The following is a 55,775-nucleotide window of genomic DNA, read 5'->3' on the forward strand; positions in this document are numbered from 1 at the left end:
GTGCTCAAAGCCTTGCAGGCGTTGCGGGGTGCCCAGCGCGTAACGACCGACAATCCGGAAGCGACCTACAACGCCCTGCAGAAATACGGCACCGATCTCGTCGCCCTGGCCAAGGCCGGCAAGATGGATCCGGTCATCGGTCGCGACGACGAGATCCGCCGCGCGGTGCGCATCCTTTCCCGCAAAACCAAGAACAACCCGGTGCTCATCGGTGAACCCGGCGTCGGCAAGACCGCCATCGTCGAAGGCCTTGCCCAACGCATCGTGCGTGGCGACGTGCCGGAGGGCCTCAAGGACCGCACGCTCTTCGCCCTCGACATGGGCGCGTTGGTGGCCGGCGCCAAATACCGCGGCGAATTTGAAGAGCGCCTCAAGGCCGTGCTCAACGAAGTGAAGGAGAGCGACGGTCGCATCATCCTCTTCATCGACGAACTCCACACCATCGTCGGCGCCGGCAAAACCGAGGGCGCGATGGACGCGGGCAACCTGCTCAAGCCGATGTTGGCGCGCGGCGAGTTGCACTGCATTGGTGCGACCACGCTCGATGAATACCGCAAACACATCGAAAAGGACGCCGCGCTGGAGCGACGCTTCCAACCCGTGCTTGTGCAACCGCCGAGCGTGGAGGACGCCATCTCCATCCTGCGCGGCCTGAAAGAGCGCTTCGAACTGCACCACGGCGTGCGCATCCTCGACGGTGCGCTGGTGGCGGCGGCGACCTTGTCGGATCGCTACATTTCCGATCGCTTCCTGCCCGACAAGGCCATCGACCTCGTCGACGAAGCCTGCGCGATGATCCGCACCGAAATGGATTCCATGCCGCAGGAACTCGACGCGCTTTCGCGTCGCACGCTGCAGCTCGAAATCGAAGAGGCCGCGCTGAAAAAGGAAAAGGACACCGCGTCCAAGGAGCGCCTCAAAGCCCTGCAAAGCGAACTGGCCGACACCCGTTCGCAGGCGGCCGCGTTGCGCGCCAAGTGGGACAAGGAGAAGGCGGGCGTCGACAAGGTGCGCAAGGTGCGTGAACAGCTCGAAGCCGTGCGCCACGAGATGGAGCAGGCCGAGCGGGCTTACGATCTGAACAAGCTGGCGGAGCTGCGCCACGGCAAGTTCCCGCAGCTCGAAGCCGAGCTGAAGCGACTCGAAGCCGAGTCGGCCAATACAGAACTTTTCAAAGAGGAGGTTACCGACGAGGAAGTCGCCGGCATCGTTTCCAAGTGGAGCGGCATTCCGGTGACGCGACTGGTCGAAGGTGAAAAGGAAAAGCTCCTGCGCCTCGACGAGACCCTGCACGAACGCGTGATCGGCCAGGACGAAGCGGTCACGCTCACCAGCGAGGCCATCCTGCGCGCCCGCGCGGGCATCAAGGATCCGCGCCGCCCGGTGGGCTCGTTCCTCTTCCTCGGCCCGACGGGCGTGGGCAAGACGGAGTTGGCGAAGACGCTCGCCGAGACCCTCTTCGACAGCGAGGCGGCGATGATCCGCATCGACATGTCGGAATACATGGAGAAACACAGCGTCGCGCGCCTGATCGGCGCGCCGCCCGGCTACGTCGGTTACGATGAGGGCGGCCAGCTGACCGAGGCCGTGCGCCGCAAGCCCTATGCGGTGGTGCTTTTCGATGAAATTGAAAAGGCGCACCCCGACGTATTCAACGTGCTGTTACAGGTGCTCGACGACGGCCGCATCACCGACAGCCAGGGCCGCACGATCGATTTCAAGAACACGATCATCATCATGACCTCGAACCTCGGCAGCCGGCACCTGCTGGAGCGGGTGACGGGCAGCGAGATTTCGGAGAGCGTGCGCGAGGCGGTCATGACCGAACTGCGGCAGGCCTTCCGGCCGGAGTTCCTCAACCGCATCGACGAGACGATTCTCTTCAAGCCGCTCACGCTCGACGAGATCACGAAGATCGTCGACCTGCTGCTGGCCGACCTTAACCGCCGCCTAGCTGACCGCCGCGTGACGGTGGCGCTCGACCAGCCGGCCCGCGAATGGGCGGCCGAAAAGGGTTATGACCCGGTCTTCGGCGCGCGTCCGCTCAAGCGCTTCCTGCAACGCCAACTCGAAACCCGCCTCGCCCGTGCCCTGGTCGCCGGCGAAATCGCCGAAGGCGCGGCGGTGAACTTCACCGTGCGCGACGATGCGCTGGCGATGAGCTGACGGAGTATTTTTACAGGAGGAAACAGAGGGCAACGGAGCCCTCCAACTGAAGCGAGTTTTACAAAAGGTAGCGAAGGGAAGGAAGCCACGCCCCTGAAACCTTCGTTCTCTTCGTTGCCTTCTGTGAAACCCTCGGCTGACGGCTCAGTTGCTCTCTGTTGCCTCCTGTAAAACCGACTCAGGTCACCACGTGTCCACGGGGCCCTTGGGCACCGGGATGGCGTCGCGTTGGTTGACCGGGTCGTCTTCGTCGCGGAGGAAGGACGCGACCATGGGGTCGGGCACATACTTCGGCAGGAGGTTGCCGGCTTCGTCGCAGAACTGAGCGCGCCAAGTCTGGTAGTCGCTGAGGGCCTGCTCGAAATCGGCGCGGCTGGTGATGCGGATGATATCACGCTTGAAGGGTTTGGCCGGACCGAAGCGTTTGGCATACCACGGCGCGACTTTGCGGAAGAACTTGGCGCCGCGTTCCTCGCCATAGAAGTCGACGTAGCGGTCGAAGTGGCGACGCATCACGCGGAGGCGTTCGGCGAAGGTGGGCTCGGGCAATAGCTCGCCGGTGGCAAAGAGGTGCGCGGTGCGCTTAAAGATCCACGGGTCGTAGAAGGCGCCGCGGCCGATGCTCACGCCGGCGCAGCCGGTTTCGGCCCGCATGTGCACGGCGGCCTCGGGCGTGGTGACGTCGCCGTTGCCGATCACTGGAATGGCGCGGGCCGCCTCGACCACGGCGCGGATGCCGGCGAGGTTGACGCGGCCTGAGAAGCCTTGGGCGCGGGTGCGGCCGTGGACAAAGACGGCGGCCACGCCGGCATCCTCGAGCGTGCGGGTGAGATCGGGCGCGGTCAGGTTCTGCTCGTCCCAACCGAGGCGCATCTTGGCGGTGACGGGGATCTTCACGGCCTCGACCATGCCGCGGACGAGGGCGGCGGTCTTGGCGAGCTCGGTCATCATGGCGGAGCCGCCGCCGACGTTGACGACCTTGCGCACGGGGCAGCCCATGTTGATGTCGACCGAGTGGGCGCCGAGCTCCTGGCATAGGATGGCGGCATCGCGCATCTCCTCGGGCACGGAGCCGAAGAGTTGGATGGCGAGCGGGTCGTCGCCGGGCGCGGTGGCGACGAGCTTGAGGGCGGTGCGGTTGCGCTCGATGAGGGAGCGCGCGTTGACGAGGTCGGTCGTGGCCCAACCGAGTCCGCCGAGTTCACGCACGGTGAGGCGCATTGGCAGGTTGGTGTATCCGGCCAATGGCGACAGAAAGAGTGGCGAAGAGATTTCGATCGGACCGATCCGCATGACGAAGTCGTGAAACTGTGCGCCTGTCGCCGTCGGAGGCAAACCGGGAGCCATTGTAACCTAATAGGTGACAAATTTTCCGGAGCGTAGGAGGTAAGCCGGGATGAAAAGCACCGTAAAAGTGTAACCTAATAGGTTACAATTGAGGGAGGCGAAGGCGGTTAGAGGCGGAGGGTTGCGTTGGGGCGGCGGGTGGACTTCGTGAAGGACGTGGAATCTGGAGATCCAGCCAAGGTGTCGATCGCGGGGCGGCCGTTGCTGTTGTTCGATGGGGAGTGCGGGTTGTGCAACGCCGTGGTGCGCTTCCTGTTGCGGCGGGATCAGGCGGCGCGGCTGCGGTTTGCGCCGCTGCAAAGTGAGGCGGGGCAGGCGACGCTACGGCGATTGGGGCTGCCGACGGCGGATTTTGACTCGATGGTGTTTTTGCCGGCCGCGGCGGGCCAGGCGTATCGGCTGCGTTCGGACGGGGTCGCGGCGGTGTTGCAGGAATTGCCTGGCGGTTGGGTGCGGTTGGGGCGGTGGTTTGGCAAGGTGCCGGCGCCGGTGCGGGATTTCGGCTATAAGGTCGTGGCGCGGACGCGATATGCGTTGTTTGGGCCATATGTGCCGCGGCCGCTGGAGCGGCCGGAGTGGGCGGAGCGGTTCCTTTCGTAGCGGACGGCAGTCGCGGGCTAAGAGGCGACGGAGCGCCCGCTAGTGGGTGGCCTACCGTGAGGGCTCCGACACGTTGGGTAGGCGAGGCGCTTGCGCCCGCTAGCGTTGAACGGGCCTGGTGAGATGAGTGGGGTTGCCTGGCGGAGAAGCACGGCAGCGCCCGCTCCTCCTGCGCCAAGGCTCCGGCGGACGGGGAAGTGGGCAGCCTACGTTGAGGATGTGGGTCCGGCGAGGCGGGTCGCTAGGCGGGCTTTGATGGCCGGCCACTCCTCGGGGAGGATGCTGTAGAAGACGGAGTCGCGCTGGTAGCTGCCTTGGACGACCATGTGCCGGCGGAGGGTGCCTTCGCGGGTGGCGCCGAGGCGTTCGATGGCGCGTTGCGAGGTGGTGTTGCGACCGTCGGTCTTGAGCTGCACGCGGCGGCAGCCGAGCGTTTCGAAACAGTGCGAAAGGAGCAGGAGCTTGGTCGCCGTATTCACTTCGGTGCGACAGGCGGCAGGGGCGAGCCAGGTGTAGCCGATCTCGAGCGCGCGCTCGGGGCCACGGAAGTCGAAGAGGCTGGTGGAGCCGGCAACGGTGTCATCGGCCAGCCGGCGGATGACGTAGCAAACCCGGGTGCCGTTGAGTTGGTCCTCGAGCATGTCGCTCACCCAGCGGGCGGCGGCGACATTGTCGGCGAAGGCGGTCGTCGGCATGTAGCGCCACGTCGCCTCGTCCTGACCGATGGCGAAGAGCTCGGGCCCGTGCTCGGGCCGCAGCGGTTCGAGGCTCACATGGGCGTTGGTCAGGGCAAGTGGTCGGACGCGAAAGGGTGGCTGGTCGACGTCGGGCAGGTGCATCGTTGGAAAAAGGATTCTTTACAGGAGGAAACTGAGGGCACCGGAGCCGTCAGCCGGTCGTTGTTTACAGAGGGAAAGGAAGGGGCAGAGGAGTGGCTCTGTTTTCCTCTGTTTCCTCCTGTAAAATGAACTCAGCCGCGGGCGGCGTGGACGCCGGTGGCGAAGCGGCGGAGGCCTTCCTGCAGGGTGATCTCGGGGCAGCCGAAGTTGAGGCGGACGTAGCTGCCGGGTTTGGCGCCGAAGAAGGCGCCTTCGCTGAGGCCGATGCCATGCGATTCAAAGTGCGCGATCGGGTCTTCGAGGCCGAGTTCCTCGACGTTGATCCAGGAAAGGTAGGTCGCCTCCTGCGGGGCGACGAGGCGCACGCCGGGCAGGTCGGCCATGGTGCGTTCGATGAGCGCGGCGTTGCCGCGCAGGGTGGTGAGCAGGTCCTGGCGCCAGGCTTCGGAGGAGCCGTCGTAGGCGGCTTCGCAGGCGGCGTAGGCGAGGTTGTTGACCTCGGGGAGGAGGCCGCGGGCGATGTGTTCGAAGCGGCGGCGCAGCGAGTCGTTGGAAATGATGGCGAGGGTGCAACCGAGGCCGGCGATGTTGTAGGTCTTGCTCGGCGCCATGAGCGTGATGGTGCGCTCGGCGAGCTCGGGGCTGATGAGCGAGCTCGGGATGTGCGGGAGGCTGTCGTCGAGGATGAGATCGCAATGGATCTCGTCGGAGATGAGCAGCAGGTCGTGCTCGAGGCAGAAGGCGCCGAGGCGTTCGAGTTCGGCGCGGCGCCAGACGCGAGCGATGGGGTTGTGCGGGTTGCACAGGTAGAAGAGCTTGGTCTCGGGGGTGACGGCGGCGGTGAGCGCGTCCCAATCGAGTTCCCAGCCGGTGGCGGTGAGGGCCCAGGGGGCGCGGACGGCGCGGCGCTCGAAGTTGCGGCCGGCGGTGAGGAAGGGCGGGTAGACCGGCGTGAGCGTGAGGTAAGTCTGACCTGGATCGCAGTAGGCGAGAGAGCAGAGATTGAGCCCGCAGACCATGCCGGGCAGCCAGACAAACCACGACGGATCGACTTCCCAACCGTAGTGCTCGGCGTGGTGTTTCACGATGGCGTCGAGCGTCGATTTGACCGGTCGCGCGTAGCCGAACACGCCGTGATCCACGCGTTGATGCAGCGCTTCCAGAATGGCGGGAGAGGATAGGAAATCCATATCGGCCACCCACATCGGGAGGATGTCGCGATCGGCGTATTTTTGCCATTTCTGAGAGTCGGTGCCGAAGCGTTGTGGCGGCGTGGTGAAGTCGGGCGTCATGGTTGGGTCGGTCGGAAAAACGGTAGGCAAAGCGGTTTCGCGGCGGGTGCGACGGAAATTCACAAATCGGGTGTCACAGGATTGGACAGAATTTCACACTGGCTGTGTCGGGTGTGGGGAACGGGTGTTGGAAATCAGTAACTTACGCAAATCAGCAACACGGCATCGCGTATGCAATACGGATGACACCAACCCAATCTCAACCATCCACAGGAGAACCAAACCATGAGAATCGTTCGTTACACCTATCCGACCAACCGCTTCACCCCGGCTTCCGTTTTCGGGCGCAGCCCGTGGGCCGGTCTCGAAACGGAGATCGATCGTCTCTTCAATTCCGCGCTGAGCGACTTCGCCGGCGCTGCGACCAACGACCGTTTCCCGGTCGACCTGTATGAGGACGCCAACAACGCCTACGTGCGGGCCGAGCTGCCGGGCTTCGAGCGCAAGTCCATCAATGTCGAAGTCGTCGACGGTTACCTGACTCTCGACGCCACTCGCGAGGAGAAGCGCGGCGAGAAGACCCATTCCGCCAAGTTCAGTCGCTCCATCGCGCTGCCCGACGAGGTCAAAGCCGATGGCGTGAAGGCCGCCTACGTGGACGGCATCCTCACCGTGACGCTGCCCAAGAAGGAAGAGGCCAAGCCGCGCAAGGTCACCGTCGAGGTGAGCTGAAGCGACCGCACCTCACCGGACCGGTCATTGATTCCTTCAAACCCATCATCTTAACCAAAGGAGAACTCATCATGAACCTGTTGAATTCCATCATTCCCGCCTTCAGCCGCACCCCGGCCGTGCGCCAGGGTCACCGCGATGAGGAGCTGGGCACGACCGTGAAGCCGCACTACGAAATCAAAGAAACCGACGAAGCCTACGGCCTGACCGTGCATCTGCCGGGCGTGGCCAAGGGCGGCCTCGAAATCACCGCCGAAGACACGACCCTGCGGATCGTCGGCAAGCGCGCCTGGACCCGCCCGGAAGGTTGGACCTCGCTCTACCGCGAGACGACCGACGCGGCCTTCCTGCTCGAGCTCGACCATGACAACGCGATCGACCTCGACAAAGTCCGCGCCGAGCTGCGCGACGGTGTTCTCCGCGTGAGCCTGCCAAAGGCCGAGGCGATCAAGCCGCGCAAGATCGAGGTCGCGTAAGAACTTTCGCGCGATCCGTAACCTGCGACGGAAGCGGACGTCCTCACCCACATCCGACTTTCAAACGCGTGTAACCGCGCCGGTGCTCTCACCCGAGGGCCCGGCGCGTTTTCGTTTTGGCGTGAAAGTTCGGCCGGTGCGTTCAGCTTGGCGGCCAGATGGTTGTGGTCGCTTTTATTGAAATCCCGGGCCTGCTGCTGGTCTTTTTGCTCGTGCCGTTGGTTCCCTGGGTTGGCGCTCAGCTGCGAAGATCGCGGGTGACTGAGGTGATGCACGAGTTGGCTCCGGCTTTGCGTTTGCGGATTCGTCGCCGCCATTGGCTCGCGGCTTTCCTTGGCCGCGCTCCGCTTATGGTGGGGGAGCGGGATGGCCGTGAACTGGAGCTAACGCAGATCAGACGAACAACGGGTCGGCGGTCGCGGAACTTTGTCCGTTTGAAAATGACCAGCGGTCGCGCCAGTTCATCGCTCCGGTTTCGCGTCTCGCCTGAAGGTTGGGAATCCACTTTCAAGCAGTTGATTCGAATCGAGAAAGTGAAGACCGGTGATCCGATCTTCGACCTCGAGTGGTGGGTCGACTCGAATCGACCCGACTTCATGGCGGCGGCGTTGGTGGCAGAGGTGCGAGAGCATATCAGGACGACCGGCGCGGAGGGTCGGTTTTGTTATCGCGAAGGTGAATTGCGATTTGAATCGCCGGGGTCGATTCGCTCAGTTGCCCAATTGGGAAGGCTCCGTGCGATCTGTGAAGCGGCGCATGCGCTGATGACGGTGGCCGAGGTGGATGCTGCCGACAGCGACGAAAGTTGAGGCGCGTTTTCGTTTTGGCGTGGGGCGCCGAGTCGCTCAGCTTGGACGGCGATGCCCCCCTTTCCCTTTGAGCTGCTGGTGTTCGCGTTTTGGGGACTGTTCGTCATCGGAACGATCGTGGTGGTCGTTCGCGCGGGGCGAAAATCCGGGGAAAATCTGCGGCGATTGGCGGTCGAGCTGGGTCTCACATTGCGCGAACAGGCGCCGGTGTTGGGCATCTTTCCGCGGCGTCCGGAGATCAGCGGCGAGCGGGAGGGCAAGGCGACGCGGGTGGTTCATTTCACCACCGGGAGCGGGAAGAACCGACAGCATTGGATCGCGTTGGCGGTGCGACCACGCGTGCGCGGTGCGCTGGAGTTCCGGCTGAGTCCGGAAGGGTTCGCGAATACGGTGAGGGGGCTGTTTGGCTACAAGGAGATCAAGGTGGGCGACGAGCGTTTCGATGCCGCGTGGTATGTGGAAACCAACCAGGCCGAGTTTCTGCGGGCGGCCTTGGTGCCGGAGTTGCGCGAGCGGTTGATGCAACTGCGCCAGGAAGGGCTGAAGGGCCGCTTCGAAACCCATGAGGGTGAAGTGCGTTATGTGGAGCGCGGCGCGCTGGGGAGCGATGCGCAGCGGCGCCGGTTTCTGCTGGCGGCGGACATGACCAGCACGCTCGCCGAGGTGGTCGAAGTCGCGGCGGAGTAAACAGATTTGGAACGCTAATTTCCGCTAATCCGCGCTGATGGATCAGCGAAAATGAGCGAAGATCAGTGTTCCCCGCTCACTCGCCTTTTTCCGCCGCCATGTGGGCCTCGTCGTATTTGAGGAGCTCGTTCGAGCGGATCATGGAGCGGATGATGGCGATGTATTCGTAGCCTTTTTCTGAATACCGCACGAGTCCGCCGGCGAGGGCGGTGCCGGAAATGGTGCGGTGGTTGCGGCGCAGGTCGCGGCGGATGCTGCGCAGGTGCTGATAAGTGTCGTTGGTGTTGAGGTTGTGCACGTAGTCGGCGAGACCCTCGCGCACGGTGTCGTAGGCGGCGACCTCCCAGGTCTGGCCGGCGGGGCGGCGTTTGGGCACGATGCCGGTGCCGGGTTCGTAGGTGCGCATGCCGAAGAGGTTGTTGCCGAGCTTGGCGAAGCGCGAGGTGCCCCAGGCCGATTCGTTGGCGGCCTGGGCCATGATGAGCGAGGGGGCGATCACATCGACGCGCCGCAGCATGAGGTCGAGGAAGGCGACGTCGAAGGTCTCGGGGACCTCGAATTCGTAGCGTTCAGCGGTGCGGGTGAGCCAGCGTCGGTCTAGCCAACCGGGCGCGTCGCCGTCGATGAGGTCGGCGCGAATCTTTTCCAGGTGGCGGCGCTCCTGCAGGACGGCGGAGTTCACGGCCTCGATGTGCGGGGCGAGGTAGTCGAAGAACGCCACCTTCTTTTCGTTGGTGTCGGTGTAGTCAGCGAAGTCCGGCAGGTGTTCGGGGGCGAAGGGGATGAACGACGGAGCCGTGCGGGAGCATTGGCCCCAGAGGATGAGCGCGATGATCACGGCGGCGGCGATGGCGAGGTTGCGCGTCGCGCGTTGGTGGCCCACAGGGCCTGGGACCATGGCGCTTCTCATGGCTGCAGGCGGTGCAAGTGCAGGATGAGACGGCCGTTCATCCAATATTCGACGTAGTTGGCGGTGGTCTCGACCCAGTCGGTCCAACTGTTGGGGGCGTGACCGGCGTTGGCCGGTGAAACGAGTTCGGTGGAGCCGTTGAACCAAGGGCGGTAGGCGTCACCATGGACCATCGAGTTGCGCAGGGTGATGGCTTCGTTGAGGTAGGCGAGGTGTCGCTTCAGGTAGATGCGGCCGTTCTCGACCTTGACGTCCTGCAACACCTCGTCGTCGAAGACCAAGGCCTCAAAAGGGCCAAACTGCCGGGAGGCGGCAGCGGACCCTTGCGCGGGGGGGGCACCGGAATCGTCGCTGGCAAAAACGGGCGCGGCCGGTGGCAGGGCGACCAGCAGAAGGCCGCTGAGCATGCTCCACGTTTTCATGCGGCGGACCCTAGACCGGGTTGGCGAAATGCGCAAGCGAGCCGGGGCCATGGGGTTGACGGACGCGTTGGGAGCGGGATGGTTGGCGTCATGCAGACCGTGATTCGCCAATGGACGTTGCTCGTGACGATGTGGGCCGGGGTGGTGGGGACGGCCAGCGCGGCCGAGCCGGCCAAACCCCGCTGGGAGGAGGAGATTGCGGGGATCGAGGCGCGCGAAGAACAGACGCCGGCGCCGGAGCACGGCATCCTTTTCACGGGCAGCTCCAGTATCCGCCTGTGGCAAACGTTGGCGGAGGATTTTCCGGGTCAGCCCGTGATCAACCGTGGTTTTGGCGGATCACAGATCTCCGACCTCATTGCCTACTTTGATCGGCTGGTGCGGCCGGGGCAGCCTCGCCAGATCGTGGTGTATTCAGGAACCAATGACATCCATGACGGCGAAAGCGCCGCGCAGGTGCTGGCGGACTGGGCGATGTTGTGCGGCATGATCGAGCGGGAGTTGCCGGGCACCAAGATCGCGCTGATCGCGGTGGCGCCGAACCCGGCCCGGTGGGAACAGCGGGAGGAGCAGGAAAGCTTCAACGCGATGGCGGCGGCGTTTTGCGCGCGCAACGGCTACGATTTCATTGATGTGTGGACGCCGATGTTGGGCGAGGATGGCACGCCGTCGCGGGATATTTATGTCGACGACCAGCTGCACATGAACGCGGCCGGTTACGCGATGTGGCGCGAGATTGTCGGCGCGTATTTGCAGTGAGGGGCGGAGCTAGTCCAGCAGCGAGCCCCAGGAGGTGGTCACCTCGAGGACCTTGATGCGACCCGGTGTGCTGGCTTCGAGCAGGACCTCGACGCCGCGGCTGCGGCGGTGGAAGGCGCCGCCGACACTTTCGTAGTAGCTGTAGTAACCGTCGCCGCGGACGCGGTAGCGCTGGGACCAGCCGGCGACCGGTTCGGGGGGATTCAGTTCGAGGTCGGCATCGGTAACGGTGGTGTAGCCGGAGCCGGTTTTGATTTTGTAGCGCAGGTGATTCAGGGCGGCGGTGCGGGCCTTGGCGGCGACGGCGTCGAGCAGGGCTTCTTCGCGTGCGGCGATTGCGGCGGGGGAGGTGTCGTGATCGGCGGGTGGCGTGGGGTGGGCCTTGGCCGGTTCGGGGGTGGGGGTCGCGCGCTCGGCGGGGGCCGGTTGCTCTGCGGTGCGGGCGGCGATGCGATCGGTGACGAAGCCGGGGAAGAGGGCGCGGGGATAGGGCTTCAGTTGGTGGTCTTCGTAGACGTAGACGAGACCAGCCTCGCGGTTGAAGCTGTTGAGGGTGACGTCCTTGAGGATGCGGCCGTTGGCCAGGTTGATGCGGTGGTAGCGCAGGTTGAGCGGCACGTGATCGGCGACGGCGGACGCCACGGCGCCAGCAAGGGCGACGGACAGGACGAGCAGGGCGCGGGGGAAGCGGGGCATGATGGTTTTTGGGACCTGTCGCCCGCGCGCCGGTTCCTCAGGATGAATCGTGGGATGTGACTAACGGTGGACAGGATCGGGCTGAGCGCTTCATGCTGCGCGCCGCTTTCGCGCCACCCCTTATGCACCCTCTGTTGATCGCTTTGCTCGCGGGCGTCGGTTTTGTCGTCGCCTATCACACCTACGGCCGCTGGCTGGGTGGGAAGATTTTCAAGCTTTCCGCCAACGCGGTCTGCCCGTCGCGCCGTTTGGCGGATGGCCACGACTACGTGGAGACGTCGAAGGGCGTGGTCTTCGGTCACCATTTTGCTTCGATCGCGGGGACCGGGCCGATCGTGGGACCGGCGGTGGCCATCATTTGGGGGTGGGTGCCGGCGCTGCTGTGGGTGATCTTCGGTTCGATCTTCATCGGCGCGGTGCACGATTTCGGTGCCCTGGTGGTGTCGTTGCGCAACAATGGTCAGACGGTCGGCGACATCGCGGGCCGGGTGCTGAATCGCCGCGTGCGCGTGCTGTTCCTGTGCATCCTGTTTCTCGCGCTGATGATCGTGCTGGCGATCTTCGGCCTCGTGATCGCGTCGGTGTTTCGGATGTTCCCGAGCGCGATCGTGCCGTGTGTGATTCAGATCCCGATCGCGGTGGCGATCGGCGCGTGGCTGAACCGGCACGGCAAGAGCCTGCTGCTGCCGTCCGTGATTGCGCTGGGCGTGATGTATGTGACCGTGATCTACGGCGACGTGGGTTTTCTGCACGCGCTCAACGCGGCGATGGCCGAGTGGTCGCTGTTGCAGTGGGTGGTGTTGTTGCTGGTGTATTCCTACATCGCATCGGTCTTGCCGGTGTGGTCGCTGCTGCAGCCGCGCGACTACATCAATTCCCTGCAACTCATCTCGGTGCTGGCCCTGCTGGTGCTGGGCGTCTTGGCGGCGAGTGTGGTCGGCGGCGGGGCCGAGGCGGAAGCGGCGGGTGCGGGTTTCGAGATGGTGGCGCCGGCGTTCAATCTGAACCCGTCCGGCGCGCCGGCGATGTTTCCGTTTTTGTTCATCACGATCGCGTGTGGCGCGATCAGCGGATTTCACTGTCTGGTGTCGTCGGGCACGAGCAGCAAGCAGCTCAAGCAGGAGCCCGACGCGCGTTTCGTCGGTTACGGCGCAATGCTCACGGAAGGTTTTCTCGCCACGCTGGTGATCCTGGCCTGCGGCGCCGGGGTGGGGCTGGGACTGGCGGAAGGCGGGGGCGAGGTGCTGACCGGCACGGCGGCGTGGTCGCATCACTACGCGCAGTGGAGTTCCGGGCTGGGGCCGGCGTTGGGCGCGTTTGTGGGCGGCGCGGCGAACTTTCTGGAGGCGATAGGGATTCCGGCTGGCGTGGCGGTGGCGTTGATGGGGGTGTTTGTGGCGTCGTTTGCGGGGACGACCCTCGACACGGCCTGTCGCCTGCAGCGCTACATCGTGCAGGAGCTGGCCAACACCCTGGTGCCGCCGCCGCAGGAGGCCGGCGCGCCGGATGGCTTGGCGTGGCTGCGCGGCAAACATGGCGCGACGCTTTTCGCGGTGGTGACGGCGATCGTGATGGCGGCGATTCCGCCGGCGGGCGCGGAGTGGTCGCTGGCCAACGCCGGTCGCGGCGGGTTGATCCTGTGGCCGATCTTCGGCGCGACGAATCAGCTGCTGGGCGGGCTTTCGTTTCTGGTGATCGCGTTTTACCTGTGGCGGCGCTCGGTGCCGGTGTGGTTCCTGGTCGGGCCGATGATCCTGATGCTCATTCTGCCGGCGTGGGCGATGACCTTGAACGCTTTTGTGGGCGAAACGAGTTGGCTGGCGCAGGGCAACTGGCTGCTGGTCGGCGTGGCGGTGATCACCATGGCGCTGGAAGCGTGGATGGTGGTCGAAGCGGTGCAGCTCTTCCCGCGCGTGAAAGGCGTGGTGGAGGCGGGCGCGCTGGATGGCGCCTCGGCGGCGGAGACCGGCTGAGGACCCCGGTGAGGGCGGACCGGGGTCAGCGACCCCGGCTACAGCATCGACGAAATCAGCGGGTGCCGGGCGAGAGCATCGCGATCGCGGAGCTCAGGCCGAAGTCGAGGTTGCGGGCGTTGGTTTCCCAGCGCTCCACTTTGGCGACTTGCTCCGGCGTGAGCTGGGCGCGCAGGCGGCGTTCGAGCAGGCGTTGTTCGTGAATGAGCTGGGCTTCGGCGGTGGCGAGTTCGCGTTGGCGCCGCGAGGCGGCGGGCGCGTCGACGGCGGTGAGCGCGGCGGCCATGCGAGCGGAATCGGTTTCGGCCGCAACCGTGCGCAGCAGTGGGGCCGCCTCGGCGAGGAGTCGATCGAGGGCGGCATCCTGCTCGGCCGAAAGGTCGAGTCGCCAGCGCAGCAGCGAGAGCGAAGGCGAGCGGTCGTCCTGTTGCAGCGAGATCAGCGTGGCTTGGCCGAGTGCGGCCACGGTTTCGCGCGACGAGTTGACCCAGAAAGGCAACGCGGCGGCGGCGAGAAAGAGGACCAGTTTGTGACGCAAGCGAGGCACGACTTGGCCAGTAACGGCACGGTCCTCGCTCGACTTAAGGAGAAAGATGCGGCGCGGGTGCCGCGCTGTCGTGCCGTGGCGCCTAGCCGGCGAGAAGGTCCAGCGTGCGCGCGTCGGGCTGGCCCTCGTAGAAAGCGTCGAGCAGCCCGTGAAAAACCGAACCCTGGGGACTGACGGTAGCGAACAAGGTGGCCGACGAGTGCAGTTTGAGGTCGTCGGGGCGGCCCATGATGTCGCGGATGGGTCGGTCGCGGTGGGGCAGCAAGGCCTCGGCGCACGCCACCAAGCGAGGGCCGAGGGTTTGGTGAGCCAGATAGGCGGCGGCCTCTTCCCGGGAGCCGAGGGCAAACTGTTGGGCCATGGGACTGGAGCCCAGTCCGTCGAGTTGGGGGAAGATGAACCACATCCAGTGGCTTTGCTTCTGCCCGGACTTGAGCTCGCGGAGGGCAATCGGATAGGGACCCTCCTGCGCAAAAACGAAGCGCTCGAGGTCGAAGTTGGCGGTCGGTGCCGTGGCGGAGGACGGGGATTCGGTGTCTTGAGCCATGGTTCAACTTACTCGAAAAACCGCGGGACAAAACCCGGCGGGGCGATTCATGTAGCGCTCATGGAAGCAACGACCCCGGAGGCGATCGATCTGACGACAAAATTTGGGCTCATCCACGAGCATTGGCGACCCAAGGTGGTGGCGGCTCTGAACGGTCAGGAGTTGAAGCTGGTGAAATTTCAGGGCGAGTTCCCGTGGCACCACCACGAGCACGAGGATGAGATGTTCCTGGTGCATCGTGGGCAGATGCAGGTGGAGTTCCGCACCCACACCGTGTCCTTGGCCGCGGGTCAACTGTGCGTGGTGCCGCGGGGCGTCGAGCATCGCACCCGCGCAGCCGAGGAGGCCGAGGTGCTCATCTTCGAACCGGCGGCGACGCGTAACACGGGCAACGTGGAGGATGCCACGTTCACGGCGCCGAACGACGTGAAGATCTAGCGGTCGGCGGCGGAGGCTTTGGCCGCCGGTTGCCTGGCGTGATCCGGGCGGGGCGTGAAGCCGCCGAAGAAGTAGGCGAGGCCGGTGCAGTGCAGGCGCAGGTCGAGGGCGGTTTCCTCGAACTCCAGGCCGAGGTCCGCGGTGGGCGCGGCGGGCGTATTTGGATCACCCTCCGTGCCGGGAAGTTGAAACAGCGTGGTCTCCATGATGGTGGCAGAATAGCGCAGGGATCGACCAGACGCATGGGCCACAGGTCATGGCCGATGGTCATGGTCGTGGGTCTCAGGTTTGGGCCGACTTGCCTTCGCCTTGGTTATCGCGGTCTTCGCCATGCCAGTGACGCCGCCAGTCGGAGCGCAATGAGTCGGAGTCTCCGTCATGGCATTTGCGATGATGGCAGCAACCTTTGCCTCCGCCGGGGAAGCCGCCGAAGAGCAGCTTGCAGAGCGCGAGCAAACCGAGGGCCTGCCAGTAACTGATGGCCGGGACGGGCACGATGTCGGTGAGCACGCCGTTCCAGAGCAGTTGGACGAGGTAGGGGAAGAGGGCGATGGCGGCCAAACCGAAGAGGATGATGGCAACGATGTGGCCGGCGGTGGGACGACAGGAGTGGGACTTCATAAAGTGGGCGGGTTGGGTGGTTCAGGCGTGGGGCGAGTCGAATTCGGTGCGCAGCGCGGTGAGGCGTTTGCGCAGGTGGAGCACGGCGTAGCGTTTGCGCGAGAGCAGGGTGTTGAGCTTGTCGCCAGTCCGGGTGGCGATTTCGTCGAAGCTCAGGTTCTCCAGTTCGTGCCAGATGAAGACCTGGCGTTGGGTGGGCGGGAGCTCGTCAAGCGCCGCGCGCAGCTCCGACCAAAAACGGGCGCGTAGGTGTTCCGTGCGCGGGGTGCGTTCGTCGAGCAGCCCGAATGCGGAGAAGTCGAACGAGGTGTCGGTCGCGTCCGCCAGGGCGTCGAGCGATTCCGGCTGGCGCTTGCGGTAATGATCGGCGATGCGGCGACGGGCGACGGTGTAGAGCCAGGCTCCGACAGACTCGATGGGGCCGGCGTTGAGCGCGACGGCGAGTTGGCGCCAGACTTCCTGCAGCAGATCCTCCGCGTCGGCCTCGCTGCGCACCTTGGACCGAATGAAACGCAGCAAGCCACGGCCGGACTCGCGGGCGATGGGGGCGAGACGGTCGGGTGACGATGGGTTCATGAAGAGGCTTTGGCTGCAGGCGATGCTCACTACACCCCGGTAGTCGTGGTCGAGATGCAGATATTGTGGGCGAACGCCCAAAAAAACGGGGGAACGTTGCAGTTGGCTCGATCTTCGCGGTCGGAGCTTTGATGGTGTGCGCGATGCAATGCTTTCCGCGCGCCCGTCCCTGGATCGCCTCGGCCCGTGTGGTCGGGGTGGGACTGGCAATTGTGGCTTGGGCGTTGGCGGGCGCGAGCCGGTCAGTCGCGGACGAAGACTTGCCGGACGGATTGGTGCGCTTCGGGTTCTCCCGGGATCTTTTCAAAGGCGTGAACGCCAATGATGCGCAGGCGGCGATCAAGGTGTGGGCCAACTCGATCGTGGAAGGATGGGATTTTGAGGTCTCAACGACGATTCATCTGTTCGACGGAGTGGACGAAATCGTGGCGGCGTTTCAACAGCGCCGGATTGAGGCGATCACCGTCACGAGCCGCGAGTATTGGGCGGTGCGGCAGCAGATCCCGATTGGGCAGATCATCCTCGGCACGCAGGAGGAGGTGGAGCAGCAGGAGTATCTGGTCGTGGTCCGGAGTAACAGCGGTTTGAATACATTGGCTGACTTGCGCGGCCGCAGTCTGATGCTATGGCATTCGATGCGCACGGATCTGGCGGGCGCGTGGCTCGAGGTGGAACTGGCGGCCAACGGGCTTGAGACGATGGGCGACTTCCTGGGCAGTGTTACGGAGGAGGATAAGCTGTCGCGGGCGGTGTTGCCGGTCTTTTTTGGTCGGGCCGACGCATGTTTGGTCACCCGGGCAGGTTTGGAATTGATGCGGGAATTGAATCCCCAACTCGGGCGTGAGCTTAGGGTCATCACGGCGTCGGAACCGTATGTGGCGTCAGTTTGTTTTTTTCGGGCTGATTTTGAGACGCCGCATTTTGCCGATATCATCAGCGCCTTACAGACGGTGGGCGAAACGCCGGCCGGAGAGCAGGTCATGCTGTTGTTTCAGCAGTCCAGCCTGACCCCCAGCGATGGGGCGATTCTGGAACCGGCCTGTGATTTGCTCGATCGATATGCCGCGTTGCAGCGCGCCCGGAAAGTCGAGGACTCGCCCTAAGCGTCCGCGGCGCGATCGTGCAAGGTGTCGTGCACAACCTGCAGGAGGCGTTGGGTGGTGGCGGGTTTGGCGAGGAGCGCATCGACCCCGGCGTCGTTGATTTCCTTTTTGTTGAGAGAATCGGCGAGGCCGGTGGTGAGCACGGCGGGAAGGTTGGGGCGAAGCTCCTTGACGCGGCGCACGAGTTCGAGGCCGTCGAATTCCGGCATGGCGTAGTCGGTCAGGAGCAGGTCGAAGCGGCCGGGGTCGGCGCGGAAGAGGCGCAGCGCGGTTTGCGGATCGAAGCACAGCTCGATGCGGTAGCGGGCGCGTTCCAGCAGGCGTTGCACGGGGCGGGCCACGGAGGACTCGTCTTCGACCAGCAGGATGGTCTCACCGTTGCCGCGGAGTTGTTCGACGAGCCCACTGGGTGAGGGAGCGACGGTTTCGGCGGCGGCTGGGCTGGGGGTGGCCGCGCTCGGGGAAACCGGGAAATGCAGGTGGAAGGTGGTGCCGAGGCCGAGCTCCGACTCCACACTGATCGAGCCTCCGTGGGCTAGCATGATGGCGTGCACGACGGACAGGCCCAGGCCGGTGCCGCCGGTGCGTTCCTTGGTGGTGAAAAACGGTTCGAAAATCCGCTCGCGGGTTGCGGCGTCCATGCCCTTGCCGGTGTCGGTGATGGTGAGGTGAAGGTAGGGACCGGGGGCGAGGATGTGGCGGGCTTGGCGGTTGCGTTCGATCTGGATAAACCGGGCCGCGAAGGCCAGGGTCCCGGGCTGGTCACCCATCGCGTGCCAGGCATTGGTGCCGAGGTTCATGAGGACCTGCTGAACCTGGGTGGCGTCGGCGTGAATGGGCGGCAGTTCGGCGGGAATGCGATTGGCGATGCGGACCGTGGGGGGGACGGTCGCGCGAAGGAAGGAGACCGTTTCGGCCACCATTTTTTCGATGCTCACCGGCGCGCGGCGTTCGGTCGTTTCGGCGTCGGGGCCGCGGGAGAAGGTGAGCAATTGGCGCACGAGGGCGGACGCGCGGCTGCTGGCTTGTTTGACCTGCTGCAGGTTGTCGCTGGCCTCCGCCGGTTGATCGAGGGAGTAGAGTGCGAGGTCGGTATGGCCCAGAATAGCGGAGAGCAGGTTGTTGAAGTCGTGGGCGATGCCTCCGGCGAGGGTGCCGATTGCTTCCATTTTCTGCGCCTGGAGCACGGACTGATCGAGGCGCAGCCGTTCCAGGTAGAGGCCAAACTGGGTGCCGAGGCCGACGAGGAAGTTGAGCAACTCCGGGCGCGGCGACTGGCGCCGGCGACTGTAGAACTCGAAAATACCGAGGGTGCTGTCCCGGAGGATGACGGGAAACCCGAGGCGCGATTGCACGCCAAGTTTGAGGAGCAGCCGCACCTCCGCACCCGTGCGCGTCGTCTCGTCCAGGTCCCCCAGGTTTTCCCAGAGGGCCTGCTGTTTCTGCCAGATGCGACCGGCAAAGTCTTCGCCGCGGGGCAAGGGGGCCTCGCGATGGTGGTCGGATAGATCGCTCAAGTCCGCGTCGTGCGCAAACCAGTGGGCCACGTAGACCAGGTGGGTGCGGCCGCCGTTGACGCGGCGGTAGACGCCGTAGTCCCAGTTCAGATATTCGCAGAAGAGTTCGATGACCTGGTCGGCGGATTCGTCGAGGCGCACGCCGCGGGCGAGGGCCGAGGTGACTGCGACCTGCAGGGCGGATCGCCGCTCGGCGCGCCGGCGGCGGGTCACGTCGCGCACGATGCAGACCGTGCGTTCGTCGGAAAGGCGGCGGATGCCGATTTCGGTTTCCACGAAAGTGCCGTCGGCGGTGCGGAATTGGACTTCGATCAGATCGACGGCGCCGGTGTCGATGGACCGGAGGCTCTCGCGCAGCCGGTCGCGGTCGGCCAGGTTGACGAGGTCGCTCAGCGGCAGGCTGAGCACCTCGCTGCGTTCGCGACCGAGCAGCTCGAGCAGGTGCTGGTTGATTTCCCGCACCCGGTTGTCGCGGGAGAGGATGAGCATGCCGTCGGCGGCCTCCTCGAAGAGCAGGCGGAACTGAGCCTCGCGTTGCGCGAGGTCGATCCGGGCCAGTTTGCGTTCGGTGATGTCCTGGATGGTGCCCCGCACCCGCAGGACCTCGCCTTGGCGGACCACCGGAAAGCCGAGGACGCGCACCCACTTGGTGCGTTTGGCGGCGGTGTGCATGCAAAGCTCAAGTTCATAGGGCCGCGCGTGTTGGACGGCGTCGTCGATGGCCTGTTTGATGTGGCTGAGCCAGGGTTCGGGGTAATAGAGCAGGCCGATGTCGCGGCTCGCGGGGTCGTGGGGGGAGAGGTCGTGGATGTGTGCGACCTCGTCCGACCAGTAGCCGTCGCCGGTGATCGGGTCGAAGGACCAGGTGCCGATGTGCGCCAGCTCGCTGATTTCATGGAGATCGGCGTCGATTTCGCGGTGGGCGATTTCGCGGTGTTTTTGGTCGGTGATATCGGCGGCGATGCCGTCCCACTGCAAGGTGCCGTCGGCGAGGCTTTGGGGGCGGGCACGCAGTTGCAGCGTCCGGGTTTCGCCGTCGGCGCGCACGAAGGGGACTTCGATCTCCAAAGGGCGCAGTTCACGGCCGTGGTGGGCCTCGGCGGCGAACAGGCGGCTGCGGCTGGCGGCGGACAGTTGTTCGAGCAGCACGCTGGCATCAGCCAGTGCGGCGGCGTGGGCGATGCCGTGAACGCGTTCGACGCCGCGGGAAAGATGGGTGAAGCGCGGGGGCGCGTCGGCGTGGCGTTGCCACTGGTAGACGTAGGCATCGGGCAGATTGTCGCCGATGTTGCGGATCAGGGTCTCCCGGGAGCGGATGTGGGCGGCGTCGGCAGTGAGGCGGCGAATGGTTTTCACCGCGCCCAAGATGAGGCCGATGAGCAACACGGCCGCCAGTAGTGCTGAAATCAATACGCGTTGCTCCAGGTGGCCGGTGTGATCGCGCAGTGCGCCGCGGGCGAGGGTCTCGGCTCGGTGCAGGTGGCGGGTGAGTCGATGGAAGGCGGTGCGCAGGCGGGCGCGGTCGGCCGCCGAAAGCCCCGGCGACTCGGTTGGGACGGTGTCGATCAGTCGTGCGAACAGCCGGATATCTGCCGACAGGTCGGATAGCAGGGGCGAGGCGCCAGCGTCGGCCAGGGCCGCGATGACGAGGTGGTGCTTTTCGAGGCGGTTGAGTGATTGGCGGAAGAAAGCAATGCCGGCGTCGCGCTGGAAAGGTCCGTCCGTCTCATCCGCCAGCATCACGTGCAGCATGCCCTGATCGAGGTCATGGTGGATGTCGCGGATCTCGTTGAGTTGTTGTTCGAGGCGCTCGAGGGAGTTGCGCCCGACCAGAGTCCAAGTGATCAGCAAAGCGCCCCCGACCAGCACGCCAAACGTGGTGAGGCGGAGCCAGAAGTAGGCGCGGGAACCACGGGCCGGGGGTTGGGGCGAAAGTGGCAAGACGGGAGGGTGGTTGAGGGGGGGGATTTAAGGCAGGTTTCGGGCGTCGAGTCCGAACGGTGTGATCAGTTCGAGGTGTTGCGGGGTGGCCAGGAAGTCATGCAGCGCTTCGTCCCACGCTTCGCGCAGGCGGGGGTCGGAGTGGCGGAACGCGAAGGCACCGGTCGAATCCACGGCGGTTTCCAAGGGGTCCAGTCGCCGCATTTTCAAATCGGGCGCTTCGCGGGCGAGCAGTCGCAGGGACGGTTGGCTGAGCAACAGGGCGTCGATGTCGCCGGCGCGCAACAAGGAGACCGCGGTCAATACGTCGGGGGTGGCGACCACGGAGGCCGCGTCGTAGTGCTTTGTGTGGCAGAGGGACTCCTCGACGGAGCCCGCGAGCACGCCGACGTCGAGCTGGGCGAGGGCCTCGGGTTCCATCGGCTGGGCGGTGTCGGAAAAAAGTGGATCGGCGGCGCGACCCAAGGCGCCCGGGCGCACGCGGAAGGTGGGCACGGAAAAGGCGACGCGTTGCTGGCGTTCCGCGGTGATGAACATTCCGGCCGCGATCACGTCGATTTCACGATGCTCCAGGGCGGTGATGAGATCGGAAAACGGGTGGAGCCGCCATTCCACGTGCGGAATGTCCAGTCGGGAGGCGACCCAGCGAGCGAGTTCCACGGACTCGCCGGTCGGATGGCCATCGGCGGAGACGTAGGAAAAGGGGGCTTCGATCGCGTAACCGATCCGGAGGGGCGCGCCCGCCTGTGCTTGTGTCAGTAGATCAGATTCACGCACGCAGCCCGCTCCGGCTAGAATCAGCAGAAGGAGTAAAAAGTGCCACGGGAGTCGGCAAATCTGAGGACGCCAGGCCAGGCGACGACCGCTGAGATCCCGATCCCCCGAAGAGGACCAAGTGGCGGCGTTCATGGCCGTGTTTGTGGTGCCGCCCCCATGCCCATGCAAGGTATCTAGGGAGGAACGGGGTAGATTCCCAAGCGGCCTAGATACGAATGGGCCTAGCAGTGGGCGGAAGCGGGATCGGCGCGAGGGGTCTCGCCGTTTCCGCTTCAATCACTTCGGCCGAAGCCCACGAGTCGCCAAGGGGTAGTCTCGAGAATGTTCTGGCGCCAGTTGTCGATGCTGGGGTGCACCAGTCGGGTGGACGCGTGGTAGGCGTAGGGTATCACCGGCATTTCCGCGAGCAGGATGGCGTCGAGCTGGTGATAGAGCGCTTCGCGGGCGGCGGGGTCGACGGTGTGCAGCGCCTGCTCGTAGAGCGCATCGTAGCGGGGATGGGCCCAGCCGGAGTTGTTGGTGCCGGCGGTGGAGAGCAGCAGTTCGTAGAGCTCGATGGGTTCGGGGGTCCAGGGCAGCCAAGCCGCGCGGGCGAGGTCGAAGTCCTTTTGCTGACGGCTGTCGAGGTAGACCTTCCACTCCTGATTGACGAGGGTGACGTCGACGCCGAGGGCGGCCTTCCACATCTGTTGCAAGGCCTCGGCGGTCTGCTGATTGCGCTCGTTGGTGTTGTAGAGGTATTCGACCGGGGGGAAGCCGGCGCCGTCCGGGTAGCCGGCGGCGGCGAGGAGAGCGCGGGCTTCGGCCACGGATTCGGTGAGGCTGGCACCGGGGCTGTGACCGGGCACCGGGCCGACGAAGGCGTAGGACGGCGGGGCGCCGGTGCGCAGCACGGACTCGGTCAGCTGTTGGCGATCGATCGCGCGGGCGAAGGCCTGGCGCACGCGCACGTCGTCGAAGGGTGGCCGGGTGTGGTTGAAGGACACGTAGTAGGTGGCGACGCGCGGGGTGACGCGCAGGGCGGGGTCGCCAGCTTCGCGGTAGGCGGCGATCTTGTGGGACGGCACGCCGTTGGTGATGTGGAGCTGGCCGGTGCGGTAGGCGCGTTCCTCGGTATCGAGGCTTTCGATGGCGAAGAAGCGGATCGAATCGGCGCGCACGCTGCGCGGGTAGTGAGGGTTGCGTTGCACCTCCACGTATTGGTTGGTGCGCCAGGCGGTGAGTTGGTAGGGGCCGTTGGAGACGAGTTCACCGGGTTTCGTGAAGTTGGTGCTCAGGCTGTAGGGGTCGCCGTGTTCGCGCAGGCTGGGGAAGTGCACCGGGAGCCAGGGATAGGCCGTGAGTTTCCCCAGAAACCCGGCCGAAGGCTCGGCCAGCGCGATGACGAGCGTGTGTTCGTCGGGGGCCGCGAAGCCGAGGGTCGAGGGGTCGGTGGAGCGCCCGAGAAAGTAGTACTCGACGCCTTGGATCGGGTAGGCCTTGGCGGCGAGTTCAGCGGCGAGGGAAGGCGTGACAAAGCGGCGGAGGGACTCGACCCATTGGGAGGCGGTGACCGGTTCGCCGTTGGACCAGCGGTCCCGCGGGTCGAGGTGGAAGGTGTAGATGCGACCATCGGGCGAGATCTCCCAACTCGCGGCCGCCGCCGGCACGACCTCGGACGCGTCTTCGTTCCAATCGACCAGTGGCTCCCACAAGGCGCTGATGATCTGCGACTCGGACGAGCCGGTGTTACGATGAGGATCGAGCGAAGACGGTTCGCCGCCTATGCCCATGAGCATCTGGTTTTGTGCGCGGGCGGTGTCGATCGGGTCGGTGCGGGCGCAGCCGGTGAAGAGGGCCGACGCCAGCAAGAGAGCGCCGGCGACCGCGAACCGGGTGCGAGTTGGGTCCACAATAGGGTGCATGGTAAAATCGAGCATGGGTCCGGGCGTGGAGCAAGGATCGAGCCCGGGGGGGAGGCGACGGTGCACTCAACCAGCCCGGACTCGACAGCAGTCGGGGATTTCGCGGATGGTGACACGAGCATGACCGCGTTTGGGATCTTCTCCGGTTTGTTCAACGTGGGGATCACGTTGATCGCGGCGGCGCTCATCTGGCCGCGACGGCGGGACGATCGGCGCTCGCGGCGGTTCTTGTGGGAGGCTTTGTTCATCGCGGCGTGGTCGGGGTTCTACGTGTTGTGGTTGCACGAAGGCGACGCCGAGCGGGCGATCTGGTGGCTGAGGTGTTTGTCGGCGGCGGCAATCTGTATTCCGGTCGCGTTCTTTATGTTGGCCTGCGCGATTGTGGGCCGACCGGGTGGCATGGAGGCGCGGTTTTATGCGGGGGCGACGTTGTTGCTGGTGCCATTCAGTTTCACGGACTACGTGGTGGCGGGGGTGAGTGCGCAGGTGGGAGTGATGCACTGGCCGGTGGCGGGAAGCGGTTATTGGCTCTACCTGATTGTGTTCGCCGGCGTGGCGTTGCGCGCGAATCTTTTGCTGCTGCGGCACTACGACCGGGCGGTGGGACGGGAGCGCAATCAACTCTCCTACGTGGTGTTGTCAGGCGCGGTGGGATTCCTGGGCGGGGCGACCAATTTTCCGGCTTGGTATGGCTTGCCGATTCCGCCGGTCGGCACGCCGCTGGTGGGGCTCCACATGCTGGGCGTCTGCGTCGCGGTGATCCGGTTTCGTTTGCTACCGTTCAATTTGGGGCTGGCGCGGATCATTGCCGAGATGGCGGTGCCGGCGGGGTTTGTGGCGGTGGCATCCGTGGTCTACGTCGGGTTGGCGGCGATGGTGGGGCCGCAATTTGAATGGGTGGCGCTGGGCTTTACGGCCTATGCGACGATGCTGCTGGCTTATCGTTGGGGCAGTCGTTTGCGGCGGGTGTTGGAAGGTTATCTGGAGCGCCGGGTGGCGCCGCAGTTGTTGGAGCGCCGACTCGCGCTGGAGGCCTTGGCCAAGCGGTTGTGGTTGTCGCCCAATGAGGAGGAGGTCTTCGCGGAATTGGTGACCGGTCTGCGCGAGGTTTTCCGGGGCGGCGAGATCGCGCTCTATGTGCGCCGGGAAGGGGGCGATACGTGGGGGCTGCACGCGCATTCCGATCGTTGGGTGGGGGATGATGCGTCGCCCGGCGAGCTGCCGACCTTGCGGGCGGACCCGGCGCTTTCCCGCCTCGACATCGTTGACCCGGCGGATGCGAAGCGGCGGATCGGTGTATTGTTTGTGCGGATACCCGCGGATTCGGGTGGCTTCCTCACCGAGTTTGACGAGCAGTTGGCCGCGCGGCTCTGCCTCGAGGTCGGCCGGGTGGTGCGGACCAAACGCATCGAGCGGCGGGCGGGTGATACGGAAAAAATGGTGTCGCTCGGCACTTTGGCTGCGGGCATTGCCCACGAGTTCCGCAATCCGTTGGCGAGCATCCGGGTCTTCGTCGATCTGGTGGGCATGCGGCGGGGGGCGCAGGCGCTGGCCCTGCAGGAGCAGGTGAATCAGGATGTCACGCGGTTGAACGCGCTGATCTCAAACGTGATGGCGCTTTCGCAGGGCGCGCGCTCGGGGTTTCAGGTCGTCGAGCTGAACGAGGTGATTGCGCAGGCGATCAACAGCACGGTGGCGAACTACGATGCGTTGCCGGCGTGGTTCGAGGTGGCGCAGGAGGGCGAAGGGCCGGCGCGCACGCACGGTTCCCAACCCGAACTGGTGCAGGTGTTCACCAATCTGTTTTCCAACGCGATCGACGCTGCGCGGGCCGTGCCGGGGCGCGAGCCGCGCATCGCGGTGCGGGTGCGGGTGGGGGCGGTGGTGCGCGTGACGGTGAGTGACAACGGGCCGGGTATTCCGGCGGATGAACTGGACCGGATCTGGGATGCTTTCCATTCGACGAAAGCGGCCGAAGGCCCGGCCGGGCGCCGGGGTGGGGTGGGCCTGGGGCTGGCGTTTGTGAAAGTGGTGCTCGGCTTGCACAATGCCGAGGTGCGCGTGCGCAACCCGGCGAGCGGCGGGGCGGAGTTTGTGATCGAGATGCCGCTGGCGCTGGTCCCGGCGGTCACCTCCCGGGACCCCTTCGGTCAGGCGACCGGAAACTCGAGCGTGACCCGCGACCCGACGCCGGGGGTGGAGGTGTAGGCGAGCGAAGCGCCATGGGCAGTGGCGATCTGGCGGATGATGAGCACGCCCAGGCCGTTATCGGCGGATTCGGAACGTTCGGGCGGGCCGTCCAAGGCGGCGAGCCGTTCGGCCGACATGCCCTCGCCGTCGTCTGTCATGGTAACGCGGATACGCTTGGGATCCGCCAGGGCGGCAATATCCAAGGTGAGGTGGCGGGCGCCAGCCTGGCAGGCATTGGTGATGAGGTTTTGAAACAGCCGGGTCAGATCGAGCGGTGAGCCGTGGACGTTCGCGCTGGCCGCGCCGGTGAAGGAGATCCGGGTTGAGGGCAGCAAGGCCACCTCGGCGGCGGTGGCGGCGATCTGGCGCAGGTCGGTCGCGACGAAACCTTCGGTGTGGCGATGCAGGGTGCGCCAGTTGGTGGTGAGTTGCCGGCAATAGTCGGTGGCCTTGCCCATGTGTTCGAGGGTCCGCTCGAGCCGGGCGAGGGTCGGGTCGGTTTGGGTGGCGTCGTTGATCTCGCGGTGCAGGACCTGCAGACAGATTTGGATCATCAGCAGCGGCGAAGACAGATCGTGCATGAAGCAACTGGTGGCGTCGTTTTGCCAGAGTTTGGGCCGGTTGGCCTTGAGCTCCTCGCGCTGTTGCATGGCGATGCGCCGGGTTTCGGCGGCGAGCCGGGCCTCGCCGCGTTTGACCGGGGTTTCGTTGATGAAGCTGTCGATTGCCTCGAACAGCACCGGCAACGGCTGGGCCTTGGGGATGAAGTAACGGGCGCCAATGCGCATCGATTCGCGGATGTGGGCGGAGCCGTCGACCCCGGTCAGCATAAGCACGGTGAGCGGTGGATCGGCCTCGCGCAGTTTCGCCAAGGTGGTGAAGCCGTCCCAGTCGGGCATGCAGATGTCGAGCAGCACCAAATCGAAGGGCTGCATTGCCGCGATGCTGACGGCCTCGCGGCCACCGGAGGCTTCAACGACCTGGTAGCGATCACTCAAGGCGATGGCCAACGCGGTGCGCGGCCCGGGTTCGTCATCGACGATGAGAATCCGGCGGTCGGGGGCAGCGGGCGCCGACGATGGAGAAGGGTGACCGAAAAGCGGATCGGTGGACATGGTGCAGTCCGGGAGAATGGTCCCTTGGCGGTGCCGGGCGAAACAAAAGCCGACTCGGCACGAGTCGGCTTTGGGAAGAAGGAGCGGGCCGGACCGGCGGCTCAGAATCGCAGGGTCAGCTCGCCGAAGACGCTGCGGGGGACGCCGGGGGTGCCGTGGAAGGTGCCGGGGGTGATGGCGCTGTAGTAGCCTTCGTCGGTAAGGTTGGTGCCCACGATTTGGATACGGTAGCGTTCGGTGCTGTAGCCGAGGCGAGCGCCGAGCAGGGTGTAGCGGTTCTGGGCGAAGGTGGGATCCTCGGCTTCGGTGTAGTAGGTTTTGCCGATGCTGGTCAGCGTTGCGCCCAGGAACGCGCCGCTGGCGTGGCGGTAGTCGACGCGCAGGTGGGCGTCGTAGGCCGGCACGTAGGGCACGCGGTTGTCGTCGTAGACCGTGCCGGCGTAGGGATCGGTGAAGCCCGTGAGGGTGGCGTCGGTGCGGCCGTAGGCGGCGGCGAGGTCGAGGCCTTCGAGGGGGTGCCAAGCGAGTTCCAGTTCGCCGCCGATGGAGCGGGCGGCGTCGGCGTTGACCACGAGGTAATCGTCGGCGACGGCGTTGGTGGCGAAGGAGCGTTCGATCTGGTAGTCGTCGATGTCGTAGAGGTAGGCGCGGAGCGTGGCGGAGAACTTGCCGTCGGCGCTGGTGTGGGTGAGGCCGGCTTCGTAGGCAGTGGTGAATTCGGCGTCGTAGGGCGCGAGCACGGCGTTGCCGGTGAAGGCGGAGAAGCCGCCGGTCTTGTAGCCCATGGCAATGTTGGCGAAGGCGGTGGTGGTGCCGCCGAGTTCGTAGCGCAGGTCGAGGTGCGGCAGGATGGCATCGGAGCTGTGCTCGGCCGGGGTGACGCCGGGGACTGGGATGATTTCGGTGCGCACGCTGTCCATCTCGGTCTTCACCAGGCGCAGGCCAAAGGTGAGCGAAAGCGCGTCGCTGGCCTGATAGGTGGCTTCGCCGAAGAGGGCGAGGTCGAGCGTGTCGAACTGGTAGTTGGATTCCTCGAAGGTCTGGCCGCCGAAGGCGCGGATGAAGGAACCGTTGGTGCGACCGTCGTTCGCGAAGAGGCCGACGCGCCAGATGGCGGTGGTGTAGATGATCTCTTCGGAGAGGTTCCGCTGCTTGAGGGTCGAGCCGTTGCCGAGTTCGGCAAAACCGAAGTCGAGGGTGTTGTTGTAAGGTCCCATGTCCCAGTTGCTGTAGCCGGTGGTGGCGGTGAGGCGGCCGGTGGGCAGGGCGAAGGCGGCGGTGAAGGCGGAGTTGAGGGAGTCGAGTTCCGTCACGCCTTCGGCGCTGCGTTGCACGGTGTGGAGCGGGCCGAAGAGTGGCACGAGAGGCTGGGCGCCGTCGCGGGCGCGCAGGGCGTTGAGGAAAAAGGTCAACTCCGTGGTGTCGGTCGGCCGATAGCGGAAGCGGGCGAGGGCGCTGAGGGTTTCCTGGGGATCCACGTCCTGGTTGAGAGTGGTGTTGCGCACATAGCCGTCGCGTTCGTGCCAAGTGGCGGCGACGTAGGCGTCGGTTTCAGCGCTGGCGGCGGTGGCGGCGGTGTAGGTCGCGGTGCGACTGCCGTGGTCACCGGCGGCGAGGGTGAGCGTTCCGGTGGTGGCGGCCGGGGAGGCCGGGGTGGACAGGAGCAGGATGCCGCCGGGGCCGGAGCGGCCGAAGCGGGTGCCGGCGCCGGGACCGCGCAGGAGTTCGGCGCGGGCGAAGCCGGTGAGGTCCGACGGGAAGGTGAAACCGGAGCCGAGAGGCAGGTCGTCAAGGTAGACCGTGACCGCGGGCGCGCCGAAAATGGGGGTGTTGGTGAGGCCGCGGATGGCAAAGGTGTCGGTGAAGGAGCGCGACTGGTTGGAGCCGACGGTGAAGCCGGCAATCTCGTTGGCGAGCGCGGGCAGGGCAAACTCGGACGGGCTGGCGGTGGCGTCGAGCAGCACGTCGGTCGTCGGACTGGCGTTGGTGGTGGTAAGGCGGGTGGTCACCACCTCGTAGGCAGGCACCTCGATCACGGGCTCGGTCGTCTGCCCGGATAGGAACGCGGGCGCGGCGAGAATCGCACTGCAGGTGAGAACGCGGGGGAGGGTTTTCATGGAACCGCTCACCGAAGCGTTTGCCGGCAGTGGGCGCAAATCCGGAGCGTTTGTTGCCAGATTTTTGCGGGGGTGAACGTGGACTGGGGGGCGAACTGCGGTGACCGGTCTTTCTCTTGCGTCTTTATCGTTCTCTTTCTCCTCACGGGGCGAAGTGGCGGGCGGATTCCGGTCGGCGGGGAGAAAGATAAAGAGAAAGACGAAAGCACACGGACCGGGGCCATGAAAAAGGCCGCCCGGGTTTCGGGCGGCCTGAGAGTTTGGTGAGCAATTTACGCTCAGAGGTCGTAGGGCTCGAGCTGGCGCTGGACGCGGACCTTGTCGAGCTTGGCGAAGGTCGGGAGGCCGTTGTCGGACGGGACCTTGGTCTCGCCCTGGATGAGCGGGGTGGCGTAGCGGACGAACTGGTAGTTCATGCTGATGCCGTCCTCGTTGATCCACTCCTTGGGGAGCTTCTTCACGCCGTTGGCGATGTCGGCGAGGGGAGCCAGGCCGGTTTCGCAGGTATAGTGGTCGGCGTCGCCGCGGAGGAGGGTGACCATCTTGTCGGTCTCACCGGCGATGGCGGCCTTGACGGCGGCCTGACCGGCGAGGAAGGCCTCGTCGGCGTCGGTCTGGGAACCGTTGGTGACGGCGGCGCGCTGGGGGATGCCGAGCTTGGCGGTGCGGGCCTTGATGCCGGGCAGGTTTGCCTCGACGAGGCGCTGCAGGAAGTCGGCGGCGCCACCGAGCTGGGCGTGGCCAAAGGCATCGGTGGCCTCGGCGGCGGCGACGTAATTGCCGTCGGCGTCGACCAGACCTTCACCCACGACGATCAAGCAATACTTGTCGCGCTTGAGGGTGCGTTGGACGTCGGCGATGAACTTCTCGGCGGAGAAGGCGACCTCCGGGAGGAGAATGATGTGGGGCGGGTCGTGCGGGTGGTCGCGGCGCTTGGCGAGGGCGGCGCCGGCGGCAATCCAGCCAGCGTTGCGGCCCATGACCTCGAGGATGGAGACGAGGTCGCCTTGGCCCATGGCGGCGTGGTCGCAGGCCATCTGGCGGACGGTGGTGGCGACGTGCTTGATCACGGAACCGTAGCCGGGGCAGTGGTCGGTGACGGGCAGGTCGTTGTCGATGGTCTTCGGGATGCCGATGACACGCAGCTCGTAGCCCTGTTCCTGGGCGAGCTTGGAGATCTTGTCGGCGGTGTCCTGCGAATCGTTGCCGCCGGCGTAGAAGAAGTAGCGGATGTTCTGGGCCTTGAAGACCTCGAGCACGCGCTCGAAATCGGCCTGCTTCTTGAGCTTGTAGCGGCAGGTGCCGAGGGCGGCGCCGGGGGTATGGCGCAGGCCGCGGATGGTCTGCTGGGACTCCGACGCGAGGTCGATGAAGTCTTCGTTGAGGATGCCCAGCACGCCATTGAGGGTGCCGTAGATCTCCTCGATGCAGTCGTGATTCAGCGCTTCGGAGACGACGCCTTCGATGCTGGCATTGATGACGGCGGTGGGGCCACCGGATTGGCCCACCAAGATATTACCTACGAGTTCTTCGGCCATGGTGTTGGGTCTATAAAGATCAGGGAAAGGGATTCGGTTGAGAGAACGGTGAAGGTGGCGCGGCGGTTTGCGGGCTGGCAAACGTAATTTTGGGCGAACGGGAGACGAGTGCGCTGGCCCGGTTTAGTAAGGCGAGAGCCGGGCATCGGAGCGAAAGGCGGCGGCGCCCTCGCTCAGGAATCGCCGATCCGCCTCGTCCCACGGCGCCTGCCGCACCGCCAGGATGTCCAGATAGGTGTGGAACACTGGCAGCATTTGCGGCGAACCGCGGCTGGCCAGGCGGAGCCAATCCAGCCAGGGCGCGGCGGTCGCGGCGGTGAGCGCGGTGTCGGTGCCGGCGTTGTCGGTCTGCCAACGCTCAAACTGCAGGCGGGCGAGCTCCAGATAGGCGCGAGGGCGCAGCGGAGCATTGGCCGCGGCCGCGGTTTCGAGCAGAGTGATGGCCGCGGCGGTGTCGCCGGACTCGAGCTCGAACAAGGCGCGGACGACCAGCAGCTGCGGATCGCGGTCGCCCCGTCGCCCGCCGCGCCAGAGGGTTTCGCGCGCCTTTTCCGCGTAGTTGGCCTCCAACTCGCGGTGGTTGTGGCGGACCCAATCGGTTTCGAGTCGCTCCCAGTTGCCCTTGATACGGGCGACGTCGACGCTCGTGGCCCGTTCGAAGGTGATGTCCGCCGCAGGGAGCTCCGGCTGGGGCCAACGCACACTCTCGCGCAACGCCGTGGGCGCATAGTCGACGAGGGTTTTTTCCAGCTCGGCCGCGCTCTGTTGAAACGCGCGGTGCAGCATGGCCGCGTCGACCGGTTTGCGGCAGGCGTCGTCCACCAAGGTCCAAAGAGCCTCCGGCTGGTTGCCGCCCTTGGGGTCAAGCGCCCAGCGCACCAGCAGGCCGAGTTGGCGATCGCGATTGAAATAGTCGGTGGGCTCGCCGGCGTCGGACAGGAGGGTGAGGAGGGGCACGAAATCCTTCGTCATGACCGTCGCATCGCGGCGGGCGGCCCGCGTCTCGCTGGCGGTCGCGAGCTCGAGAGGCGGCAGCCGCAGGCCGAAATTGTCGAACTGGACCTCCCGGTAGACCTCGAGAAAGCCGCGCAGGAACCAACGCGGCAGCGACGGCGTGCGCTTGCCCATGAGATGCGCCACGAGGGTGGAGCGCAGAGAGATCTTGAAACGGTGGTCGGTGCCCGCGGGGGCCAGTGAGAAGATCACGACCTCATCGAGGTCGGTGAGACGCATGTCGGTGAAGAAGACGGAGGGACGAACCTGGGCTTCCGCCGGAATCGGGGTGCTTCGTTCGTGAGGCGCGTGAACCGGCTGACTGGTCAACCACGGCGCGCGCATCCGGTCGAAGTGAGTTTCGTCGTTTGACGGGAGATCCGCCTCGGGGACGCGGTCCGAAATGTCGGCCAACATCGCGGCAACCGCCTCCTGCGTCGATACGGGCCAGAGGTTTTCGTCGTAGATGATCAGTTTGATCGGTTCGTCGAACGCGGCGAGGAAGCGGGGCGGGAGCAGCACCTCAAGCTTAGGGAAGGCGGCCCGGTAGGCCTCGACCATGGCGCGGGCTTTGCGATCTTTGGACCGGCTCAGGACCTCGAAGCGATCGACCCGCGCGATGCGCCACTGCGGACCGAGCAGCGGCTCCTTCACGATGAAAGGCGGGAGCTTCACGACCTCCTGTGCGGCCACCGGGAGTGGGGTGAGCGCGGCGCAAACGATGGCCATCGCGACCATTCGGCGCACAAGAATCGAACGGCGGTGGGCACGGGGCCGCTGCCGTTCGGGGGTATCGGGAGCTGGGGGCATCGGCCGCTTCGGGGTGGTTCGCCAAGGTAGGCGGTCGCGACCCGAATGCAAACGTCGATACCCCCGGCCGGGGGCGGCTCTCAGAGCAGCTTGCCGGGCTTGATCGCGCTCGCGCCTTTGACCTTCTTGGCGGCGGCGCGGGCGGACGCGACGAAGGCGTCGACCTGAGCGGGCGCCGCGCCGACGAAGCGGTCGGTATCCATGAGGATGTTGTGAATCGTGGCGGCGGCGAGGCCGAGGCGCTCGTCGGCGGCAAGGCGATCGACCATGCCGGGCTCGGCGCCTTCGCGGATCGCGGCGGCGGCGGCGAGGGCGTGCTCTTTGATGGCCGCATGCGCGGTCTCGCGTCCGGCGCCCTGTTTCACTGCGGCCATCATGATGGTGGTGGTGGCGAGGAAGGGCAGGTTGCGGGCAGACTCGGCGGCGATGACCTTGGGGAACACGGTCATCTGGTTGAGCACGTTGAGGAGCGTCTCAAGCAGGCCGTCGATGGCGTAGAAGGCGTCGGGCAAGGCGACGCGGCGCACGACCGAGCAGGACACGTCGCCCTCGTTCCACTGATCGCCGGCGAGGGCGCCGGTCATGGCGACGTAGCCGGAGAGGATGGTGGAGAAACCGCAGATGCGCTCGCAGTTGCGGGCGTTCATCTTGTGCGGCATGGCGGAGGAGCCGACTTGGCCCTTCTGGAAGCCTTCGGTCAACAGACCCTGGCCGGCCATGAGGCGCAGGGTGGTGGCAAAACTGGCGGCGGCGGCGCCGACCTGGTGGAGGGCCGAGACGACCTCGAAGTCCAAGGAACGTGGATACACCTGACCGACCGCGTTGAGCGCCTCCTTGAAACCGAGATGCTGGAGAACCTTGGCTTCAAGGCGGGCGACTTTGGTGGCATCACCGCCGAGCAGGGTGAATTGATCGAGCTGGGTGCCCACCGCGCCCTTGAGTCCGCGCGCCGGGTAACGGGCGGCGAGTTCGTCGAGGTGGGTGAAGGCGGCGAGCATCTCCTGGCCGAACATGGCGATGCGCTTGCCGAGGGTGGTCGGCTGCGCGGGCACGTTGTGGGTGCGGCCGGTGAGCAGAAGTTTGCGGTATTGTTTGGCGCGTTTGGCGTAGCCGAGCAGGGCGGCGGCGGCCTTCTGGCGAATGACCGCGAGCGAGCGGTGGATCTGGAGTTGCTCGACGTTTTCGGTGAGGTCGCGGGAGGTGAGGCCCAGATGGATGGATTCGAAGCCGGCGAGGCCGTTGAATTCCTCGATGCGGGCCTTCACATCGTGCAGGGTGACGCGCTCGCGGGCATCGATGGAGGCGAGGTCGATCTGGTCCTTCACCTTCTCGTAGGCGGCGATGGCCTTGGCCGGAATGGCGATGCCGAGGTCGCGCTGGGCCTTCATGATGGCGATCCAGTAGTCGCGTTCGATGCCCACGCGGCCGGTCGGCGACCAGATGGCCTTGATGGCGGGCGAGGCGTAGCGCTCGGCCAACACGTTGGTGATGGCGGGCGCCGTGGCGGCGGCGGTTTTGACCGGGGCGGAGGACTTGGCTTTCGACTTCGACATGGCGGGACCGGCGAGCGTGAAGCGACGGCGGGCTCCGTGCCAAATGCAAAAGCCGTTCCCGCGGCCGCCGGGATACGGGCGGGGGCGTGTCGCCTGCAACCGGCGCCGGGGGGCGACTCACCGACGGGGATACTCGCCGAACTGACGGAGGTAGGCTTCCCGCAGGCGGTTGATTTCCTCCTGGCTGGCGCGCGGCTGTGCGGCGATGCGGGCGATCCGGGCGTCGGCGGCCTCGCGATCGCCGGCGGCGATGTCGCGGAGGGCGAGGCCGGTGAGCGCGGTCGGGTTTGCCGGATCGTAAACGAGCGCGGTCTCGAAGAGTTGCGCCGCCTCGCGGGTGCGGCCCTGTTGATTCATCACCATGCCGAGTTCGAGGTAGCCGCCGGGATCGTTGGGCCTGAGCTTGATGGCGGTGCGAAAGTCGGTGATGGCGGCGCCGAGGTCACCGCGCGACCAATGCCGGCGGGCCCGCATGCGGTGCAGGCTGGGCGAATCGGGAATGGCGACCAGGCCCTCTTCGATGATGCGTTCGGCGGCGGCGATGTCCCCGCTCTGTGCGACCGCGGCGCTGAGTTTGCCCCAGCCGTCGGAAAACCCCGGATCGTGGATGGTGCAAAGGCGGAAGGCTTCGATCGCCTCGGCGGTGCGTTGCTGTTCGAGGTAGAGATTGCCCAGTTGGTAGCGGGCGGTGATGTCGGTCGGATCGAGCTCGACCGCCCGTTGCAACAGGTCGATCGCTTTGGCCGAATCGCCGCGGCGGGCCCGTGCGCCGGCCTCGAGCGCGAGGCGGTAGGGGTCATAGCACTGCTCCACGAGGGCATCGAGCCAGGGGTCGGGCGGATCCTGATAGATGCCGGTGGCCGCGCCGGCGTAAGCGCGCATGGCGTTGGCCTGAGCGATAAGGCCGATCTTCTCATACACACTCACCAACAGGTCGTAGCCGATCGTGAGCTGAGACTCTTTCACCACCGTCTCGAGTTTGCGGCGGGCGTCTTCGTCGCGGCCCTGCTCGAGGTCGATGCGCGCGAGGCCCAGCAAGGCATAGGGGTTCCGGTCGTCGACGGTGAGCGCGGCCTGGTAGGCGGCGGCCGCTTCGTCGAGCCGGCTGGCCTTGAGGGCGACATCACCGATGCGCAGCCGGGCGGGCAAATAGTTCGGGTCGAGCCGGACGACCGTCCCCCACAGCTCCAGGGCCTCATCGGCCAGCCCGAACCCGGCGATGATGGTGGCGTGCAGGTGCGGCCAGCGGGCCTCGGCGGGCTCGAGTTGCTGCAGGCCCGTGTAGCAGCGGATGGCCAGGTCGTAGAAGCCGTTGGCGTGATAGAGTCGGCTCAGCTCCTGCAGGCCCTCCAGCACCGCGCCGCTTGAGCGGGCGCGGGTCTCCGCGGCGGCCAGGGCGGAATCAAGGGCGGCGGGAAAACCGCCGGTGTCGGGGCGCGGTGGTATCCAATTGTCCACGACAGACGGGGTTTCGTCGCGGTGGCTGAACGTAGCGAGGCCGATCCCGGCGGCAAGCAGCCCCACCACGGCGAGTCCGGTGACAGCAAGGGTGCGGGTTTTCATGTTGATGGGCGGATTCGGTCTGGGCGGACGTTTCGGGCCTGCGGATTCGATCTGACGGGACCCGCGAGCGTGGAACGTAGGCGGGTCGGGTGCCAAACGCAAAAGGCGGGCTCAGACGGTGTAGCGGTGTTCACCGGCGACCCTCGTGTCGGGCGCGCCGGGGAGACGTAGCGTGGCGCTGATGCCGGGCGGGAGGTCGAGTTGGCCGCGGAGGGATTCGCCCTCGCGCTGCCATTGGCTGCGGACGGGGCCGTGCGGGGTGGGCACGGTGACGTCGGCGCTCGCGCCGTGGAAAGTGGGGCGCACCTCGACCTGGCGCCAGGCGGGGGCGGTTTGGCGGATGCCGCCGAGAATCTGCATCAGATGAAACAGCGGATGGGCCGACCAGGCGTGGGAAAAGCTGAACTCGCCGCGAGGCGGATCGAAGGTTTCCCAGGTCGCGCCATAGTCGGCCATGGCCGACCAGCGCGTGCGAATGTCCTCGACGACGGCGGCCCCGTGACCGCGTTGCGCGAGTTCAGTGTAAACGTAGGTGAGCCAATAGGCCGAAGGCTGCACGACGTCGGGCGTGCCGCCGGTCACGGCGGGCAGCAGGCGTTGTGCGATCATGGTCTCGGCGTGCTTGGGCGCGAGATGGGTGAGGAGTGCGAGCGTCTGGGCATGCACGGAGGTCGATTTGCGCGGCGCGCCGGCAGGATCGAAGCCGTCAGTGAGCAGGCCGTCGGCGTTGAGCAATTCAACGAGGGCCCGCCGGAGTGACGTCGACCAGTCGGTGCAGGCTTGCGCCGCGGCGTGGTCGCCGGAGGCGCGGTGCAAGTCGGCGAGCCGGTCGAGCGCGTGCAACAACCAGAGGGAATAGACGGTGGGCTGGCCGTCCTTGGGCAGCTCGGCCCAATCGAGGAAAAGCCAGTGGCGGTCGTCGTAGCGCAGGAGGCCGGTGGCGGGGTCCGTCCAGTTTCGGAAGTAGTCGAGGGCGCGGGTCAGGGTGGGGCCTTGTTCCCGAAACAGGGTGAGGTCGCCGGTCTGCCAGTAGTGGTCCCACAGCGTGAGGATCCAGATGAGGGTGAAGTCCGGCAGGATGCAGTGGTGCGCTATGGTCGGAGCGTGGCCGTAGGTCACGCCCTCCGGGGTGGTCTGGCTTGCGATGAGGCGGATCCCCTTGGCCAGGAGGCGGGCGTCCCCGTCGAGATGAAAGGTGTTCCAGGCCTGCACCCGGGCGTCGCCCCACCACTGGGCCTGTTCGCGGCCCGGCGTGTCCACGTAGGTATCAAGGGAGCAAATACGCTGGGTCCAGGCGCAGGTCTGCCAGATTTTTTCCAACGCCAGATCGGATGGCGTGGCGAAACGACCGTGATGGCGCAGCGGGTAGAGGATGGAACGCAACTGCAAACGCAGCTCGAGCAGCGCCGGATTGTTGCGCACGACCGCCACGAGGTAGCGGCCGCCGTAGGGGTGGTAGAATTCGTGCTGCTGGTCGCCGGGCCGACAGGTGAGCCGGGACGCAAAGGTGAGCCGACCATGGGCGTCGGGTTTGAAGTCGGGGGTGAGCGAGTCAGCTGTGGCCGTGAGGCTCTCGAAGTGGTGAATTTCGATGATTTCGCCACCGGTGGCGCCGCGGATCTCAACCAGCGGCGCGCCAATATGCGGTTTGCCCAGATCGAGCAGGAAGCTGCGCCATGAGCCGGGTGGTGAGGCCTCGCAACGGAGCGGGTCGGGCGAGTCGTCAACCGGGATGTGGGCGAGGCCCTCGGCATGGCGCAGGTGGCCCAGCAGCCGCGCGTCGGCGATGTCGGTCTGGGCGGTGCCGTTCGCTTTCCCGATCACGTGCCGCACCGCGGTAACGGGCTCCTCCAGGCGCGCGGTGCCACGGGGTTGGAGTTGGTGCCACGGCGGCGCGTTCCAGGGGACGCTGGCGACTTTGCCGGTCCAGGCGCCATCGTCGAACTCGGGTTGGGTCCACGCGGGGTCCTCCTGGCGCAGGTCGATGTGTTCCTGGGCGAAGAGCTGCAGGCTGGCGGTCACGGTGTCGCGACGCACGCCGGTCTGACGGCGGCAGCGCCAGTCCTCGCCGGTGGCGAGGGTGAATCCGTGCCAATCGGCGGCCACCAGCAGTCCGGCGAAACCCTCGCTGCGGTATTGGTAGTTGCCCTTGCCGGGATTGTAGGCGCGAACGGCGAGCAGGTTGCGGCCGGGCCGCAGCCAAGGGCTGACGTCGATCTCGTCGCAGGGCCAGGCGGATTGGAAGCCGCGACCGGGGCCGCGGCCGATGTAGTGCCCGTTCAGATACAGCTGATAGGACTGATCCGCCGTGATGAAGAGCGGAGCGGCCGGCGGGACGGCGGGCAATTCGAACTCGCGCCGAAACAGGGCGTAGCCGTTGATGAGGTCCCAGTGCAGGCTCTCCGGCCAGATCCAGCGGGCGCGGCTCAGGCAGGGCGGCGGGAAGTCGGACACGCGGGGAAGGCGATCAATTACCGGGAGCCGGCGCGCCGAGCGGCTTGACGCGGTCCATCAGGTAGTGGAGCGACACGAGCGCCTGGTGGACGAGACGTTCGCCGGCGCCGAACTCAAGGAAGGTGCCCCAGGCCGCGCCGTAGCCTCCCTGGCAGGCGGCCGTCATGGTCGGAATGTAGCCGGAGGAGTCGTAGGCGTTGGCCATGACCCAGGTGGTTTCGGCCGGGCTGCGCGCCTGAAGGTCCATGCCGAGTTCGACGAAGAGTTCGCCCGGAATGGTCACGATGGCGTGGCGGTCGGCGAGGAGAAAGGTGGCGACCTCGATCTCGCGTTCCTTGGGGGCGTGGGGGCCGTCCTTGCGCAGGCCCATTGGCACGTCGAAGGCGTCGTAAGCAATGGCGGCGTCGGCGTGGAAGGTGTCGATGGCGCCGAGGGTCGCGATGACTTCGGTGGCGACGCGGGAGCCGACTTCCTCAACCTTGGCAAAGGTCTCATCGGCGGTGGCGTAGCGGAACATGTCGGCCTCGTAGGGGTTGATGTCGCCAGCGGCGCCGAGCAGGAAGATGCAGTGGCCGCCGACTTTTGCTTCGACTTGGCGCACCATGGCGCCGGGCCAGTCGGCGGATATGATGAGCTCCTCGAAGTTCATCGAGATGACCGGGTGCACGGCGTAGTTCACCAGCGTCACGATGGGCGAATCGTCGCCGGCGCGGCGGATGGCGATGACCCCGAGGGTGTCGTCGACGGGGTGGGAGGGCACGTGGTCCTTGTTGTTCCACATCATCGAGACGGTGCCGTCCTCGTGGAGGATGCGACGGTTGTAGCCCTCGTTGTGTTCGCGGCTGCCCTCGCCGATGACCGCCGGCTCGAGCGAGGCCACGGCGTCTTTGGCCGCAGCCAGAGTGCGCTCGATGAGAAAGGGGTGCAGTGCTTCGCGGAAGAAACCCGAGCCATGGGTGTGGGTGACGGCGCAAAGGGTTTGGGTGATGCCGTGCTGGTCCGCGAGGGCGGCGCGGATGGCGTCAAAGACATTGTTGCTGATCCCGATGAGATCGAGCGACACGAGGGCCACGCGTTGTCCGTCCTGTTCGAACACGACGACGTTGGCGGTGAGCGGGTCGTTGATTTTTTCGACGATCGCCGGTCGCCCACCCATGCCGGCCAGTTCGTCCTTGCCGGCGGTGGGCGTGATGTCGGCGCGGCCGACGCCGACGCGCAGGGGGGAGGCGCAGGCGAGGGTTGTCGTGAGCAAAAAGAGCAGGAGCAGGGGTAGGGACTTCATGGCAAAAAACGTAGCTGCCGACGCTGAACGGGACCCGTCGCAGCGGCAACGGTGGAACGAACGCCGGGCCGGGTGGAGGTTAACCCGACTGGAAATGGAAGGACACGACGTGATCCGCCTCCAGCACGAAAATGACGGTCATTGGATCGATGCCCAACATCTGCGGACCTTCGCCAAGGTCGTAGGAGAGTTGTGAGCCCGAATCGAACAGGGGCGGACCCAAGTGCTCGCGGATCTTCGCGGCGGAAAGCCCGATAGGCGGGTGCTCCTGCAGGAACGATTTGAGCAAGCGGTAGCGATCGCGACCCCGAGCCGACGATTGGGTCCAAGCTTCGCGACTGAAGGGCAACGGGGACACGTCGGCCGAGAAGCGCACTACGGCGCGTTGGAATACCTGGTGCCGATTGGGGAGATCGTCGGCTGCGAACTGCTGCTGAATGACGGGAAACTGGTCCGCGGGTGCGGAAGCCAGCACGAGCGGCATGAAGTAGGCGCCGTTTTCGCGTGGATGGTTAATGACGATGGGCTGCCCGAGTTGCCGATACCAGGCTTCAAGAAAGCGACTGAAGTCGTCGGACTTTTCCTCGCCGCGCGTCACGCGGTCCAGCAGCTCCGCCCGCAGCGCAACCCAGTCCACGGGGGAGTCTGTCGGCTCGGCCCGGGCGACGGTGACGAGCAGGGCCAGAATCGCTGCGGTGAGGACGCGGACAAGGGGCATGGCACTAGGCCGCGAGGCAGCGGACGGCCATCTCGCGGAGGACGTCCTCCTGTTCGTTGGGGCGGCGGATGATCGTCTCAAAGGCGGTGATGAACTCCTGCTGGTTGTCGATCAGACGGCGGGTGGAGGGCAGTTTGCCACTGCTGGCGAGTTTGCCGACATACCAGGCGTTCTGAGTGAAGAGGTTGTATCCGCTTTTCCCTGACACGCCGATGAAGTGGTGACCGTAGGTCGATTCGGCGCTCTTCAGACCGTCAAGACCGCGGCCGCCGAGGCGGGCGTCGCCGGCGTCGACCAGGGCGCGCACCTGCAGGAGGATGCGGTTGCGGTTTTGCAGGGCGCTGATGATGGGGCGGGCGTCGCCGCCTTGAAAGAAGTGACGGTGCAGCGCGGCAAGGGTCCACTTGATGTCGCCGCTGAAGAAGGCCTCGGCGGCTTCGAAGAAGTCGCCCTCGGCGACGTTGGGCGTGAGCTCGGCGACGAGGTCCTCGGTGATGGCCATGCCGTCGTCGACGGCGGTGGAGAGCTTACGGGTCTCTTCGATGAGCAGGCGGGTGTTGGCGCCGACTTTGGTGAGCATGAGCTCGATAGCGCCTGGTTCGAAGGTCGCGCCGAGCTGCTGGGCCTCGGCCATGATCACGCCAGCGAGGGCGGAGGCGTCGCCGTCGCCGCCGATGAGGGTGAAGTCGCCGTTCTTTTCGCACCACTTGGGGAAGGCGCGGCGGCGGTCGACGGGCGCGGCGGTGATGAGCACGGCGACGTTGGCGGGGTCGTTGGCCTCAAGCAGGCGCTGCAGTTCCTCGACCTGTTTGAGCGTGCTCTCGGCGCGGCCGGTGACGGAGTCGGCGAGGAAATTGACATCCTTCAGCCAGACGAGCCGGCGGCCGCCGAACATGGAGATGGTTTGGAGCGCCTCGCGGAAGCGGTTGATGGCGGCCTCGACGTCGGCGACGTTGTTGGCGAAGCCACTGATGGTTTCGCGGGAGAACTCGTCATCGATCTCCTTGGCGAGCTCGTCGTAGCGCTCACGGCCCAGGCGACCGACGAGGAAGTCGTCGGGTCCGCAGACGAAGATGAAGGGTTTGGCGTCAGGCACGGGGAAGTGGGGTTGTAGCGGCGCAGGTCGAAACTTGACCAGAACGGAATACGCTTTCGAACCGGCGGACGGGGCGCGGCGACCTCATGCCGCTACATTACAATGTATTCACATTTCATTCATGTTTCGGTCATGTTACGCCGGTAACCTCAGGGCTGTCAGCTTATGAAACTGCCGAACTGGTTCAGTCGTCTTCTCCAACGCCGCCTCGGCGGCCTCGTGGTGTTCATCGTCCTCTTTGTCGGGGTCGCCACCTGCACGCGTATCGCGCTGCTGTTGCGCTCGATGTGGGCGGTCGATTGGAACCTGTCGCTGCTCGGCGCGTTGGCCAGCGGGCTGGTTTTCGACCTCGCGGCCGCGTTGTTGTGGAGTTCGCCGATCTGGCTGGTGCTGACGCTGTTGCCGGCGGGTTTCTTTGAGCGACGCTGGGCGCGGGCGCTCGCGCACCTCGGGCTGATGGTCGCGCTGGCGTTGGTGTTGTTTGGTGCGGTTGCGGAATGGGTGTTCTGGGACGAGTTCAGCGTGCGCTTCAACTTTATCGCGGTCGATTACCTCGTCTACACGACTGAGGTGCTGGCCAACATCCAGGAGTCCTACCCGATGCCGGCGATCTTCGCAGGCCTGCTGATTGCCACGGTGGCGATCTACGCCGGGTTCCTCCGCACCGGTATCGTGGATGCGTGGCTCGACCACGCCAATGGGCGCTGGGGGCGCCGCTACAGCGAGGCGGGCGTATGGCTGCTGGTGATGGCGCTGGTGACGTGGGGCCTCGATCAGGACCACCTGCCGCAGTTCAACAACACCTACAACCGCGAGCTGGCCAAGAACGGCGAGTGGTCGCTCTTCAATGCGTTCTGGAACAACGAACTCGCCTACGAGGATTTTTACGCGACCCTGCCGCTCGACGAGGCCTTCGCCGAGATGCGCCAGGAGGTCGCGTTCGACGGCAGCACCTTTCTGACCGACAACCCGCGCGACCTGTTGCGCTGGGTGGAAAATCCGGGTGAGGAGCAGCACCTCAACGTGATCCAGATTACGGTGGAGAGTTTAAGCGCGGACTTCCTCGGCGTCTTCAATGCCGCGTCCTCCCTCACGCCGGAACTGGACGCCTTGGCGGAAAAGAGCCTGTTATTCACCAACCTGTATGCCACCGGCACGCGCACCACGCGCGGCATGGAAGCGCTGTCCCTCAGTCTGCCGCCGACGCCTGGCCGTTCGCTCATCAAACGTCCGCGCAACGACAACCTCTTTACCCTCGGTTCAGTCTTCAACAGCCGCGGTTACGACACGGCCTTCATCTACGGCGGCTACGGTTATTTCGACAACATGAACGCCTTCTTTGGCGGCAACGGTTACCGCATCGTCGATCGAGGCACGGTCGGCGAGGAGGACGTTACCTTCGCCAACGCCTGGGGCGCCTGCGACGGCGACCTCTACCGCTGGACCATGCGGGAGGCCGATGCCGCCTTTGCGGCCGGCCAGCCTTTCCACTACTTTGTGATGACCACCTCGAATCACCGGCCCTACTCCTATCCGGAAGGGCTGATCGACCTACCGTCCAAGGTTTCGGGTCGCGCCGGGGCGGTGAAATACACCGACCATGCGATCGGGGAATTCATTCGCGCGGCGTCGACCAAGCCGTGGTTCAAAAACACCGTGTTTGTGGTGGTGGCTGACCACTGCGCGTCGGTGGCCGGTCGCGCGGAGCTGCCGGTGAAAAACTACCACATCCCGATGCTCATGTATGCGCCGGGCGGTCAGATCGAATCGGGTCGCATCGACGACCTGATGAGTCAGGTCGACTACGCGCCGACGTTGCTTGGTCTGCTCAACTGGAGCTACGCCTCGCGTTTCTACGGATGGGATGTGCGCAAGGCCGGTGGCGACCGCCGCGCCCTGGTGGGCAACTACCAGAAGCTTGGGCTCCTGGAGGAAAACCGACTGGACATTCTTTCGCCGCTGGCGGGTCGCACCAGCTACACCGTGACCCCGGGCACCTTTGCCCAGCAGCGCCGGGAAGCGCCCTCGCCAGAGCCCGACGAAGTGATCGCCTACTATCAAACCGCCGCCTGGTTGTATCAGAATGGTGGTTACGAGGCGCTCACCCCCGCCGAGCAGCAGCGCTACTCGGCGCTGGCCGAGGCCCGGCCGGTCCCCGGTGTGGCCACCAATCCCTGAGCCGATTGGCCCCGCTGCCGGCGCCGCCCCGCTTCGGAAACAGATCCGCCAAACCAACCCGCGATGAAACGATTTGATGCATTCCCTTGGCGGGTGCGCCGACTGTTGCTCCAGGGCGTGGTGGCGATGGCTTGGGGGGAAGGGGGGCTGTGGGCGGAAGCCACGGCGGAGCCGGTCGCGGATGAAGAGGTGCAGATCAAAGGGGTCTTCAACAGCGAGCTCCCGCGCACCGAGAGAAAGAATTTCCTGCGGCTGATCGTGCATCCGCATTTTGGCGATCTGCACCGCAAGGCTTACCTGCGCGCGCCGGTCGGCGTGCGCTACGGCCTGACGGATCACTGGGAGATTTCGGCCGCGTTGGAAGGCTACGTGGCACACGGACTTGGCCGTGTGGCTCCCTTCACCGAGGCGGGCTTGAGCGCGATGCAGTTGGGCACCAAATTCCGTTCCGATTGGAGCCTGTTGCCGGAGTGGGAGATGGCGGTCGGACTCGACTACACCCACCCGTTGGATCACCCGCCGATTGAGCTGACCGATGGGTTTGAGCACACCAAGCCCTACATCACCTTTGCCCGTAACCTGCCGGAGTGGCACAGCGTGCGGCTGTTTTGGGGCACCGGTCTGGACCTGCTGGGCTCGACCGCGGTGGCGGGTCGCTTGGAGAAGAACGAGTTCGACTCCAACGCCAACACCTTCACGGCCGGCTTCGTGTGGCCGCAGGACCAACACGCGTTCACCCTTGAGGCCAACTACGCGACAACCTCACTGCTGGGGGACGATAACCTGAACCGCATCACGGTGCGGCCGGGGTTCATTTTTCTCGTGCCGGATCGGTGGACCTTCAACTCACGCGGGCAGTGGCGGGTGGGCGTGGCGACCCCCGTGACCTGGGGGCCGGATGGCTGGGAGGTCGGCGTGTCTGTGAAGTTCCGCGCCAACTTCAACTTGAAGAAGTTGCTCAGGCGCGGTGGGGATTGAGGGCAATGGCCGCTCCTCAACCAACGCCTTGGAATCTGCACCGCTCTTTCTGGCCCGCGCTCGCGGCCCTGGTCGGGGTCATCGTGCTCTTCGAGGTCACCGAGCTCGACCTGTGGGTGCAGGATCATTTCTTCGAATTCGCCACCGGGAAGTGGTGGGTGGACCAACGGGCGCCGGTGCCGCGGGCCTTTTTCTACAACGGTCCCAAATACCTCATCATCCTGCTGGCGGTCACGCTGCTGACCCTGTTGCTGGGGCGGACACGTTGGCGCGAACGGTGGGGACTCGAACGCAAGCGCCTTGGTGCGGTGATGCTCGCGCTCGCGCTCGTGCCGATCGTGATCGGGCAGCTCAAGGCCACGACCAATGTTTTCTGTCCGTATGAGATAACTCGATACGGTGGCGATGTGGCCTACATCAAGGCATGGGAACCGCATCCCGCCGAGCTCCAGCCGGAGCGGTGCGGACGGTGTTACCCGGCCGGCCATGCGAGCGGTGGGTTTGCGCTTTTCGCGCTGGCCGGACTCGTCGGGGGCAGTCGCCGCGTCCAGCGGTGGGGGATCGGCCTCGGCCTCGGCGCCGGTTGGTGGATGGGCGGGTATCAGATGCTCAAGGGGGCGCACTATCTGAGCCATACGCTGGTCACGATGCTGTTCGCCTGGATCGCGTTTTTGCTCATCCAGCGCCTGTTTGGGTTTTACGAGGTTACAAAGGCGGAATCGCGCCGTGCTTGATTCCGGCGGCGCGCCTGTCATCGGGTCGAAGCTGAAGCAGGCCACGGGTTGAAGCATATTCCCCACCGAGCCGAGATCAGGCCAAGACGCCGCTCACGATCCGTCGCACAGCCTTCCCAAACACCTGATGGTCGTTCTTGCCTCCTTCGTGGAGGTCTTTCGATGAACCTGTTCCGTATCCGCACCGTCGCGCTGGCCGCGATTGTGCTCCTCGCCGCGGCCTCCACCGCTTCGGCTCAAAACTCGGCCGCCGTCACCCCTCCGAACCCCAAGTTCAACGGTTTGCCCAATGAAGTGCGCGCCACCTTTCGCAAGGTGGCGGCGGGGGGACGCGTCGAGCGCATCACCCCGGTCGGTTACTTTTACGTGGGCACGGTCACCACCCGCGCCGGCAAGTCGATCGACCTGCGGGTGCGCCGGGATGGCAGCATCCGCTCGCAAAGCTGATTAAACCGGCTTTCGCCGTTGGTTTCAGTTGCATGACCCCGCTGTGGCCTCGGCCCGGCGGGGTTTCTGTTCTTCGGGCGCGGAATATTCGCCCCGGGGCCGGGCTCAAAAATGAACAAAAGTTCACGGGTGGTTCACCGTGGATTCATTCGCCCGGCCTATGCTCCGCCCAATGAAATCAACCCTTTTCCTGGCGCTGGGGCTCTTGGCGGTGAGTTCGTCGGTCGTTTTGGCGGCGGAACGCTCGCTGGTCGTCGATCACGAGCAGTCCCGCATCGAGGTGGATGTAAAAGCCACCATGGGCTCGTTCGTGGGCCACCTCGCCGACTACAATGCGACGATCCAGGTCGAAGACGCGACGTCGAAAGTGAAGTCCGCCACCGTCGCCTTTGCGTTCACCGACGTGAAGACCGGCGAGGACAAACGCGATCATCACATGCACGACTGGCAGGAGACGGAGAAGTATCCGGATTGCCGCTTCGAGCTCACCCAACTCACGGCCGAGACCGGTGGCTCCTACCTGGCGGTGGGCAAGTTCACCTTCCACGGCGTGACCCGCACGCTCACGTTTCCCGTGCAGATCGCCACCGAGGGGCCGACCATGGCCATCGACGGCGAAGCCGCGATCAACACCGAGGAATACGGTCTGTCGATCATCCGCAAATTTCTCGCCCTCAAGGTGAATCCGTTGGTCACCGTGCGCTTCCATTTGCAGGGCAAACTGCCCGCGGTCGGAGCCTGACGGTCGCCCCGCTGCTGTTCCCTGAATCCAACCTGAGCCGAACCATGGTTGCCCCCGTTCTCTCCCTTCCTTCCGCCGATCCCATCGTTGCCGCCATGCGCGAACATTCGCCTGCCGGAGCGATGACCGAACCCCGGCTTGCCGCAGTGCTCGAACAAGCGGTGGGCAATCCCGGTAAACTCATCCGCGCCCGCTTGGTCCACGCCGCCGCCCTTACCCATGGGCTCGACGAGGACCTGGCACTCCAACTGGCCTGCGCGGTTGAGTATTACCATCTCGCCTCGCTGCTGCTCGACGATCTGCCCTGCATGGACGACGCCGAGACGCGTCGCGGGCTGCCCTGCGCGCACCGCGTGCACGGCGAGGCGCCGACGATCCTCGCCTCGCTCGCGCTCATCAATCGCGCCTACGCCCTCGCCGGATTCGCCTTAGCCGGGCAACCGGCGCAGGTGCGCCTCGCCGCGATGGGCTGTCTCGACGCCTGCCTGGGCGTGCCGGGATTGGTGGGGGGGCAAGCCCGAGATTTGGCCTTCGCCGAGAGCGATCGCTCCGCCCGCGAGATCAGCCGCATTGCCGCCGGCAAAACCGGCGCGTTGTTCTGGCTGGCGATTTATTTTCCCGCCCTGCTGGCACAACCCGACGCGACGGAGGGCCGCCACCTTAAGGCCTTGTGCCTGTATTGGGGTTTGGCTTTTCAGGCCCTCGATGACTTGGGCGATGCGGGCGCAGCCGGGGCGACGGATGCGCTCGGCAAAACGGCCGGCCGGGACGGGGCGCTCACCCGACCCAACCTGGCGCATGTGCTGGGCGTGCCGGCCACAGTGCGTCGGGTCGGTCGCTTGATGGAGCAGGCCGGTCGATCGCTGGAGGCCTTGGTCGAGCAACGTCCGGCCTGGCGCTATCTTTTAACGTTTCACCGCGAATATTTCGTGGCGAACGCCAGCCGGGTGGCCCGTCATGCGGCGGTGTCGGTTCCGACGATGGCTCCCCAGGCCGTCGCGGTCTGAGCGCTTCGCCCATGCGTTTCCTTTCGCTCGTTCTCACCAACTTGCTGCGCCATCGCCTGCGCGCCCTCATCGGGGTGGCCGGCATCAGTTTTGGCGTCGCGGCGATGCTCACGATTCTCGCGATCGTGACCGGCGCGATCGGCATGTTCCAACGCATCCTGTCGTCGGACAGCCACTACCTCGTCTTTGAAAAAAACGTGTCCGACTTGTTCTTCAGCTCGGTGACCACCGAGCAGGTGGAGGCGATTCGCGCCCGGCCCGAGGTCGATGAAGCCCACCCGATGCTTTTCGGCATCGTGTCGGCGCCGGGTCATCCGGTCATCACCTGTTTCGGCATCGAGGGCACCGATCCGCGGCTGGCGAAGGGCGAATGGCTCGCGGGCCGGGCGGCGGACTTTGGCCAGGCGGACGACGAAGTCTTCCTCGGTGCGCGCGCGGCGGAATTCATGGAGGCGCAGGCGGGCGACGAGATCGAGGTTGGTCGCGGCACCTTCCGAGTGGGCGGGATTTTCCGCAACGAGAACGGCTTTGAGGACGGAGGCGTGTTCATGCCGCTTTCGACCGCCCAGGAATTTTTTCATCGCGGCAGCGCGTCGTCCGTCGTGGCGGTGAAGCTGCGCGACAAGGACGAAGGCGACGCCTTCAAGGCCGGGCTCGAGCGCGAGCACCCCGGCATCATCGCGCTGGAAAACCGCGAGTTCAGTCAGAGTTACAACAGCTTCAAGATTCTCAATTTCACGGCTTGGGCGGTGGGCATCTGCGCCTTCTGTCTGGGTGGCCTCGGCGTGGCCAACACGATGTTGCTCTCGGTCTTCTCGCGCATCCGCGAGATCGCCGTGCTGCGGGTGTGTGGGTTCTCCGACAAGCAGGTCGCGGTGCTCATCTTCGGCGAGGCGTCGATGATCGCGGTGGCGGGCGTGGCGATCGGGTTTGCGATCGGGTTCACGGTGCTGGCGATCATGGAGGCGACGCCGCAGTTCCAGGGTTACGTGCAGGCGACGATCTCGGCGCCGGTGCTCGGCGGCATCGTGGCGACGGCGATTTTCACGGCGGTGGCGGGGGCGATTTATCCGGCGCGCTTTGCGTCGCGGATTCAACCGGCGGAGGCCCTGCGTTATGAGTGAACCTCGCGGCGAAATCATCGCGTCGGCGCATGAGGTGGTGAAGTCCTACGACAAGGGCCGCATCACGGTGTTGCGCGGCGTGAATCTCGATGTGCGCGCGGGCGAGCTCGTGTCGTTGTGGGGCGCGTCGGGCTCGGGCAAGAGCACCTTGCTGCACCTGCTCGGAGGCCTCGATCTGCCGGACTCGGGCGAGCTGAAGGTCTGCGGACTGGATCCGCGCCGCGAAGACGACCGCCTCGAACTGCGGCGGCGGCACCTCGGTTACGTGTTTCAACTGCACAACCTGATTCCGGACCTGACGGTGGAGGAGAACATCCGCGTGCCGGCGCTGGCGATCGGCCGCCCGGCGAAAGAGACGGCGGAGCGCGTGCGGACCTTGGCGGATGAGGTCGGTATCGGGCATCGGCTCACGCACCGCGTGCAGGATCTGTCGGGCGGCGAGCGTCAGCGCACCGCGATCTGTCGGGCGCTTTTGAACGCGCCGCGATTGCTGTTGGCCGACGAACCGACGGGATCGCTCGACGAGCAGACGGGCGAGACGGTGTTCGGCCTGCTGAAAGCTTTGGCCGAGCGCGAAAAGATCGCGATCGTGCTGGCGACGCATGAGCGTCGGTTTGCCGAGCAGTGCCACCGCATCGTGCGCGTGCGCAATGGTCAGCTGAGTGAAATCTAGGCGGCGCGTTCGCGCCGAAATCCCGATGGCTGAAATCCCAAATCCCACTGGGGAGGTCGCAAAAGCCGTGCGCGTGCATGCGCTGGGTTGGTTGGTGGCGGCGAACCTCGTGGGCCTGTGGCTGGCGGCCTTGTTGTTGTGGCCGAGTTGGGGCGAGGTGATCGCGCCGTTGAGTTACGGGCGCTGGATGCCGCTGCACATGAACTGGCAACTTTACGGCTGGTGCGCGCTGCCCTTGGTGGGCTTGTTGTTGCGCTGGATGCTGGTGCCGGATCATCCGCATGCGGCGAGGCATGCATGGATCGCCCTCGGCGGGTGGAGCCTGGCCTTGTTGCTCGGTGGTGTGTCGTGGTTGGGGGGCGTGACGAGTGGCAAACTGTTCCTCGACTGGCACGGCTGGGCGCGACCGCTGCTGAGCGGGGCGATGCTGGTGCTGTGGACGGTGTTGGCGGCGCACGTGTGGTGGGGTTGGAAACGCGAGGCCGGGTGGCAGCGCTGGGCGAAGGCGGCGGTGTTGCTTGGGCTGGTGATGGTGCCTCCACTCATGTGGTGGGTGGCGGGTCGCGACGTCTACCCGGCGGTCAATCGCGACAGTGGTGGCGCGACCGGCGCTGCGTTGCTCGGTTCGACGCTGGGGATTGTGGGCATTTTTGGCTTCCTGCCGCGCATGCTGGGCGTGCCCAGTCGCGGTGCGCAGGAACGTTGGTTTTGGGTGGCGTTTGGCGGGTCGGTGGCCTGTTGGCTGGCGATCGAACGCGGCGATTCCAGTCATCACGACCTGGAGCAGATTCTAGGTCTGGGGGTGTTGCTGGCCTGGGTGCCCATGCTCGGCTGGTGGTGGTGGCGGCAGGATTGGTGTGAGGCGGCCCGACCCTGGCTCAAAGCGGCGCTGGTTTGGTGGGCGCTCCTGGTGGTGAGTGGTTGGATCACGTTTTTGCCGGAGGTGTCGGAGCGCCTGAAATTCACCAACGGGCTGGTGGCGCATGCGCATCTGGCGATGGCGGGCCTGGTGACGAGCGTGAATGGCATGATTTTGAATCAGTTGGATCCCGCGCGGCCGGTGCGCCGCGGACTGGGCCTTTGGCAGGCCGGCGCGGCGGTGATGGTGGCGGTGTTGCTGGTGATGGGCTGGTTTGAGCGCGACCACGCGGCGGCGTTTTTCTTTGGCGACGCGTGGTGGGTGGACGCCGGTTACGGCGTGCGCCTTGGCGCGGGGGTGGCGATGACCCTTGCCTCGCTGCAATTGCTGGGAGAAACCCGACGATGATGTCGCCGAACCCGACGCTCAAACGCGCCCGATTGCTCGCCTTGTTGGCGGGGGCCATGGACTTTGGCACCGGCCTGGGCATGGTGTTTTTACCGAGCCTCACGCTGTCGCTCATGCTGGTGCCCGTGCCGGAAGGTGCCGCGCTGTTGTATGCGCGCTTCGTCGGCGTGTTCGTCGGGGCGGTGGGCTTGTCGTATCTGCTGGCCCTGCTGAGCGGGCGGACCGAGCGGCTGCGCGAAGTGCTGCGCTTCACGATTCCGTTCCGAGTGGGCGCAGGCAGTTTTTGTTTGGTGGCGGTGGCCACGAGCGCACTGGCGCCGATGTGGCTGAGCGTGACGGTGGCCGACTACGCCCTGGTGGCGCTGCAGACGTGGCTGCTGCGCGGCGATTGGGAGGCGCGGTCGTGATTGACGCGACGCAGGTGTCGGGTCCGGCCTCGGGCGAGACGGAATTCACCCCGGAGCGTTCAGCTTTGATCGCGGCGGGCGGCGCGATCGCGGCGACGTATTTCTATTTCCTGATCTACGCGGAGTTCGCGTTGCTCGAACTGGCGCAGCCGGTGATTGGTGCGGAAAGTTGGCGCCTGCGCGGGTTGATGTTCGCGCTCGGACTGGGCGGTTTGGTCGGCAGCATCTGGGCGGCCTGGCGCTTCAAGGTGATCTCGTTGCAGGCGCGGTTGAGCTGGTCGTTTCGCGGCTGTGCGGTCGGGGCGGCGCTGGCGGTGGGGAGCAACAGCTGGCCACTGCTGCTGATCGCGGCAATGGTGAGCGGCGGGGCGCTCGGGGCGTTGACCGTGAATCTCGCGACGAGTCTGCGGCCGGTGATCGGCACGCGGCGCCTGGGCTGGGTGATCGGCGTCGGCACCGGCGTGGCCTACGCGCTGTGCAACGTGCCGTGGATTTTTGAAGCCTCGCCGCGTTTGCAGACGATTCTGGCGGCCGTGATCGCGGCGACGGCGTCGGTGTTGTCGCCGTTTCTGATGCCATCGGAACCGTCGGTGTCACCGGAGCGTGAATACGCGCCGACCGGTTTGCTGCGCTGGGTGGCGGTGCTGCTCATGTTGGTGTGGCTGGATTCGGCGGCGTTTTATGTGATCCAGCACGAAGCGGGTTTGAAGGAACAGACGTGGACGGGCGCGGCGCACCTGTGGGGCAATGCGTTCGTGCACCTCGGTCTGGCCCTCGTGGCCGGCTGGTGGCTGGACCGCGGCGGGCGGGTGCTGCCGGCGGTGGGGGCGTTTGGGTTGCTGGCGGCGGGTTGTCTGCTGCTGGGCGGGGCGGGTGAGGCCGGCGCGGCGTGGCTCTACACCGCCGGGGTGTCGCTGTATTCGGTGCTGCTGGTGTATTACCCGGCGCGCAGCGGCCGTGCCTGGCAGGCGGCGGCGGTGTATGGCGTGGCCGGTTGGGTGGGCTCGGCGCTGGGCATCGGCATGGCGCAGGACCTGGCGCACGTGCCGGGGGCGTTCCTCGCAGTGGCGGGCTTGGTGATTTTGGTGATGCTGGGCTGGCGCTGGCAGGCGCTGCGGGTGGTGGCGCTGGGCCTGGTGATGGTGGGGATGGCGGGGAGCGATTTGCAGGCGGGGGAGATGACGGGCGAAAAGTCCGACCCCCAGGTGCGGCTTGGCCGTGAGGTGTATATCGCGGAGGGGTGCATCCACTGCCATTCGCAGTATCTGCGGCCGACGGTCGCGGCCGAGCGCGAGCAGGTTGAAGGCCTGCGGATTGAGCCGGGCACGCCGCCGTTGTTTGGCAACCGCCGGCAGGGACCGGACCTGATGTTGATCGGGCGGCGGCTGCCGAGTGCGGAGTGGCACACGCTACATTTGCAGAATCCGCGGGCGGTGCGGCCGGGTTCGCGCATGCCGAGTTACGCGCATTTGTTTGCGGCAGGCGACGAACGGGGTCCTGCTCTGGTGCGGTATCTGTTGAGCCTCGGAACCGAAGACATGCGATGAAGATTCTGGTCGTAGAAGATGAGCGCAAGGTGGGGCAGTTCGTGGCCCAGGCGCTGAGTGAACAAAGCTACACGACCAAACTGGTGGGCACGCTGGCGGCGGCGCGGGATGCGTTGGCGGAATCGCCCTATGACGCGATCGTGCTGGACCTGGGTTTGCCGGATGGCGACGGGTTGGGCTTGTTGCGCGAATGGCGGGCGACCGGGTTCAACGAACCGGTACTCATCCTCAGCGCGCGCGACGCGGTGACTGATCGCATCGCGGGACTCAATTTTGGGGCCGACGATTACCTACCGAAGCCCTTCAGCGTGGACGAATTGGTGGCGCGGGTGCGTTCGCTGTTGCGGCGGCACGGCAACGCGCCACGGGTTACGGCGCTGGAACGCAAAGGGGTGCACCTGGACCTGCTGGGCCGCACGGTCAGCGTGGACGGGGTGGAGGTGGAACTGACCAATCGTGAGTTCGCGCTGCTGGAATTGTTCATGCAGAACGCGGGCCGGGTGCTGACGCGCACCCTGATCGCGGAGAAGGTGTGGGAAGCGTCCTACGACATGGAGACCAATCTGATCGACGTCTACGTGCGGCGACTGCGGCGAAAGTTGGAGCCGGAGGGCACGGCGCCGCGGTTCAAGACCGTGCGCGGTTCGGGGTATCAAATGTTATGATACGCTCCTTCACCTTTCGCACGACGCTTTGGTTCGCCGCCCTGGTGACGGGCATCCTGGCGGTGGCGCTGGCGGTGGGCGGGTGGTTGTTGGATCGGCAGGTGGTCCGGGGGTTGGAGCTGCTGCACGAGGTGGAGGCGGAGGAGCTGGGCGAGCTGCTGGGCAACAATGCCGAAATGTCGACGGCGGAGATTAGGGAGCGCATCGAGCACGACGCCGACAGTGACGCCGAGTTGTTTTTTATCCAGGTGCGCGACCGTGATGGCATGGTGCGGTTTCGGTCGGAAAACCTGGCGGAAACCGTGCTGCCGGACTGGTCGCAGCGCGGTCCCCACTGGACCTACACCTTGCCGGGCATCGGGCCGGTGCATGTGACGGGCGCGACGGAAGGGCCGTGGGTTCTCCAGATCGCGAGTCGGCTCGAGCCGAACAAACGATTGCTGCGCGACTACCTGCGCGTGGCGGGCCTGCTGGTGCTGGGCGGCGCGGCGGTTTCGATGGCGCTGGGCTGGGGCTTCACCCGGCTCACGCTGGCGCCGATCCGCTCCATCGAACGCACGGCGCGGCGCATCGGAGGCGACAACTTGAGCGAGCGTATTCCGGTGCCGGCTGGCAGCGATGAACTGGCGGATTTGTCCCGGCTGCTGAACGAAACCTTCGCGCGGATCGAAGCGGCCTTCGACCAGGTGCGGCGGTTCACCGCCGATGCGTCCCATGAGCTCAAGACGCCGCTTTCCCTGATCAAGTTGAACGCCGAAAAGCTACGCGAGCGGGTCGATGGCGATGCGGATGGCGAGGCGGCGCTCAACGACGTGCTCGAAGAGATCGAGCGCCTGCACCAAATCATCGAGCACCTGCTCTTCCTCTCCAAGGCCGAGAGTGGCGTGCTGAAGCTCGAATACGAGCGGCTCGCGCTGCCCGATTGGCTCAATGAGTGGCTGGAGGACGCGCAGGTGCTCGCCGAGGATGCCGGGGTGAACTTTGCAATGGAGGCGAAGGGCGCGTGCGCGATTCGTGGGGTGCCGAGCCTACTGCGGCAGTTGCTGTTCAACCTGTTCAGCAATGCGCTCAAGTTCAGCCCGCGGCGGGGCGCGATCACTCTGCAGGTGCGGAGTGGGGACGGGGGGTGCGAGATTGAGTTGGCCGACGAGGGGCCGGGATTGCCCGAAGAGCAACTGACCCGTGTGTTCGATCGGTTTGTGCGTTATGAACCAGCGACGAAGGATCCCTTTGGGCAGCGCAAGCTGGGCCATGGTCTCGGACTCGCGATCTGCAAGAGCATCGTGGAGCTCCACGGTGGAACGATCCGCGCGGAAAACCGCCGTGACCGCAGCGGCCTGCGGGTGGTCGTGCGGTTGCCGGCGGGGTGATCGAGCAAGCGTTCAACTCACCGGGGTCAACGACCCCGGTCACAGCGCCGTCTGAATTGTAGCCGGGCTCGTTGAGCCCGGACTGTTTCATCCGGATCAGGGGAAGAGCTGATCCAGCTCCTTGTCCGCGTCGATGAAGCGGATGGCGGCAATGGTGCCGTCGTCGTTGAAATCAAAGACGGTCAACTTGCCCTTTTGCTCCGGGTAACGGTCGAGCAGGTGCTCGTCGTCGCCGAGCAGGATGCGGTGCGGATACTTCTTCATCTTGGGCATGGCGAACATGCGACCGATGCCGGGCATGCCGTAGATGTTGGCGAGGAAGACGGCGTTCTTCTCTTCGAGCCAAGTGGCGCCCTTCTTTTCAAAGTAGCGGTTGGCATCCTTGCCCGTGCCCATGGTGAAGCTCACCACGAGGTGCTTGGTGCCAAGCGCCGGCGAGACGCGCGCGTCCTTCTCATGCTGATCCTTGGTGCTGAAAGGGACGAACTTGTCGCCCACTTCGTAAGTGTCGGCGGGGGCGTCGGCGGCGCCGAGGGCGGCCGCGAAAAGGGGCAACAGAACGAGGGTGACAAGGTTGCGGGCAACGTGAGGCATCAACATGGCGGTTAACGGACTGAGGTTGGGGAAGACTTCAGGCAAGCTGAGCCGTTCGGGTCAGTTCTGCAAATCGGGGCGATTGATCGGCGATCAGGGCGGCGGCTTCCCAGCGCGACCATGGTGAGAAGGTCGCGAATTCACCGGTGTCAGTGGCGTCGATCGGCGCGATGCAGGCTTCGGCGAACCCCGCCCAATCGACCCAACGCACGGCGGCGACCTCGGCCGGATGCGGCGTGACGGGACCATCGTAGTAGCCGACGAAGACCGGGCAGATTTCGTTTTCCCACAGATCGGCCCAGCGCGCGCGATAGCGGAAATGCGGCAGCGCGAGCGAGAGCTCGATGGGCGCGGTGACGCCCATTTCGTAAGCCAGCCGGCGGCGGGCGGCGGCGAGGAGCGATTCACCGGGCAAGGGGTGACCGCAACAGGCGTTGGACCAGACGCCGGGCCAGGTTGGTTTGTGCAGGGCGCGTTGCTGAAAAAGCGCGCGACCCTGCCCATCGAAGAGGAAGATCGAGAACGCCAGGTGCAGCGGAGTATGCGCGTGGTGCACGGTGGCTTTGAGCTCCGTGCCGATGGGTTGGCCATGGTCGTCGACGAGGACGACGCGTTCTTCGAGTGGGTTCACGCGGGGGACCTTAGGTCGACGCCGTGAACCTGAAGTGAACGCTGCATGAATTTTTGTTCACGCAGCGGGGCCGCCCCGACCGTTCAACCCGCTTGACGCTTCGCCAACAACAGGCGCTGCAGGAGGATGAAGATCAGGAGCAAGAGACCCACCACGATGCGCATCCACGATGAATCGAGCCGGCCGTCGAAGAGGATCGCGGCCTGAATCACGCTGAAGATGAGCACGCCCAGCAAGGTGCCGAAAATATGCCCTCGGCCGCCGGCCAGCAGGGTGCCGCCGATGACCACGACGGCGATGGCGTCGAGCTCCAGGCCAATGCCTGTCGCGGGGTTGCCGGAGCCGGTGTAGAGGGTCACCACG

General features: G+C 65.6%; 51 protein-coding genes (2 of these 51 only partly in view). 24 read left to right on the forward strand and 27 right to left on the reverse strand.

The features are described from left to right. Positions 1-2,166, forward strand: the 3' portion of a protein-coding gene (gene clpB, locus AC0MRV_RS09010; RefSeq protein ID WP_472764130.1) for an ATP-dependent chaperone ClpB. 417 nt of this gene lie to the left of the window's left edge; only the last 2,166 of its 2,583 coding nucleotides appear in the window; its start codon lies off the left edge, out of view; it ends in the stop codon at positions 2,164-2,166. A gap of 183 nt (positions 2,167-2,349) precedes the next feature. Here clpB and dusB read toward each other — a convergent pair whose 3' ends face one another. After that, complete coding sequence (gene dusB, locus AC0MRV_RS09015; protein WP_472764131.1) at positions 2,350-3,459, reverse strand: tRNA dihydrouridine synthase DusB; 1,110 nt, start codon at positions 3,457-3,459, stop codon at positions 2,350-2,352. Between the two features lie 210 nt (positions 3,460-3,669). Between dusB and AC0MRV_RS09020 the strand changes: the two genes are divergently transcribed. Then, positions 3,670-4,113 (forward strand): thiol-disulfide oxidoreductase DCC family protein, encoded by a 444-nt coding sequence (locus AC0MRV_RS09020; protein WP_472764132.1) that lies wholly within the window; start codon positions 3,670-3,672, stop codon positions 4,111-4,113. Positions 4,114-4,319: 206 nt separating this feature from the next. Here AC0MRV_RS09020 and AC0MRV_RS09025 read toward each other — a convergent pair whose 3' ends face one another. Continuing rightward, positions 4,320-4,952 (reverse strand): GNAT family N-acetyltransferase, encoded by a 633-nt coding sequence (locus AC0MRV_RS09025; RefSeq protein ID WP_472764133.1) that lies wholly within the window; start codon positions 4,950-4,952, stop codon positions 4,320-4,322. A gap of 131 nt (positions 4,953-5,083) precedes the next feature. Further along, complete coding sequence (locus tag AC0MRV_RS09030) at positions 5,084-6,244, reverse strand: MalY/PatB family protein (RefSeq protein ID WP_472764134.1); 1,161 nt, start codon at positions 6,242-6,244, stop codon at positions 5,084-5,086. A gap of 225 nt (positions 6,245-6,469) precedes the next feature. Here AC0MRV_RS09030 and AC0MRV_RS09035 point away from each other — a divergent pair, with 225 nt between their 5' ends. The 4 genes from AC0MRV_RS09035 (at position 6,470) to AC0MRV_RS09050 (ending at position 8,888) form a co-directional block, all read left to right on the forward strand. Beyond that, positions 6,470-6,916 (forward strand): Hsp20/alpha crystallin family protein, encoded by a 447-nt coding sequence (locus AC0MRV_RS09035; RefSeq protein ID WP_472764135.1) that lies wholly within the window; start codon positions 6,470-6,472, stop codon positions 6,914-6,916. Between the two features lie 71 nt (positions 6,917-6,987). Next, positions 6,988-7,392, forward strand: coding sequence for an Hsp20/alpha crystallin family protein (locus tag AC0MRV_RS09040; RefSeq protein WP_472764136.1), 405 nt, complete (start codon positions 6,988-6,990; stop codon positions 7,390-7,392). 158 nt (positions 7,393-7,550) lie between these two features. Further along, positions 7,551-8,201, forward strand: a complete 651-nt coding sequence (locus AC0MRV_RS09045; RefSeq protein WP_472764137.1) for a hypothetical protein — start codon at positions 7,551-7,553, stop codon at positions 8,199-8,201. 51 nt (positions 8,202-8,252) lie between these two features. Next, positions 8,253-8,888, forward strand: a complete 636-nt coding sequence (locus tag AC0MRV_RS09050; protein WP_472764138.1) for a hypothetical protein — start codon at positions 8,253-8,255, stop codon at positions 8,886-8,888. 76 nt (positions 8,889-8,964) lie between these two features. On the opposite strand, the gene AC0MRV_RS09055 is transcribed toward AC0MRV_RS09050, so the two are convergent. Beyond that, positions 8,965-9,786 (reverse strand): glucosaminidase domain-containing protein, encoded by an 822-nt coding sequence (locus tag AC0MRV_RS09055; RefSeq protein WP_472764139.1) that lies wholly within the window; start codon positions 9,784-9,786, stop codon positions 8,965-8,967. Positions 9,787-9,794: 8 nt separating this feature from the next. After that, positions 9,795-10,220 carry a hypothetical protein gene (locus AC0MRV_RS09060; RefSeq protein WP_472764140.1) on the reverse strand — a complete coding sequence of 142 codons (426 nt, stop codon included), beginning with the start codon at positions 10,218-10,220 and terminating at the stop codon, positions 9,795-9,797. Positions 10,221-10,310: 90 nt separating this feature from the next. Here AC0MRV_RS09060 and AC0MRV_RS09065 point away from each other — a divergent pair, with 90 nt between their 5' ends. Beyond that, complete coding sequence (locus AC0MRV_RS09065) at positions 10,311-10,979, forward strand: SGNH/GDSL hydrolase family protein (RefSeq protein WP_472764141.1); 669 nt, start codon at positions 10,311-10,313, stop codon at positions 10,977-10,979. A 9-nt stretch (positions 10,980-10,988) separates the two neighbouring features. Here AC0MRV_RS09065 and AC0MRV_RS09070 read toward each other — a convergent pair whose 3' ends face one another. Continuing rightward, positions 10,989-11,675, reverse strand: coding sequence for a hypothetical protein (locus tag AC0MRV_RS09070; RefSeq protein WP_472764142.1), 687 nt, complete (start codon positions 11,673-11,675; stop codon positions 10,989-10,991). A gap of 122 nt (positions 11,676-11,797) precedes the next feature. Between AC0MRV_RS09070 and AC0MRV_RS09075 the strand changes: the two genes are divergently transcribed. Then, entirely contained in the window at positions 11,798-13,648 is a 1,851-nt protein-coding gene (locus AC0MRV_RS09075; RefSeq protein ID WP_472764143.1) for a carbon starvation CstA family protein, read from the forward strand. Between the two features lie 55 nt (positions 13,649-13,703). Here the strand turns inward: AC0MRV_RS09075 and AC0MRV_RS09080 are convergent, their stop codons facing one another. Further along, positions 13,704-14,195 (reverse strand): hypothetical protein, encoded by a 492-nt coding sequence (locus AC0MRV_RS09080; protein ID WP_472764144.1) that lies wholly within the window; start codon positions 14,193-14,195, stop codon positions 13,704-13,706. 82 nt (positions 14,196-14,277) lie between these two features. Further along, a complete protein-coding gene (locus AC0MRV_RS09085) occupies positions 14,278-14,742 on the reverse strand; it encodes a DUF1810 domain-containing protein (RefSeq protein ID WP_472764145.1) in 465 nt (154 codons plus the stop codon). 60 nt (positions 14,743-14,802) lie between these two features. Between AC0MRV_RS09085 and AC0MRV_RS09090 the strand changes: the two genes are divergently transcribed. Beyond that, on the forward strand, positions 14,803-15,180 hold the full coding sequence (locus AC0MRV_RS09090) for a cupin domain-containing protein (protein ID WP_472764146.1): 378 nt from the start codon (positions 14,803-14,805) through the stop codon (positions 15,178-15,180). On the opposite strand, the gene AC0MRV_RS09095 is transcribed toward AC0MRV_RS09090, so the two are convergent. The 3 genes from AC0MRV_RS09095 to AC0MRV_RS09105 all read right to left on the reverse strand — a co-directional run bounded on the left by AC0MRV_RS09095 (position 15,177) and on the right by AC0MRV_RS09105 (position 16,377). Further along, on the reverse strand, positions 15,177-15,386 hold the full coding sequence (locus tag AC0MRV_RS09095) for a hypothetical protein (protein ID WP_472764147.1): 210 nt from the start codon (positions 15,384-15,386) through the stop codon (positions 15,177-15,179). The two genes, AC0MRV_RS09090 and AC0MRV_RS09095, sit on opposite strands and share 4 nt — an antisense overlap. Before the next feature lie 76 nt (positions 15,387-15,462). Next, on the reverse strand, positions 15,463-15,801 hold the full coding sequence (locus tag AC0MRV_RS09100) for a hypothetical protein (protein ID WP_472764148.1): 339 nt from the start codon (positions 15,799-15,801) through the stop codon (positions 15,463-15,465). Between the two features lie 21 nt (positions 15,802-15,822). Further along, positions 15,823-16,377 carry an RNA polymerase sigma factor gene (locus tag AC0MRV_RS09105; protein WP_472764149.1) on the reverse strand — a complete coding sequence of 185 codons (555 nt, stop codon included), beginning with the start codon at positions 16,375-16,377 and terminating at the stop codon, positions 15,823-15,825. A gap of 143 nt (positions 16,378-16,520) precedes the next feature. Between AC0MRV_RS09105 and AC0MRV_RS09110 the strand changes: the two genes are divergently transcribed. Beyond that, on the forward strand, positions 16,521-17,480 hold the full coding sequence (locus tag AC0MRV_RS09110; protein ID WP_472764150.1) for a PhnD/SsuA/transferrin family substrate-binding protein: 960 nt from the start codon (positions 16,521-16,523) through the stop codon (positions 17,478-17,480). Here AC0MRV_RS09110 and AC0MRV_RS09115 read toward each other — a convergent pair. From AC0MRV_RS09115 to AC0MRV_RS09125, 3 genes are all read right to left on the reverse strand, one after another. Next, positions 17,477-20,938, reverse strand: coding sequence for a PAS domain S-box protein (locus AC0MRV_RS09115; RefSeq protein WP_472764151.1), 3,462 nt, complete (start codon positions 20,936-20,938; stop codon positions 17,477-17,479). The genes AC0MRV_RS09110 and AC0MRV_RS09115 overlap by 4 nt on opposite strands. A gap of 27 nt (positions 20,939-20,965) precedes the next feature. Then, entirely contained in the window at positions 20,966-21,715 is a 750-nt protein-coding gene (locus tag AC0MRV_RS09120; RefSeq protein WP_472764152.1) for a transporter substrate-binding domain-containing protein, read from the reverse strand. Between the two features lie 272 nt (positions 21,716-21,987). Next, entirely contained in the window at positions 21,988-23,619 is a 1,632-nt protein-coding gene (locus AC0MRV_RS09125) for a peptide ABC transporter substrate-binding protein (protein ID WP_472764153.1), read from the reverse strand. A gap of 120 nt (positions 23,620-23,739) precedes the next feature. Here AC0MRV_RS09125 and AC0MRV_RS09130 point away from each other — a divergent pair, with 120 nt between their 5' ends. Next, the gene (locus AC0MRV_RS09130; protein ID WP_472764154.1) at positions 23,740-25,827 is read left to right on the forward strand and encodes a sensor histidine kinase; all 2,088 of its coding nucleotides are present in this window, start codon (positions 23,740-23,742) and stop codon (positions 25,825-25,827) included. Here AC0MRV_RS09130 and AC0MRV_RS09135 read toward each other — a convergent pair. The 10 genes from AC0MRV_RS09135 to holA form a co-directional block, all read right to left on the reverse strand. Beyond that, positions 25,770-26,924, reverse strand: coding sequence for a response regulator (locus tag AC0MRV_RS09135; protein ID WP_472764155.1), 1,155 nt, complete (start codon positions 26,922-26,924; stop codon positions 25,770-25,772). The two genes, AC0MRV_RS09130 and AC0MRV_RS09135, sit on opposite strands and share 58 nt — an antisense overlap. 101 nt (positions 26,925-27,025) lie before the next feature. Beyond that, complete coding sequence (locus AC0MRV_RS09140) at positions 27,026-29,041, reverse strand: TonB-dependent receptor (protein WP_472764156.1); 2,016 nt, start codon at positions 29,039-29,041, stop codon at positions 27,026-27,028. A gap of 278 nt (positions 29,042-29,319) precedes the next feature. Beyond that, a complete protein-coding gene (locus tag AC0MRV_RS09145) occupies positions 29,320-30,579 on the reverse strand; it encodes a 6-phosphofructokinase (protein WP_472764157.1) in 1,260 nt (419 codons plus the stop codon). Positions 30,580-30,702: 123 nt separating this feature from the next. After that, positions 30,703-32,301, reverse strand: a complete 1,599-nt coding sequence (locus AC0MRV_RS09150) for a hypothetical protein (RefSeq protein WP_472764158.1) — start codon at positions 32,299-32,301, stop codon at positions 30,703-30,705. A 161-nt stretch (positions 32,302-32,462) separates the two neighbouring features. After that, the gene (purB, locus tag AC0MRV_RS09155; RefSeq protein ID WP_472764159.1) at positions 32,463-33,935 is read right to left on the reverse strand and encodes an adenylosuccinate lyase; all 1,473 of its coding nucleotides are present in this window, start codon (positions 33,933-33,935) and stop codon (positions 32,463-32,465) included. A 117-nt stretch (positions 33,936-34,052) separates the two neighbouring features. Continuing rightward, on the reverse strand, positions 34,053-35,498 hold the full coding sequence (locus AC0MRV_RS09160) for a tetratricopeptide repeat protein (protein WP_472764160.1): 1,446 nt from the start codon (positions 35,496-35,498) through the stop codon (positions 34,053-34,055). Positions 35,499-35,609: 111 nt separating this feature from the next. Next, positions 35,610-37,952, reverse strand: coding sequence for an alpha-L-rhamnosidase-related protein (locus AC0MRV_RS09165; protein WP_472764161.1), 2,343 nt, complete (start codon positions 37,950-37,952; stop codon positions 35,610-35,612). A 13-nt stretch (positions 37,953-37,965) separates the two neighbouring features. Further along, on the reverse strand, positions 37,966-39,234 hold the full coding sequence (locus AC0MRV_RS09170) for a hypothetical protein (protein ID WP_472764162.1): 1,269 nt from the start codon (positions 39,232-39,234) through the stop codon (positions 37,966-37,968). 79 nt (positions 39,235-39,313) lie between these two features. Then, entirely contained in the window at positions 39,314-39,952 is a 639-nt protein-coding gene (locus tag AC0MRV_RS09175; RefSeq protein WP_472764163.1) for a hypothetical protein, read from the reverse strand. 4 nt (positions 39,953-39,956) lie between these two features. Beyond that, positions 39,957-41,048 carry a DNA polymerase III subunit delta gene (gene holA, locus AC0MRV_RS09180; RefSeq protein ID WP_472764164.1) on the reverse strand — a complete coding sequence of 364 codons (1,092 nt, stop codon included), beginning with the start codon at positions 41,046-41,048 and terminating at the stop codon, positions 39,957-39,959. A gap of 165 nt (positions 41,049-41,213) precedes the next feature. Between holA and AC0MRV_RS09185 the strand changes: the two genes are divergently transcribed. The 13 genes from AC0MRV_RS09185 to AC0MRV_RS09245 all read left to right on the forward strand — a co-directional run bounded on the left by AC0MRV_RS09185 (position 41,214) and on the right by AC0MRV_RS09245 (position 54,187). Beyond that, positions 41,214-43,226, forward strand: coding sequence for an LTA synthase family protein (locus AC0MRV_RS09185; RefSeq protein ID WP_472764165.1), 2,013 nt, complete (start codon positions 41,214-41,216; stop codon positions 43,224-43,226). A 63-nt stretch (positions 43,227-43,289) separates the two neighbouring features. Then, positions 43,290-44,204 (forward strand): hypothetical protein, encoded by a 915-nt coding sequence (locus AC0MRV_RS09190; RefSeq protein WP_472764166.1) that lies wholly within the window; start codon positions 43,290-43,292, stop codon positions 44,202-44,204. A 5-nt stretch (positions 44,205-44,209) separates the two neighbouring features. Continuing rightward, positions 44,210-44,938 carry a phosphatase PAP2 family protein gene (locus AC0MRV_RS09195; protein WP_472764167.1) on the forward strand — a complete coding sequence of 243 codons (729 nt, stop codon included), beginning with the start codon at positions 44,210-44,212 and terminating at the stop codon, positions 44,936-44,938. A 162-nt stretch (positions 44,939-45,100) separates the two neighbouring features. Next, on the forward strand, positions 45,101-45,385 hold the full coding sequence (locus tag AC0MRV_RS09200) for a hypothetical protein (protein ID WP_472764168.1): 285 nt from the start codon (positions 45,101-45,103) through the stop codon (positions 45,383-45,385). A 172-nt stretch (positions 45,386-45,557) separates the two neighbouring features. Next, entirely contained in the window at positions 45,558-46,127 is a 570-nt protein-coding gene (locus AC0MRV_RS09205) for a YceI family protein (protein WP_472764169.1), read from the forward strand. A 44-nt stretch (positions 46,128-46,171) separates the two neighbouring features. After that, positions 46,172-47,134: a polyprenyl synthetase family protein gene (locus tag AC0MRV_RS09210; RefSeq protein WP_472764170.1), complete on the forward strand. Its 963-nt coding sequence runs from the start codon at positions 46,172-46,174 to the stop codon at positions 47,132-47,134. 11 nt (positions 47,135-47,145) lie between these two features. Beyond that, on the forward strand, positions 47,146-48,258 hold the full coding sequence (locus tag AC0MRV_RS09215) for an ABC transporter permease (RefSeq protein ID WP_472764171.1): 1,113 nt from the start codon (positions 47,146-47,148) through the stop codon (positions 48,256-48,258). Next, entirely contained in the window at positions 48,251-48,931 is a 681-nt protein-coding gene (locus AC0MRV_RS09220) for an ABC transporter ATP-binding protein (RefSeq protein ID WP_472764172.1), read from the forward strand. The genes AC0MRV_RS09215 and AC0MRV_RS09220 overlap by 8 nt, the downstream gene beginning before the upstream one ends. A 25-nt stretch (positions 48,932-48,956) precedes the next feature. Continuing rightward, complete coding sequence (locus tag AC0MRV_RS09225; RefSeq protein ID WP_472764173.1) at positions 48,957-50,198, forward strand: hypothetical protein; 1,242 nt, start codon at positions 48,957-48,959, stop codon at positions 50,196-50,198. Beyond that, positions 50,195-50,605: a hypothetical protein gene (locus tag AC0MRV_RS09230; protein ID WP_472764174.1), complete on the forward strand. Its 411-nt coding sequence runs from the start codon at positions 50,195-50,197 to the stop codon at positions 50,603-50,605. The genes AC0MRV_RS09225 and AC0MRV_RS09230 overlap by 4 nt, the downstream gene beginning before the upstream one ends. Continuing rightward, on the forward strand, positions 50,602-52,152 hold the full coding sequence (locus tag AC0MRV_RS09235; protein WP_472764175.1) for a cbb3-type cytochrome c oxidase subunit II: 1,551 nt from the start codon (positions 50,602-50,604) through the stop codon (positions 52,150-52,152). Before AC0MRV_RS09230 ends, AC0MRV_RS09235 begins: the two co-directional genes overlap by 4 nt. Next, a complete protein-coding gene (locus AC0MRV_RS09240) occupies positions 52,149-52,817 on the forward strand; it encodes a response regulator transcription factor (RefSeq protein ID WP_472764176.1) in 669 nt (222 codons plus the stop codon). The genes AC0MRV_RS09235 and AC0MRV_RS09240 overlap by 4 nt, the downstream gene beginning before the upstream one ends. Continuing rightward, positions 52,814-54,187, forward strand: a complete 1,374-nt coding sequence (locus tag AC0MRV_RS09245) for a sensor histidine kinase (protein WP_472764177.1) — start codon at positions 52,814-52,816, stop codon at positions 54,185-54,187. Before AC0MRV_RS09240 ends, AC0MRV_RS09245 begins: the two co-directional genes overlap by 4 nt. A gap of 96 nt (positions 54,188-54,283) precedes the next feature. Here the strand turns inward: AC0MRV_RS09245 and AC0MRV_RS09250 are convergent, their stop codons facing one another. The 3 genes from AC0MRV_RS09250 to yjfF form a co-directional block, all read right to left on the reverse strand. Then, positions 54,284-54,787, reverse strand: coding sequence for a hypothetical protein (locus AC0MRV_RS09250; protein ID WP_472764178.1), 504 nt, complete (start codon positions 54,785-54,787; stop codon positions 54,284-54,286). Between the two features lie 31 nt (positions 54,788-54,818). After that, a complete protein-coding gene (gene idi, locus AC0MRV_RS09255) occupies positions 54,819-55,412 on the reverse strand; it encodes an isopentenyl-diphosphate Delta-isomerase (RefSeq protein ID WP_472764179.1) in 594 nt (197 codons plus the stop codon). Positions 55,413-55,495: 83 nt separating this feature from the next. Further along, on the reverse strand, positions 55,496-55,775 hold the final stretch of the coding sequence (yjfF, locus tag AC0MRV_RS09260; RefSeq protein WP_472764180.1) for a galactofuranose ABC transporter, permease protein YjfF. Its footprint extends 683 nt past the window's final position; 280 of the gene's 963 nt are visible here — the last part of the coding sequence; the start codon falls outside the window, past its right edge; its stop codon occupies positions 55,496-55,498.

Origin of the sequence: Actomonas spartinae, assembly GCF_051209155.1 — a bacterium.
GTDB lineage: Bacteria > Verrucomicrobiota > Verrucomicrobiia > Opitutales > Opitutaceae > Actomonas.

What these genes read in the sequence shown, in the direction of transcription:
- AC0MRV_RS09230 (WP_472764174.1), top strand. Translation starts at nt 50,195, where the DNA reads ATGATGTCGCCGAACCCGACGCTCAAACGCGCCCGATTGCTCGCCTTG.
- dusB (WP_472764131.1), bottom strand. Translation starts at nt 3,459, where the DNA reads ATGCGGATCGGTCCGATCGAAATCTCTTCGCCACTCTTTCTGTCGCCA.
- AC0MRV_RS09055 (WP_472764139.1), bottom strand. Translation starts at nt 9,786, where the DNA reads ATGGTCCCAGGCCCTGTGGGCCACCAACGCGCGACGCGCAACCTCGCC.
- AC0MRV_RS09210 (WP_472764170.1), top strand. Translation starts at nt 46,172, where the DNA reads ATGGTTGCCCCCGTTCTCTCCCTTCCTTCCGCCGATCCCATCGTTGCC.
- AC0MRV_RS09250 (WP_472764178.1), bottom strand. Translation starts at nt 54,787, where the DNA reads ATGTTGATGCCTCACGTTGCCCGCAACCTTGTCACCCTCGTTCTGTTG.
- AC0MRV_RS09110 (WP_472764150.1), top strand. Translation starts at nt 16,521, where the DNA reads ATGCAATGCTTTCCGCGCGCCCGTCCCTGGATCGCCTCGGCCCGTGTG.
- AC0MRV_RS09225 (WP_472764173.1), top strand. Translation starts at nt 48,957, where the DNA reads ATGGCTGAAATCCCAAATCCCACTGGGGAGGTCGCAAAAGCCGTGCGC.
- AC0MRV_RS09085 (WP_472764145.1), bottom strand. Translation starts at nt 14,742, where the DNA reads ATGGCTCAAGACACCGAATCCCCGTCCTCCGCCACGGCACCGACCGCC.
- AC0MRV_RS09050 (WP_472764138.1), top strand. Translation starts at nt 8,253, where the DNA reads ATGCCCCCCTTTCCCTTTGAGCTGCTGGTGTTCGCGTTTTGGGGACTG.
- AC0MRV_RS09060 (WP_472764140.1), bottom strand. Translation starts at nt 10,220, where the DNA reads ATGAAAACGTGGAGCATGCTCAGCGGCCTTCTGCTGGTCGCCCTGCCA.
- AC0MRV_RS09195 (WP_472764167.1), top strand. Translation starts at nt 44,210, where the DNA reads ATGGCCGCTCCTCAACCAACGCCTTGGAATCTGCACCGCTCTTTCTGG.
- AC0MRV_RS09070 (WP_472764142.1), bottom strand. Translation starts at nt 11,675, where the DNA reads ATGCCCCGCTTCCCCCGCGCCCTGCTCGTCCTGTCCGTCGCCCTTGCT.
- AC0MRV_RS09130 (WP_472764154.1), top strand. Translation starts at nt 23,740, where the DNA reads ATGACCGCGTTTGGGATCTTCTCCGGTTTGTTCAACGTGGGGATCACG.
- AC0MRV_RS09200 (WP_472764168.1), top strand. Translation starts at nt 45,101, where the DNA reads ATGAACCTGTTCCGTATCCGCACCGTCGCGCTGGCCGCGATTGTGCTC.
- AC0MRV_RS09105 (WP_472764149.1), bottom strand. Translation starts at nt 16,377, where the DNA reads ATGAACCCATCGTCACCCGACCGTCTCGCCCCCATCGCCCGCGAGTCC.
- AC0MRV_RS09025 (WP_472764133.1), bottom strand. Translation starts at nt 4,952, where the DNA reads ATGCACCTGCCCGACGTCGACCAGCCACCCTTTCGCGTCCGACCACTT.
- AC0MRV_RS09185 (WP_472764165.1), top strand. Translation starts at nt 41,214, where the DNA reads ATGAAACTGCCGAACTGGTTCAGTCGTCTTCTCCAACGCCGCCTCGGC.
- AC0MRV_RS09100 (WP_472764148.1), bottom strand. Translation starts at nt 15,801, where the DNA reads ATGAAGTCCCACTCCTGTCGTCCCACCGCCGGCCACATCGTTGCCATC.
- AC0MRV_RS09160 (WP_472764160.1), bottom strand. Translation starts at nt 35,498, where the DNA reads ATGAAAACCCGCACCCTTGCTGTCACCGGACTCGCCGTGGTGGGGCTG.
- AC0MRV_RS09090 (WP_472764146.1), top strand. Translation starts at nt 14,803, where the DNA reads ATGGAAGCAACGACCCCGGAGGCGATCGATCTGACGACAAAATTTGGG.
- AC0MRV_RS09140 (WP_472764156.1), bottom strand. Translation starts at nt 29,041, where the DNA reads ATGAAAACCCTCCCCCGCGTTCTCACCTGCAGTGCGATTCTCGCCGCG.
- AC0MRV_RS09125 (WP_472764153.1), bottom strand. Translation starts at nt 23,619, where the DNA reads ATGCACCCTATTGTGGACCCAACTCGCACCCGGTTCGCGGTCGCCGGC.
- purB (WP_472764159.1), bottom strand. Translation starts at nt 33,935, where the DNA reads ATGTCGAAGTCGAAAGCCAAGTCCTCCGCCCCGGTCAAAACCGCCGCC.
- AC0MRV_RS09170 (WP_472764162.1), bottom strand. Translation starts at nt 39,234, where the DNA reads ATGAAGTCCCTACCCCTGCTCCTGCTCTTTTTGCTCACGACAACCCTC.
- AC0MRV_RS09215 (WP_472764171.1), top strand. Translation starts at nt 47,146, where the DNA reads ATGCGTTTCCTTTCGCTCGTTCTCACCAACTTGCTGCGCCATCGCCTG.
- AC0MRV_RS09030 (WP_472764134.1), bottom strand. Translation starts at nt 6,244, where the DNA reads ATGACGCCCGACTTCACCACGCCGCCACAACGCTTCGGCACCGACTCT.
- AC0MRV_RS09245 (WP_472764177.1), top strand. Translation starts at nt 52,814, where the DNA reads ATGATACGCTCCTTCACCTTTCGCACGACGCTTTGGTTCGCCGCCCTG.
- AC0MRV_RS09150 (WP_472764158.1), bottom strand. Translation starts at nt 32,301, where the DNA reads ATGGCCATCGTTTGCGCCGCGCTCACCCCACTCCCGGTGGCCGCACAG.
- AC0MRV_RS09220 (WP_472764172.1), top strand. Translation starts at nt 48,251, where the DNA reads ATGAGTGAACCTCGCGGCGAAATCATCGCGTCGGCGCATGAGGTGGTG.
- AC0MRV_RS09040 (WP_472764136.1), top strand. Translation starts at nt 6,988, where the DNA reads ATGAACCTGTTGAATTCCATCATTCCCGCCTTCAGCCGCACCCCGGCC.
- AC0MRV_RS09075 (WP_472764143.1), top strand. Translation starts at nt 11,798, where the DNA reads ATGCACCCTCTGTTGATCGCTTTGCTCGCGGGCGTCGGTTTTGTCGTC.
- AC0MRV_RS09190 (WP_472764166.1), top strand. Translation starts at nt 43,290, where the DNA reads ATGAAACGATTTGATGCATTCCCTTGGCGGGTGCGCCGACTGTTGCTC.
- AC0MRV_RS09035 (WP_472764135.1), top strand. Translation starts at nt 6,470, where the DNA reads ATGAGAATCGTTCGTTACACCTATCCGACCAACCGCTTCACCCCGGCT.
- AC0MRV_RS09240 (WP_472764176.1), top strand. Translation starts at nt 52,149, where the DNA reads ATGAAGATTCTGGTCGTAGAAGATGAGCGCAAGGTGGGGCAGTTCGTG.
- AC0MRV_RS09145 (WP_472764157.1), bottom strand. Translation starts at nt 30,579, where the DNA reads ATGGCCGAAGAACTCGTAGGTAATATCTTGGTGGGCCAATCCGGTGGC.
- AC0MRV_RS09135 (WP_472764155.1), bottom strand. Translation starts at nt 26,924, where the DNA reads ATGTCCACCGATCCGCTTTTCGGTCACCCTTCTCCATCGTCGGCGCCC.
- AC0MRV_RS09065 (WP_472764141.1), top strand. Translation starts at nt 10,311, where the DNA reads ATGCAGACCGTGATTCGCCAATGGACGTTGCTCGTGACGATGTGGGCC.
- AC0MRV_RS09095 (WP_472764147.1), bottom strand. Translation starts at nt 15,386, where the DNA reads ATGGAGACCACGCTGTTTCAACTTCCCGGCACGGAGGGTGATCCAAAT.
- AC0MRV_RS09045 (WP_472764137.1), top strand. Translation starts at nt 7,551, where the DNA reads ATGGTTGTGGTCGCTTTTATTGAAATCCCGGGCCTGCTGCTGGTCTTT.
- AC0MRV_RS09175 (WP_472764163.1), bottom strand. Translation starts at nt 39,952, where the DNA reads ATGCCCCTTGTCCGCGTCCTCACCGCAGCGATTCTGGCCCTGCTCGTC.
- AC0MRV_RS09205 (WP_472764169.1), top strand. Translation starts at nt 45,558, where the DNA reads ATGAAATCAACCCTTTTCCTGGCGCTGGGGCTCTTGGCGGTGAGTTCG.